The organism is Hassallia byssoidea VB512170, assembly GCF_000817785.2.
Taxonomy (GTDB): domain Bacteria; phylum Cyanobacteriota; class Cyanobacteriia; order Cyanobacteriales; family Nostocaceae; genus Hassallia; species Hassallia carrinoi.
The window spans coordinates 1-57,671 of sequence record NZ_JTCM02000024.1 but is presented as its reverse complement, the minus strand read 5'-3'; the positions used below and the strand labels follow the sequence as shown (position 1 = coordinate 57,671).

Annotated in this window: 40 protein-coding genes (1 of these 40 running past the window's edge); 16 read left to right on the top strand and 24 right to left on the bottom strand. The window is 41.3% G+C overall.

Annotated features, from left to right (window positions below; translation table 11 throughout):
• From PI95_RS13260 to ahcY, 4 genes are all read right to left on the bottom strand, one after another.
• Positions 1 to 136, bottom strand: partial view of a caspase family protein gene (locus PI95_RS13260; protein ID WP_039737121.1) — the beginning only. Its footprint begins 332 nt before the window's first position; only the first 136 of its 468 coding nucleotides appear in the window; its start codon is at positions 134 to 136; its stop codon lies beyond the left edge, outside the window.
• 154 nt (positions 137 to 290) lie between these two features.
• Positions 291 to 2,375: a caspase family protein gene (locus tag PI95_RS13255; protein ID WP_039737120.1), complete on the bottom strand. Its 2,085-nt coding sequence runs from the start codon at positions 2,373 to 2,375 to the stop codon at positions 291 to 293.
• Between the two features lie 242 nt (positions 2,376 to 2,617).
• Positions 2,618 to 3,067: a hypothetical protein gene (locus PI95_RS13250; RefSeq protein WP_039737119.1), complete on the bottom strand. Its 450-nt coding sequence runs from the start codon at positions 3,065 to 3,067 to the stop codon at positions 2,618 to 2,620.
• A gap of 316 nt (positions 3,068 to 3,383) precedes the next feature.
• Entirely contained in the window at positions 3,384 to 4,661 is a 1,278-nt protein-coding gene (gene ahcY / locus PI95_RS13245; RefSeq protein WP_039738176.1) for an adenosylhomocysteinase, read from the bottom strand.
• A gap of 996 nt (positions 4,662 to 5,657) precedes the next feature.
• Here ahcY and PI95_RS13240 point away from each other — a divergent pair.
• Positions 5,658 to 7,241, top strand: a complete 1,584-nt coding sequence (locus tag PI95_RS13240; protein ID WP_052324690.1) for a mechanosensitive ion channel family protein — start codon at positions 5,658 to 5,660, stop codon at positions 7,239 to 7,241.
• On the opposite strand, the gene PI95_RS35205 is transcribed toward PI95_RS13240, so the two are convergent.
• Positions 7,242 to 7,571, bottom strand: coding sequence for a hypothetical protein (locus tag PI95_RS35205; RefSeq protein WP_201280433.1), 330 nt, complete (start codon positions 7,569 to 7,571; stop codon positions 7,242 to 7,244).
• A gap of 286 nt (positions 7,572 to 7,857) precedes the next feature.
• Here PI95_RS35205 and PI95_RS13230 point away from each other — a divergent pair, with 286 nt between their 5' ends.
• Positions 7,858 to 8,121: a hypothetical protein gene (locus tag PI95_RS13230; protein ID WP_039737117.1), complete on the top strand. Its 264-nt coding sequence runs from the start codon at positions 7,858 to 7,860 to the stop codon at positions 8,119 to 8,121.
• 57 nt (positions 8,122 to 8,178) lie between these two features.
• A complete protein-coding gene (locus PI95_RS13225; RefSeq protein WP_039737115.1) occupies positions 8,179 to 8,550 on the top strand; it encodes a hypothetical protein in 372 nt (123 codons plus the stop codon).
• 72 nt (positions 8,551 to 8,622) lie between these two features.
• Here PI95_RS13225 and PI95_RS13220 read toward each other — a convergent pair whose 3' ends face one another.
• From PI95_RS13220 to topA, 7 genes are all read right to left on the bottom strand, one after another.
• Complete coding sequence (locus tag PI95_RS13220; RefSeq protein WP_039737114.1) at positions 8,623 to 9,768, bottom strand: glycosyltransferase family 4 protein; 1,146 nt, start codon at positions 9,766 to 9,768, stop codon at positions 8,623 to 8,625.
• Between the two features lie 10 nt (positions 9,769 to 9,778).
• Complete coding sequence (locus PI95_RS13215; protein ID WP_052324617.1) at positions 9,779 to 10,945, bottom strand: glycosyltransferase family 4 protein; 1,167 nt, start codon at positions 10,943 to 10,945, stop codon at positions 9,779 to 9,781.
• A 601-nt stretch (positions 10,946 to 11,546) separates the two neighbouring features.
• Positions 11,547 to 14,147, bottom strand: a complete 2,601-nt coding sequence (locus PI95_RS13210) for an HD family phosphohydrolase (protein ID WP_039737111.1) — start codon at positions 14,145 to 14,147, stop codon at positions 11,547 to 11,549.
• A gap of 762 nt (positions 14,148 to 14,909) precedes the next feature.
• The gene (locus PI95_RS13205; RefSeq protein WP_039737109.1) at positions 14,910 to 15,824 is read right to left on the bottom strand and encodes an ADP-ribosylglycohydrolase family protein; all 915 of its coding nucleotides are present in this window, start codon (positions 15,822 to 15,824) and stop codon (positions 14,910 to 14,912) included.
• A 47-nt stretch (positions 15,825 to 15,871) separates the two neighbouring features.
• The gene (gene aroQ / locus PI95_RS13200) at positions 15,872 to 16,369 is read right to left on the bottom strand and encodes a type II 3-dehydroquinate dehydratase (protein WP_163518860.1); all 498 of its coding nucleotides are present in this window, start codon (positions 16,367 to 16,369) and stop codon (positions 15,872 to 15,874) included.
• Positions 16,347 to 16,484: a hypothetical protein gene (locus PI95_RS35200; protein WP_039737108.1), complete on the bottom strand. Its 138-nt coding sequence runs from the start codon at positions 16,482 to 16,484 to the stop codon at positions 16,347 to 16,349. Before PI95_RS35200 ends, aroQ begins: the two co-directional genes overlap by 23 nt.
• A gap of 353 nt (positions 16,485 to 16,837) precedes the next feature.
• Positions 16,838 to 19,519: a type I DNA topoisomerase gene (gene topA / locus PI95_RS13195; RefSeq protein ID WP_039737107.1), complete on the bottom strand. Its 2,682-nt coding sequence runs from the start codon at positions 19,517 to 19,519 to the stop codon at positions 16,838 to 16,840.
• A 383-nt stretch (positions 19,520 to 19,902) separates the two neighbouring features.
• Between topA and PI95_RS13190 the strand changes: the two genes are divergently transcribed.
• From PI95_RS13190 to PI95_RS13175, 4 genes are all read left to right on the top strand, one after another.
• Positions 19,903 to 20,328: a DUF8820 family protein gene (locus tag PI95_RS13190; RefSeq protein ID WP_236117052.1), complete on the top strand. Its 426-nt coding sequence runs from the start codon at positions 19,903 to 19,905 to the stop codon at positions 20,326 to 20,328.
• Between the two features lie 126 nt (positions 20,329 to 20,454).
• Positions 20,455 to 21,489: a DUF6745 domain-containing protein gene (locus PI95_RS13185; protein ID WP_052324616.1), complete on the top strand. Its 1,035-nt coding sequence runs from the start codon at positions 20,455 to 20,457 to the stop codon at positions 21,487 to 21,489.
• 224 nt (positions 21,490 to 21,713) lie between these two features.
• Positions 21,714 to 22,019 (top strand): RNA-binding regulator, encoded by a 306-nt coding sequence (rbp, locus tag PI95_RS13180; protein WP_039737105.1) that lies wholly within the window; start codon positions 21,714 to 21,716, stop codon positions 22,017 to 22,019.
• 310 nt (positions 22,020 to 22,329) lie between these two features.
• Positions 22,330 to 23,886: an NAD(P)H-quinone oxidoreductase subunit N gene (locus PI95_RS13175; RefSeq protein WP_039737104.1), complete on the top strand. Its 1,557-nt coding sequence runs from the start codon at positions 22,330 to 22,332 to the stop codon at positions 23,884 to 23,886.
• Here PI95_RS13175 and PI95_RS35915 read toward each other — a convergent pair.
• Positions 23,864 to 24,028, bottom strand: a complete 165-nt coding sequence (locus tag PI95_RS35915) for an alpha/beta hydrolase (RefSeq protein WP_236117051.1) — start codon at positions 24,026 to 24,028, stop codon at positions 23,864 to 23,866. The two genes, PI95_RS13175 and PI95_RS35915, sit on opposite strands and share 23 nt — an antisense overlap.
• Here PI95_RS35915 and PI95_RS13170 point away from each other — a divergent pair.
• Positions 24,012 to 24,176, top strand: a complete 165-nt coding sequence (locus PI95_RS13170) for an alpha/beta hydrolase (protein WP_236117050.1) — start codon at positions 24,012 to 24,014, stop codon at positions 24,174 to 24,176. The two genes, PI95_RS35915 and PI95_RS13170, sit on opposite strands and share 17 nt — an antisense overlap.
• Here the strand turns inward: PI95_RS13170 and PI95_RS13165 are convergent.
• The 5 genes from PI95_RS13165 to PI95_RS13145 all read right to left on the bottom strand — a co-directional run bounded on the left by PI95_RS13165 (position 24,157) and on the right by PI95_RS13145 (position 34,549).
• Positions 24,157 to 24,522, bottom strand: a complete 366-nt coding sequence (locus PI95_RS13165; RefSeq protein WP_039737103.1) for a four helix bundle protein — start codon at positions 24,520 to 24,522, stop codon at positions 24,157 to 24,159. The genes PI95_RS13170 and PI95_RS13165 overlap by 20 nt on opposite strands.
• Positions 24,523 to 24,635: 113 nt before the next feature.
• On the bottom strand, positions 24,636 to 25,931 hold the full coding sequence (locus tag PI95_RS13160; protein ID WP_039737102.1) for a hybrid sensor histidine kinase/response regulator: 1,296 nt from the start codon (positions 25,929 to 25,931) through the stop codon (positions 24,636 to 24,638).
• An 11-nt stretch (positions 25,932 to 25,942) separates the two neighbouring features.
• Positions 25,943 to 28,765 carry a hybrid sensor histidine kinase/response regulator gene (locus tag PI95_RS13155; protein WP_039737101.1) on the bottom strand — a complete coding sequence of 941 codons (2,823 nt, stop codon included), beginning with the start codon at positions 28,763 to 28,765 and terminating at the stop codon, positions 25,943 to 25,945.
• A 152-nt stretch (positions 28,766 to 28,917) separates the two neighbouring features.
• Entirely contained in the window at positions 28,918 to 34,332 is a 5,415-nt protein-coding gene (locus tag PI95_RS13150) for a trifunctional serine/threonine-protein kinase/ATP-binding protein/sensor histidine kinase (RefSeq protein WP_039737099.1), read from the bottom strand.
• A gap of 58 nt (positions 34,333 to 34,390) precedes the next feature.
• Positions 34,391 to 34,549 carry a hypothetical protein gene (locus tag PI95_RS13145; protein WP_163518859.1) on the bottom strand — a complete coding sequence of 53 codons (159 nt, stop codon included), beginning with the start codon at positions 34,547 to 34,549 and terminating at the stop codon, positions 34,391 to 34,393.
• 1,141 nt (positions 34,550 to 35,690) lie between these two features.
• On the opposite strand from PI95_RS13145, the gene PI95_RS13140 reads away from it, so the two are divergent.
• Both PI95_RS13140 and PI95_RS13135 read left to right on the top strand, forming a co-directional pair.
• Positions 35,691 to 36,659: a terpene synthase family protein gene (locus PI95_RS13140; protein ID WP_039738167.1), complete on the top strand. Its 969-nt coding sequence runs from the start codon at positions 35,691 to 35,693 to the stop codon at positions 36,657 to 36,659.
• Between the two features lie 205 nt (positions 36,660 to 36,864).
• Positions 36,865 to 38,253: a cytochrome P450 gene (locus tag PI95_RS13135; RefSeq protein WP_039737097.1), complete on the top strand. Its 1,389-nt coding sequence runs from the start codon at positions 36,865 to 36,867 to the stop codon at positions 38,251 to 38,253.
• Position 38,254: 1 nt separating this feature from the next.
• Here the strand turns inward: PI95_RS13135 and PI95_RS13130 are convergent, their stop codons facing one another.
• The 3 genes from PI95_RS13130 to PI95_RS13120 form a co-directional block, all read right to left on the bottom strand.
• Complete coding sequence (locus PI95_RS13130; protein ID WP_039737096.1) at positions 38,255 to 43,873, bottom strand: trifunctional serine/threonine-protein kinase/ATP-binding protein/sensor histidine kinase; 5,619 nt, start codon at positions 43,871 to 43,873, stop codon at positions 38,255 to 38,257.
• A 624-nt stretch (positions 43,874 to 44,497) separates the two neighbouring features.
• Complete coding sequence (locus PI95_RS13125; RefSeq protein ID WP_063842285.1) at positions 44,498 to 45,088, bottom strand: response regulator; 591 nt, start codon at positions 45,086 to 45,088, stop codon at positions 44,498 to 44,500.
• 188 nt (positions 45,089 to 45,276) lie between these two features.
• Positions 45,277 to 45,591, bottom strand: a complete 315-nt coding sequence (locus PI95_RS13120; protein WP_163518858.1) for a hypothetical protein — start codon at positions 45,589 to 45,591, stop codon at positions 45,277 to 45,279.
• A gap of 37 nt (positions 45,592 to 45,628) precedes the next feature.
• Between PI95_RS13120 and lipA the strand changes: the two genes are divergently transcribed.
• Positions 45,629 to 46,537, top strand: coding sequence for a lipoyl synthase (gene lipA, locus PI95_RS13115; protein ID WP_039737092.1), 909 nt, complete (start codon positions 45,629 to 45,631; stop codon positions 46,535 to 46,537).
• 376 nt (positions 46,538 to 46,913) lie between these two features.
• Positions 46,914 to 47,075, top strand: a complete 162-nt coding sequence (locus tag PI95_RS13110) for a photosystem I protein PsaX (RefSeq protein ID WP_039737091.1) — start codon at positions 46,914 to 46,916, stop codon at positions 47,073 to 47,075.
• 160 nt (positions 47,076 to 47,235) lie between these two features.
• Here PI95_RS13110 and PI95_RS13105 read toward each other — a convergent pair whose 3' ends face one another.
• A complete protein-coding gene (locus PI95_RS13105) occupies positions 47,236 to 48,108 on the bottom strand; it encodes a branched-chain amino acid ABC transporter permease (RefSeq protein WP_039737088.1) in 873 nt (290 codons plus the stop codon).
• A 25-nt stretch (positions 48,109 to 48,133) separates the two neighbouring features.
• Here PI95_RS13105 and PI95_RS13100 point away from each other — a divergent pair, with 25 nt between their 5' ends.
• The 3 genes from PI95_RS13100 (at position 48,134) to larE (ending at position 51,475) form a co-directional block, all read left to right on the top strand.
• The gene (locus PI95_RS13100; protein ID WP_236117049.1) at positions 48,134 to 48,397 is read left to right on the top strand and encodes a hypothetical protein; all 264 of its coding nucleotides are present in this window, start codon (positions 48,134 to 48,136) and stop codon (positions 48,395 to 48,397) included.
• 255 nt (positions 48,398 to 48,652) lie between these two features.
• Positions 48,653 to 50,413: a hybrid histidine kinase/response regulator HrmK gene (gene hrmK / locus PI95_RS13095; RefSeq protein ID WP_039737087.1), complete on the top strand. Its 1,761-nt coding sequence runs from the start codon at positions 48,653 to 48,655 to the stop codon at positions 50,411 to 50,413.
• Between the two features lie 234 nt (positions 50,414 to 50,647).
• The gene (gene larE, locus PI95_RS13090; protein ID WP_039738163.1) at positions 50,648 to 51,475 is read left to right on the top strand and encodes an ATP-dependent sacrificial sulfur transferase LarE; all 828 of its coding nucleotides are present in this window, start codon (positions 50,648 to 50,650) and stop codon (positions 51,473 to 51,475) included.
• Between the two features lie 58 nt (positions 51,476 to 51,533).
• Here larE and PI95_RS13085 read toward each other — a convergent pair whose 3' ends face one another.
• Together PI95_RS13085 and PI95_RS13080 are read right to left on the bottom strand one after the other, a co-directional pair.
• Entirely contained in the window at positions 51,534 to 52,097 is a 564-nt protein-coding gene (locus tag PI95_RS13085; RefSeq protein WP_039737086.1) for a Uma2 family endonuclease, read from the bottom strand.
• Positions 52,098 to 52,117: 20 nt separating this feature from the next.
• Positions 52,118 to 53,197 (bottom strand): SGNH/GDSL hydrolase family protein, encoded by a 1,080-nt coding sequence (locus tag PI95_RS13080; protein ID WP_039737085.1) that lies wholly within the window; start codon positions 53,195 to 53,197, stop codon positions 52,118 to 52,120.
• Positions 53,198 to 54,295: 1,098 nt separating this feature from the next.
• On the opposite strand from PI95_RS13080, the gene PI95_RS13075 reads away from it, so the two are divergent.
• Positions 54,296 to 57,671, top strand: a 3,376-nt coding sequence (locus PI95_RS13075) for a two-partner secretion domain-containing protein (RefSeq protein ID WP_163518857.1), incomplete at its 3' end; no start/stop codon positions are given.

The window sequence follows — 57,671 nt, the reverse complement described above, 5'->3', positions numbered from 1 at the left end:
GAGACCATTGCTCATATTTATCGATACCAATTGTCACAATAATAGAGTGTCCCTGATTCACAGGTTCATACTCTGAACTTACAACATAAGCTTGACGAAATTCTAAGTCTGAAATTGGGTTTGTTTGTTCGGTCATAGTTTTGTTTTCTCAATCAATTGTTGTTCAATCGTTTAGATCCGACGACTAAAGTCGCGGCTAAACGAACAAAGTCCGCCTACGCGGACTTAATATGTTGTAGCCTGCGGAGGCAGGCTTTGTTCTTGTAGCCCCAGGCTTCCAGCCTGCGGGATTAATTCGCTTTCACAGTGATTGTCACAGTTTTTGTCGTCCAGCCGCGATTTGAACTCATAACTTGTTGTGCTTCACGGGTAGGAGGTACTTCATCAGGATCGGCACTAATAGCTGACAAAAGTTTATCAAGCGGATCGCCACCACCTCTGGGTGTATTCTCGTCATATTCATCAAATGATGCTGCTTTTTTGGCTTGAATCGGTTTGTCGAGAGATGGTAATTCTAGCCAGCGAAATTTAGCAGGTTTAACTGTGGCAAATACCTTTAAGATGTCTTTACCTTCTTGATACCCCTCTGGCAGTTTGAAACTTAAGGGAATCAATTCTTCTTGCTTGGGGTTAAAAGTGACAAAAGGTGCCCCATCTTCTAATATGTCAAGTTGAGAAATAGCCCAATCTGACTGAAGATCCATGACGACAACATTCAAGTCTTGGTTAGACTCATTCTTGATATATAAAAATGTATTTTCTCCAGTTTGCAATGTTTGTTTAGTAGGGTCAGCTAATGGCTTTTTGTTTCTGTCAGTTAACTGAACTACCAATTTGTTAGTTAAAACTGAAAGATTTTCCAGTTCTTGGGCAGCCTGATATTTAGTCAGATGAACTAAGCGCTTGACTACGTTTTGGGCTGCATCCGCATCGCTTGCTAACAACGCTGGTCGTAAATTAGGAAATGGCGTACCGTTGCGATCGCATATTTCATACTCGCCCGAAGCATTAATCGCAACTTGATAGTGTTCACCTTCATTTGCTAACTCTACCCAACCTTTGCCAGTTCTCGGAATTGCAGCTTTGACTGCTGTGAGTGCATCCGTTTGACTTTTCATCAATTTCGTGCTATCGTCTTTTTTCTCAAACAGACGAACTCGCCGCACAAGTGCGATCGCAGCTGATAACATAATTGCTGGAGATGCTTGCTGAATATCTCCACGCAGCGAATCTGGCTCGATCGCAGCCCAAGCGTCTGCGGGAGTAATATCTGCCGTAACTTGGGCGATCGCTAATGGCTTATTTTTCTCGCTAAAATCTGTTGTACCTGGTGCATAAATGGCAAATCTTGCCCCTTCACCGAGTCCCTGTGCGCTACCAGCATCTAATAGCACCCGATTTCTAGCAGTATCTACGTTGAGAACATTTACTGTATAATGTACATTTGCGTAACTTCTGCCAAAAACTTGACGTTCACCCTCGCCAAATAGCATCGGTGTTTGGGTTTGAAATTGACTTTGGACTTTGGCGTAAACGCGATCGTAAAGTGATTTATATGTCAAGTCTGGACTTGGGTTATTTAAAGTATCTAGCATCCAGTAAGTAAGCGCTCCGTTACTCTCCTTACCATTGAATACAGACTCATAAGCATACTCCGAAGGGCGACAAGCTGCTAACAAAACATAATCTCGCGATTCCGGAAGCCAATCACCTGCATTAGCTTTGCGAGCTGTTCCCCCTGTAATCTCAAGCCAGTTATTAATTAATTCCTCACGCGATGCCACTAAGCTGTCTGTAGGTCGTGATGTCGTGTCCGGTTCTCCTTCCAGTCCTCGAATTGCCGTATCCCCTCGTGTAGTACCTCCAGAGTGACAGCTATCAAACACCACTGTCACAACTAACCCCTTATTCACCATCTTTTTCAAGAGTGTTGCAATTTCAACGTCTCGGAGATAGCGTTCGTTTGTTTTGACAATATCCATCGGTACAAGCGCTTCATCCGGTTGTCCGGCGCCCTTTAATTCTGGATAGATTGTCTTTGCACGCCCCCCATGACCAGAATAATGAATATAAACTTGGTCGTCTTTTTGGGCTATCTCAGTAATTGCGTGAAACTTCGCAACGATATTTTCGTAAGTAGGCAATTGCTCTTTAGGTTCGGGTGGTTCCGTAGCACCGGTATTAGAAGATGTCAGCTTAAAGATTTGCTTCGGCTTCTGCGTCTTTTTGAGGTAATCCTCTACCCGTTTAATATCGCGTACACATCCTCCAAGGCTCGCATAATAACCTCCATCCGGTAATTGACCTGGTAGATAGTAGTCAATACCAATCAATAAAGCGTATAAGTTGGGTATTTGAGTTGTTTGTTCGGTCATATTTGCTTTCTCATATGTTCTACCTTTAAATTCATACAAGCTTGTTTTCCGAATTACGGAATTACAGTGTTTTTCACAAAAATAGACCTCTCTGGTTGTAGGCTACCGTATATACACATCTCGTCTCGTTCCCATTTGGAGTGTATTCTAAGCAATAGGGGCACGCTTGAAAGCCTGCCCCTAGATGTTGAATATTTATAAATTATGAGTGATGCTAAATCCTGATTTATCACTTTTAAGTTTTAATTCAAAACTGCCTTAAGAGCCTCATCTACTTGATTGAGAGAATCTATTGCGATTTCAATCAGTTTATCTTGTTGTTTTTCTGAATCAGTTTCAACAGCATCATTTAAAGCTTGTATGGCATTTTCTATTTTTTTTGCGTTATCAAGCATTCCTCCTTTTTTCAAAGCAGTGGCGGCATTTTTCAAATGTTCCATAGCTGTATCGAAATACTGCACTGCATCTGCATCGCTTTCAGCCTCAGCCGCATTGTTCATTGCTTCTAAAGCTGAATCGAGATTTTCGTCAGCATCTTTGACGTATTTGGTTTTAATGTCAGCTAGCAAGATTGAAGAGGTGGAGTGATGATTTGCGCTAACAGTTGCTGCCATTGCTGGATTGGCAGATAAAAAAAGTGCGATCGCTATATTGGATAGCAAAAATGTTCCTAGTAATTTTTTGATTTTCATAATTCCAAACCCCGGTTTTTATTGATATAAACTCATGCCAATTAATCGAAATTTCTGTAATAAAGCTTATTTGCTTTACTGAACTGAAACTTCTACAACTTGGCATAATTATTCTTTTATCGTCAATATAAAAACACTGGTTTATCGACTTTTTATATTTGTTCTGCAAATATACGGATATAACATTCGTAGTGAGCGCTTCAGCGCTCAATCCCTCATTATGAATATTAAAAAAGGATAGGTAAATTACCTATCCCAAAAATAATCTATTTAGTAGAGACGTTTCACTGGAACGTCTTTACGCGGAACGTCTCTATCAAGTTCCAGAAGTCCAAGAGTTGATGTACTCATGTTGATCTGGGGTTAGAGTATCAATTTCAATTCCCATCGCTTGCAACTTCAACAAAGCAATGTTTTGATCTACTTCGGTAGGAATTGAGTGTAAACCAGCTTGCAGCTTACCTTTATTTTTTACTAAATATTCGGCAGCTAAAGCTTGGTTAGCAAAACTCATATCCATTACTGCACTGGGGTGTCCTTCAGCAGCAGCGAGGTTGATTAAGCGTCCTTCACCGAGAACGACGATTGATTTACCGCTGTTGAGGCGATATTCTTGAGTGAAAGGACGGACATTTTTAACTTCCGTTGCTTTTTCAGCCAAGGTTTTCAGGTCAATTTCCAAATCGAAGTGACCGGAGTTACAAACAATTGCGCCATCTTTCATGACGTCGAAATGTTCGCCGCGAATGACGTGTTTGTTACCGGTGACTGTGATAAACAAATCGCCAACGGGTGCAGCTTCCGCCATTGGTAGGACGCGGAAACCATCCATAACGGCTTCAATTGCTCTGATGGGGTCAATTTCGGTGACAATTACGTTTGCACCGAGTCCGCGTGCGCGGAGTGCGGTTCCTTTGCCACACCAGCCATAACCAACTACGACAATGTTTTTACCAGCAAGCAGAACGTTGGTAGCGCGGATAATACCGTCTAAAGTTGATTGACCTGTACCGTAGCGGTTGTCAAAGAAGTGCTTGGTGTCAGCATCGTTGACGTTCATCGCCGGGAATGTTAGCACACCGTCACGGAACATGGCACGCAAGCGCACGATTCCGGTTGTGGTTTCTTCGGTGGTGCCAATCAAATCGGCGATTTGATGCGGACGTTGTTGAATTAAGGTTGCAACTACATCAGAACCGTCATCAATAATGATGTTGGGACGGTGATCTAAGGCTATTTGGACGTGGCGGTGATAAGTGTCGTTATCTTCACCTTTGATTGCAAACACGGGAATGTCGTAATCGGCGACGAGACACGCGGCTACGTCATCTTGTGTTGAGAGGGGATTGCTAGCAATTAGCAGGGCATCTGCACCACCCGCTTTGAGAGCGATCGCTAAATGCGCTGTTTCTGTTGTTACGTGGCAGCAAGCTGAAAGGCGAATCCCTGCAAACGGTTTTTCTTGGGCAAAGCGATCGCGAATTTGCCGCAATACTGGCATTTCGCGTCCAGCCCATTCTATGCGCTGTCTTCCCAAGGGAGCTAGGGCGAGGTCTTTAACCTCGTGCTTTAATCGGGGAGAAGTTGCGGTCATCAAAAGTTCCTCAAAAATGTAAAAAAGGGCGGCAGTCGCTACAACGGGGGGAACCCCAACGCCAGATGCCTCAACGGAGGGAACCTCCGCACGGCACTGGCTCCGCAACGCGCTGCCTTACGTAATACTCTACGTACTTTAATAGAGTATTCCATGATTAGCGATGCTTAGTTAATTTTAAGCAACTAATCAAGGCTTCTTTGCACTAGCTTGACGTTTGAGAGCAATAATGTCAACTTTATTTCCTTTTTCTTTGCCTTAACTTTATGTTTCATCAAGAAATTGGGCATGGGGCATTGGGCATTGGGTATCGGGCATGGGGCATGGGGCATTTTCAAGAGGGGGAAAGGTTAAAGGGGAAAGGGAAAAGGGGAAGAAGTAATTTGAGATATTCGAGTGGATTTTTAAATCAAGGACATCCCTTTACCCTTTTTTCCTTTCCCCTTTGACCCAAATTAAAAAAGCCCATTAAACAATTGCCCAATGACGGCAGGTGCTACAACGTTCGTGACCTCACGCCAGGTGCAGATAGCGCGCTTAACCCGCGCAACGCACTGGCGCAGCAACGCACAGCCAAACCTATGCCCAATGCCCCATGCCCACATTTTCTGTGTCATCTGTCTACGGATAGATGAAAAATGCAAAAAATAAGTCTTTAGATTATAAAGATTTGTCAAAATTAAACTTTAGACAGGTACATTTACCCAGACTGATTTTGCACGATGGCTGTAGGTTTTGCTTAAGGAGGTGTTGAGCGTGCGCTTGAAATTTTTGGCTATGCCAGGTTACGCCATGCGAATTCTACTATCTAAGCGCCCAACGGGAGAGCCAGTCGCACGCCAGGTGCTACAACGGGGCGGCAGCTTTTCGCAGGGTACTTCCCCCGAAAACGTGCCTTGGGAAAATACGCAACGCGCTGCCTTGGGAACCCGCGCACGGCGCTGGACTCACCTTCAAAAGTTAATTTGGGTTGCAGTTGGGGCGATCGCCACCTTTATGGTTGTCACTAATTTTGATGTCTCAAAAGCTACGGCGCAGATACCGATTTTACCCGATCTGCAATCACCCAAATTAGGAATTCATGACTCAGACAAAACAATTGTCAATGACTCAATTTATTTGGATGGTCGGCGTTTATTTCAGATAGCGGATACAAGAGCAAATCTTCCACAGCGTTTAGAAAATATCCAACAAGCTGTAGATACAATTAGCCAAAACTACTTTCAAACGCCTGATGCGAAGCTGAAAGTGCAGATAGACCACGCTGCAAACGGTTCACCAATTATTCGCGTCAATGGCAATTACCTGATGACGGTGACAAAAGAGGATGCCAACATCACACAAGAAGACCCGGAAAGTTTGGCTGAAAAACTTAAGCAGCTGTTGCTGCAAAAATTACCACAGGCGAAACAAGAGCGAAAAACTGAGTTTTTAATTTACCAAGGTAAAATTGCTGGTGCAGCTGTACTGGGGATGATTGTCATCAGTTGGGGGATGTATAGGTGGCAATGTCGATCTAGAAACTCAGTACAGCCAACTCCCCCAACTTCACCTGCGACCAAACCGATTACGGTACAGCTGAATCGACAGCAAAATCGACATATTCAAGAAGCAAAGCGGCGACTGTTTCAGCTAGGGCAAGCAATTATTTGGGGAGGGGGCAGTTTTTTCATCCTTGGTCTATTTCCCTACACGCGATCGCTGCAAACCGCAATTCTCAGAGCTGCGAAAATTCCTTTGCAAGTAGGTATTGTGCTGCTGTTAACTTATGTGGCAGTGCGTCTTACCTATGCTTTAACTGACCGCTTCGCCTCTGCTTTAATCAACAGCAGTACTTTACTAACTCCGGAAACTACCGAACGGCTACAGTTACGAGTTTCTACGATTTCTGGTGTAACTAAAAGTATTGCTACCTTTGCTTTGCTCGTAGTTGGTACTTTATTAACTCTGACAATATTGGGAATAGATGTTATTCCCTTGCTTGCTGGTGCCAGTTTAGTTGGTGTGGCACTGTCTTTGGCTTCTCAAAGTTTAATTAAAGACGCAATTAACGGCTTTCTGATTATCCTGGAAGACCAGTACGCTTTAGGCGATGTGATTAATGTGGGAGAAGTTGGCGGTTTAGTAGAAAATCTGAATCTGCGGATGACTCAGGTACGCGATGCAGAAGGACGCTTAATTACAATTCCCAATAGCGAAATTAAAATTGTTGCCAATCTTTCTAGTCGGTGGTCACGCGCAGATTTAAATATCCCCGTTAGCTATCAAACCAATATTGACAAGGCTTTGGAATTAATTGAAGATATTGCCTTCAAGATGGATCTAGATCCGCTATGGCAAGAGCAAATTGTCGAAACGCCGAAAGTTTTGGGTGTAGATAATTTTGGCGATCGCGGTTTGATAATTCGTGTATGGATTAAAACACAGCCCCTCAAGCAATGGGATGTAGCGCGAGAATTTCGCCGTCGTTTGAAAATCGCTTTCGACCAAGCAGGAGTTTCTATTCCCTTACCTCAACAAGCGATTTGGGTCAATGATGCTCAATTATTGAAATCTCAGTTTGATGATAAGGTGAATTAGTTATTGGGCATGGGGCAATGGGCATTGGGCATTGGGCATGGGGAACGCGGTAATGGGGAACGCGGTAATAGGGAAGATGTAGCTCCCCATCCCCCCCTCTGCCCCTCTCCCCATCCCCCCCTCTTCCCAACTGCAAGGGTCTAAATCAGGTGGGAAAATAAAAAATTCTACCCCGTTGAAAAGTCCTTTATGATGAAGCGCGATCGCCTCTATCAACTGGAAAAACACTATCGGAATCCATAAGCTTAATCTGTCGCTGTAAAAGTAGACAACGACACGGCTCGTTTTGTGTTCTTCCAGAGGAAGCGGACTTTGCCAAGGGGAAATCATGCTAAATAAACCTCATCCGCCAAAAGATAGATATACATATATCTATCTTTTTACTTATTTAGTCAGTGAAAACAACTATCTTTAGCTAGTTGTTTCATGATGTTGTTTTCGCATCCTCCCAACCGTATTAACGAATGAACGCAGCTTCAGAGAGGAAACTCACTGTTTACTTGTGGGCAAAGTAGTACATAAATACTATAATATATATATAGCGTCCAAGCCTGGTGAAGTGCGATCGCTCTTTGTGTGACAGCCTTCACAGAAATATGATTCAAGGGTTTGTTTTATGATTAAACACTATATTCTCAGCCTCAATCCGACTGCCAAGCACGACTGGGATCGTTGTATTCTACGCGATCCGCTGACTGCGAAACGTCCGGACATTGCTAAGTTAATTGCGGAAGCGGTTGGTGCAGATACAGGCAGTTATTTGGTGAGTGTAAATATCGAAGTTCAAGTATTAGAGCAAGCTGTGGTGTCTCATGCTGAACAGCTATCACTGAATATTGGTGAGGTGAGTGTTCCGTCTCAACTGAGGGAAGTAGCCTAGTTAAGGCACAGCTTCGGAGCTTTGTTTATTAAGATTTGTTAGAGGTAAATTATTTTGATGTTGCAACTGAGTCATTATCCATCTGCGATCGCTCAAGCTGCCCAACGAGTGAATGAAGTAGACTCTCAGTTGATGGCAGTTCAGCACCAAATTAACCGATTTGAAGGCAATGCCGATCGCGTTTCTGCTTTTGAATCTGATTTGAAGAATGATGCTCAACGCAAAGCACGTCGCTTTGAAGTACTATTGGTGAATCAGGAATATCAAAAGTCAATGGATACCCTGATTAGATTAACCGCAGAAAAACAAAATGCGATCGCTCATTTAGAATATCTCCGCAACCAGTTTAGTGTAGCTAAATTAGAAGCGAGATTAGCCATAGTTCAACAACTCAACGATTTTGAAGCTCGTGAATTAGTTGGTTTGTAATTACGTAGTGAGCGGTTTACCGCTCAACTTCAAAGTTTTCAAGCGCTAAAGCGCTTACTACAATTAGAGCGTTTATTTACATTCAAAATTACGCTCAAGCAATTCGGCAATTTGCTGATTAATAATTGTTACATCAAATCGCTGACTTGCAGTAATTCGCGCATTATTAGCTATAGCCGCTGTCTTTTCTGGTTCTTGAAGACAAGCGGTAATTATTTGTGCAAGTTCTTGAGGTTTTCCTGGTGTCGCCAAAAAACCATTGATATCGTGTTCTACTAATTCAATTGCACCACCAGATGCAGCTGCAACTACAGGTGTTCCACATAGCATCGCTTCAACAATCACTCTACCAAAAGGTTCTGGAGAAATAGAGGTATGTGCTACCAAGTCACAAGCTGACATTAATTGAGGAATATCTGAACGAAATCCTAAAAATTTGACTCTCTTTTCCAATCCTAAATTTGTTACCTGACGATGTAAACTATCAACATAATCTTGCTCGCCAAACAGTGCATCACCAACTAAAAGCACCGTGACTTCTTGAGGACATTTAGCAAGCGCTTCAATTAAAATATGTTGTCCTTTCCAAGGTGCAAGACGGCTAAAATGTCCGACTGCAAATTGTCCTTCTAAACTTAATTCTTGCCTTAATTGCTTAACATCAGGCTCGGAAATTTGATAATTTTTCGAGTCAAAGCCGTTGTAAACTATTTCCGTGAGGTTTGCTTTTCCACCTGCTTTCACAAAAGCTGTTTTACTAGCTTGAGAATTGGCAATTACTAATGATGCAAGATTGGCGCAAGTTACAGCAATGCGACGGTTAGTTTTACTAAAATGCTCCTTTGAAAGAATATCATGCAAATGATATACCAAAGGACGACGGCTGAGAAAACTAGCGATCGCACCCACAACTAAGGCTTTTTGTGTATTCGCGTAAATTAAATCGTATTCACGCGCAATTTTAACTACTTTAGTAATTATCGGTGCAAGTTGTCCTAAACTACCTAAACCTTGTGCCAAGCTGCTTTCTTTGCGAACTTGTATTGCTTGAGTTGCCAAAACTTGCACGGGAATTTTATTCTGCTGTAGTAAATTATGGAATGAACCATCTGCAAATAAGCCTACCAGACAGCGATCGCTATAAGGTTTAGCAATATCTATCAAGCATAATTCTGCGCCACCCGGTTTACCACTTTGGTCTAAAAAGAGAATTTTCATGTATACTTGTTTAGGCTAAAAGAATTGAGCGCACCTGAGTTGCAATTTTCTGCCAGTCGAACTGTGTAACAGCGTAATTGCGACAGTCTTCTCGTGAAGGTACTGGCAATTTTCTTAGTAATACTTCTTCTAATTTTTCGGCAATAGCTGAAACTTCGATTGAGTCAGTAATTAAATGTGGTGAGAATGGTTCTAAAATTTCTGGCATTCCCCCAACAGGAGTACACACAACCGGAGTACCACAGGCTAAAGATTCGACTATTGCTAATCCAAATCCTTCAAAAGATTGACTGGGCATTACACTCAAATCGGCAGCTTGGTAAGCTATTGGCAATTCTTCATCAGGTAAAAAGCCTAAGAATTGAACGTGGTCGTCGAGTCCCAATTCTGTGGCTTGTTGTTTTAGTGCGGCTTCTAATGGTCCACGACCACCAATAGCCAGCCAAACGTCAGGAATTCTCGGTTTAATTGTAGCGATCGCTATCAACAATTTGTCAAGCCCGACGCGATTCACTAACCGACGGGATGTAAATATTACTGGACGATCTTGAGACCAATTTAACTTGCTGCGAGCCTCTTGAGGTGATAGATTTGGTTGAAACTGATTAATATCAACTCCACCAGGAATTACGTTAATTTTATCAGTTGGTACTTGATATTGTTGATGTAAGATATTGCCAAATGCTTTGCTGAGAACTATGAAGCGATCGCAGCGATCGTAAACTCTTTTTTCTATCAGCCAGTGCTTGAGAAACGCGGTTACTTTATTAACTCCTTCTTCGTGACTTTCAGATGCCCAAGGTCCATGAAAGTTAAAAGTAATTGGCACTTCTTTTGGCAAAAGATTCAAAATCGGATAGCTATACAATGCAAAATGTAAATTAATTGCATCTGGTGTGTCTACTCTCGTTTTTTGAAAGTTAGTGCGAATAGACCACAACCTTTGCCAAATTGGACTATCTGGAGAAGCTAGGTTAGTCAACTTTATCGGCAAATTTTCTTCAGCTTCTGGTAACCCTACACCACATAATTCCACCTTGTCTTCATTTTTGGCTAATTCTTTAGTTAATTCATAAATATACCTCTCTAAACCTCCGGGTGTTTTGGGAAACCAACCTATTCCTAGGCTGAGAATAGATGCTGATTCATTCATATAGTCTTTTTTATTACCTAACATAATATATTTTCCAAGTATTTCCTGTTAATTAATTGGTTTGCACACCGAGATCCAGCTTCAATGGTTTTTTTGAGATTGCCGATTAATAGACATCCTTTATATTTATATCCTGCCATTCTAGCCAGCATCAGTACTTTCAGTCATACTATAGGTATTCAACCGAATTAATAATTATTAATTCATAATTCATAATTAAAAATGGGTTTGTAGCCGATGCCTAATAAAGTAGTTTTAATTGGGTGGGATTTATAGCGGTTCTCACTTGTGTCAAATACCCAAACCGATTGTAGGGACAATTCATGAATTGTCCCGACGCTGCGGTATCATTGTATATTGCATCCAACTGAAAATCGCTATAAATCCCTATCTAAAAATAATTATAAATTATTAATTATGTCCGCAGTAATTTTTCATACAGTTACAGATAAATATTTATAGTTGTGATTTATACATTCAATGTGAAAATACTATTTTGGATAAGCAAGACAATACCCAAATTATGCTAAATTTTGTGTCATTATCTTGTTAACTACTGATATCAAGAAAGCATTCTTCTAACTTTTAATAGACATTTACAACAAAAATGTAAATATCGTCACTTTTAATTGGAAGGCTTTAACTTAGGATAAGCAATGCGTTTATGATGAAATTGCTGCCAAACTTCGACAAAAATTTCGGCAATTTGTGACATTTCCTCTCGTGTTAAACCTGAATCTAGTAGTTGATTATCTTGCCATCTCGCACGGAAGATGTTGTTAACCATTGCTAAAGCTTGTTCTGGGCTGACATCTTTAAGCGATCGCAGCGCCGCTTCGCAAGAGTCTGCTAACATGACAATTGCTGTTTCCCGCGACTGGGGAATCGGTCCATCGTAGCGAAAATCCGCTTCGTTCACTTTTAAATTTGGATTTTCTTTTGCCATTTGCTGGGCTTGATGATAAAAATAAGCGATTAGCATTGTTCCCTGATGTTCGGGAATAAAAGCTTGAATCGCTGTAGGTAAACTGTGTTTTCGCGCCATCGCCAATCCTTCACTGACGTGCTTTTTGATAATTTTCGCACTTTTCCAAGGATCGTTTATTTCTGTGTCGTGTTTATTTGGTCCCCCCATTTGATTTTCAATAAATCCCAAAGGGTCATGCATTTTCCCAATATCATGATATAATGTGCCGGCTCTCACCAATTCGACATTGCATTTAAGGTGTTTGGCAGCAGCTTCGGCAAGAGTAGCCACAAACAAGGTATGCTGAAAAGTCCCAGGAGTTTTCGTCGCCAGTTGTTTTAATAAAGAACGATTTGGATTCGCCAGTTCTGCTAAACGAATCGGGGTGACTAAATCAAAAAGTTTTTCTAAATAAGGACTCAAGCCCAAGGCAACAACACTCCAAACTAAGCCGGATAAAGCAAAGAACCCGGCTTCTCTAAGTACGATGTACCAGCCAGAACCGAATGCTGCACCGACTAACAGCTTGAATATCAGATAAACGCCGCCCTGAGTTAAAGTAACACCAACGCTAAGAAGTGCAAGTTCCTCACGCGATCGCAAACGTTTGGCGATACAACTACCTAAGATTCCCCCAGCAGCACCACTCCAAAGCACAGTCCTACTGATTTCCAAGCTAAATGGTAACTGTAAAGCCAGCAATCCGATAACTGTGATACCTAAATTAGCTCCGTAGAAGCTACCCAACAACAAACCAATGGCGCTCCAAGTAGTATAGTGTGTACCTATTAGCACTCCGGGCACACTTATAGTCAGCAACAATATCAACAGGCGATCGCGTTGCCGCATTTTTGTTTTAATTCGCCGTTCCACTAAAGCAAAAATGCCAATATATACGCTAACAAAGCCTCCCAGCTTCGTCAAACCCAACCAGTTAATCTCCCGCCGTACTAAATGATAATGCTCTAGCACCTCAAAGTCCCAAGCACTAATCGTCTCTCCTTTTTTGACAATTACCTCACCTTGCCGCATCGACACCATCACAGGTTTGACACCAGCAGCAGCTTGTGCGCCACTTTGTTTGCTTAGTTCTTCATCTTTCTTAAGATTCGGTTTGAGTACAATCAACAAAAGTTTTCTTGCTAAAGACTCGGCTTCTTGTGGTACTGATGTCTGCACTTGTAGCCTCACGGCATCTTGTAAGATATTTGGCGGCAGTCCTAGTGGGATACCTTGGGCGAGAATCCGCTCTGCACTTTGTTGAATTCCCGTTTCTGTTTTTCCCCAGTCCTCATCTGACAAGTTCAAAATAAAAGTGTCATTATATACTGTTTTCGGGTTAACAGCCTTAAGCTGTAACAGTTTGGCGTTTGCTTGAGCGTATGCTTGGCGGGCTTGGGAGATTTGAGCGGTGAGTGAGGACAAGTTTTGCTGTGAAGTCGTCAAACGGTAAGTTTCTAATTCCGCCACTGCTTGAGCAAAGTCAGGTTTTTGGGAAATATTATCAAGTTTTCCGCCAGCAGTCTGTAGAAAAATCGTATCTTTTTGCACTTCTATCGCCGTTTTAATGACGGCAATTTTACTGCTTTGTTTTTGAGTCTTTGCGAACTTAGGTTGCGCGTTCGTATTCCCTAGGGCTTTTAGCAGCGTTTGCCATTCAGAATTAGAACAAGACCGCAGATAACGCTGGCTAGAAACAGGTAAAACTAAAGTGTCAAAAAAAGGAAAATACCCGGCAGTTGCACGAATTTCGTTACCCGTATCCAAAAATTGTTGCAAATCTTGACGAATTTTTTCGTTAACTTGTGCATCGACCATTAACACTGATAAGGAACTTTTAGTAGCGGCTTTGCGCTCTTGCTCGGTTTTTTTCTTATCTTCAATGTTAGCTGAGTAGGGAGCTTTCATCGTTTGTGGCGCGATAGTCCCTGCTTTTAGCTTTGTCGTGTTGTATAATTTATGCCCCATCACGCCTGTGAGGGACAAGAGTGCGATCGCAAAAATAACCGGGGTACGTCGGTGAATATAGCCCAATCTGCTTACACAAATGCCTCTGTTAGTTTTATACGCCGCCATCGATCTGGAAGTTCTTAGTTTTTGCCGATCGCCACAATCGCTTGTTTGAGATAAATTCGGCAGAAAATCATTGATGACACCTGTTCTTCCAAGCAAGTGTCGTTTATTTAGTAGCGTCTTGTAACGTCGTTGCCAGTGGGTCAATTTATCGGTCATTGATTGAAGAAATGGCTGCGTTTTCATTACCTATGACCAAAAACGGGGTGTGGGGTGTGGGGTGTGGGGTGTAGTGGGGTGTAGAGGGGAAGAAACAACCACACCCCGTTTGGTGCAAGCCCGTTTCCGTTGATTTGATCGGAGGAAACCTCCGCTCAAACTTCTCTCTACATTTATGTATGGAAAAACAAGAAAATATGTATGTAGAGGCGCTTTGCACAAGAAATACTGCATCCCTTGCTCGAAACCCCTAATTTTAATTATGGGGTTCCCTACACCCTACACCCTACCCCCTACACCCTCTTCATCGCAGTTACTTACTTTGATAGCTTAAAACAAGATACCCTGACATTCATGCGATCGCACTTTTCTATCCATAGAAACTTCACTTGCGATACTCAAATTTAAACCTATTTGCCACAATAGCTATCTAAAGAATAAGCTTTAGCGTTTCCCGTACAGTACCTATATAAAATATCACTAAAATTTTCCGGTTGGGGGAATTTGAAGGGGGAGGGGGAGAGGGGGGCAGGGGGGGCAGGGGAGGCAGGGGAGGCAGGGGGGGCAGGGGGGGCAGGGGAGGCAGGGAGCAGGGGGAGAGGGAAAGTTAAAATTACCAATGCCCAATGCCCAATGACGGCAGGTGCTCCACTTGGGGAGACCCCAAGACCGCACAGCCAAACCTATGCCCAATGCCCAATGACGGCAGGTGCTCCACTTGGGGAGACCCCAAGACCGCACAGCCAAACCTATGCCCAATGCCCAATGCCCAATGCCCAATTCTGATGATTAACGCAACCGAATGACGCGAGGAGCTGCACTGACGCATAGCGTACCCTGTTTGTCAGACATTGCATGTCCCTGTTTTTGTAAATCCTTTGGATATGAGGCAAGGTCATACGCTCCTGACCATACAGCCACCAGTCCATCAGCTAATTCTATCATCTGCTTGCGGTTGCTCGCTGTTGATGTTGCCGAATTTGCTGGAGATAACTTCATCTGCCAACTTACGGGAATGCCCGTTAAACTGTTGTAAGCCCCTGATAAAGCACCAGTAATTGCACCTGTAGCGGGCAGTGCATCGCTATTGACAGTAGCCCGCAAAATTGACAAACGGAAGTCTTCTAAGGTACTAAGAAAGCAGTAAAACGCCATAGCAACAGCTTTACTTAGCTTTTCTTCTCGGATTAACGATCCTTGTACTCTTTCTAATCCAGCACCCTGAAGTAATAAATTATTGACTTTTAATAAAGTTTGTGGTAAGGTACTTGGCGTTTCGCCAATAAAGTCAATTGTTTGGGGTATGAGGGTTTTTATATCTAGTTTTTCTGTCAATGATAGAGCGATCGCATAGCCTACTGCTAGTGTTCCATCGCGCACTAGTAAGTCCCGATCCCAGATTGCGATCGCCTGACTCAAGTTTTGTCTTAGCTTAACTGTATTGTCAAAGTAAAACAGCGCTACTGGCAACGTCGCAATAATCGCTTTTAAGGAAACGCAACTAGTATCTAAATGAGGAAATTCTGCTTTTTGACGGCAAATCCAATCATCTAAATTCAGTTGCGAAGTCGTTATTAAACTTTCCACACCTAAAAGCGCAATTTCATGCCAATTTTTCGGCACATCAAAACTACCAGAGGCTAAATCCCCAAGAAACGCCCCGATTATTGTACCTCTAAACCGACTTTCCAGAGAATAGCGCATAAAGTAGGGGCACTCTTTCCCCTGCCCATATTCAATAGTCTTAAATTTTAAGTTTTATTTCTTAAATGATCTACCAACGCTTGTAAACCTAATAAATAGCTTTGGACACCAAAACCACTTATTTGCCCGATCGCCACTGGTGCAATATATGAATGATGGCGAAATTCTTCCCTACGGTAGATGTTACTTAGATGTACTTCTACTGTTGGTAAATTCACAGCGGCGATCGCGTCTCGTAATGCCACACTTGTATGAGTATACGCCCCAGCGTTAATTAAAATTCCTTCATGTTGCCCTAAAGCGCCATGAATCGCATCTACCAAAACTCCTTCATGATTTGACTGCAAGCAAGAAACTTTCGCCTGTAGTTTTTTTCCTTCTTCTTCTAACAGGCGATTAATTTCCGCCAAACTGACTGAACCATAAATTCCTGGTTCTCGCTGTCCTAGTAGATTTAGGTTTGGTCCGTGTAGTACCAGAACGCTTAAATATTCTAATGTCAATACAACCACTTTTAAGCTTTTAGCGACGGCGCGATCGGTCATTTACAGGAATCGGAATTAGTTCCGGTTCTGCCTCAGCCTCTGGACCTAGCAGGGCTTCTATGAGCTTGCGTGCTAATTCTTTAAGCTTCTCCAGTACCTTCTCTATATAGTCCATTTAACTGAGCGCTCCTGAGATACTACCTTAATAATTTATTCACAGTTAAGCAGAAACTGGCGTCCCAACGCACCTCTGGCTTGAAACTGGCTTGATACACATCACTTTATTGTAGGCATAAGCCATTGGTCAAATTTTGTGTTGCGATCTCCCATACTTACTACAGTATCACATTAGCAACCTATAGACTTGCATCATACCAAAGAAAGGTATTGTTTCACAAGCAAATAGGGAATAGGGAATAGGGAATGGGGAATGGGGAATGGGGACTAGGAAATGGGTAATGGGTAATGGGTAATGGTTTTGTCCAATTACCTTTTTCCCAATTACCAATTAGCAAGTTCCCAAGTTGCCTATTCTCCCTTTCGCCCTTGTTTTTTCGCAGTTGTGGTAGACGACTTAGCTGTTGACTTAGCTTTAGTAGTAGTTGATTTACGTGTGGTTTTGGTTGTAGTTTTACTCGTTGTCTTACGTGTGGATTTTGCCGACGATGCTTTACTTGCTAACAATTCCAATGCTGCGGAAAGCGTTACATTTTCTACCGATTGACCTTCGGGGATACTCACGTTTGTTTTGGCGTGTTTGATGTAAGGTCCATAAGGACCATCGTAGATGTTGACTGGTTCGCCGTCTTCTGGATGTGCGCCCAATTCGCGTAAAGCAGCTTTAGATTTACTATTAGTGCTGCTGCGTCCTTTTTTCGGTTCAGATAACAATTCCAAAGCCCTTTCTAAAGAAATTGTTAAGACATTATCGCTAGCTTTTAAAGAGCGATAATCTTTACCTTCTTTACCTTGGTCATGAACAACATAAGGACCAAAGCGTCCTAAACTTGTTTGAATTTTGCCACCTGTAACCGGATGAACTCCTAATGTCCGGGGTAGCGCCAAAAGACCAACAGCCATCTCCAGAGTGACATTTTCTGGACTTTGACCTTTGGGTAAAGAAGCTTGTTTGGGTTTGGGGTTTTCTTCGGTCTTGTCACCCAACTGAACGTAAGGACCGTAAGCGCCAATTTTCACATAAATCGGTTCGCCAGTTTCTGGATGGCGTCCTACTTGGTCGGGACCTTCAGTTTTTTGTCGCAGTAGAACTTCTACCTTTTTCGGGTCGAGGTCAGCAGGGGTGAGGTCTTTGGGAATTGAAGCAGTAACAACACCGTTACCATTTTCGACTTCGATGTAAGGACCGTATTTACCAATGCGGACTTTAGCATCGAGATTTTCTAGTTCTACCGTTCTAGCTTTGGTAGCATCAATTTGGCTGTCTTGTTCTCTAACCAGCGTTTCTAAACCTTTGTCTCCCAAATAAAATTCCCGCAGATAGGGTAGCCATTTTGCTTCGCCGGTAGCAATATCATCTAAAGTTTGCTCCATTTTGGAAGTAAAGCTGGGATCTACGATGTCGGGAAAGTGTTTTTCCAGCAAGTCGGTGACAGCGAAAGCGGTGAATGTGGGTATGAGAGCATTATTCACCAATTGGGCGTAACCTTTATCAATAATTGTGCCGATAATGCTGGCGTAAGTACTGGGACGACCGATACCTTCACTTTCTAAAGTTTTCACCAAGGTAGCTTCAGTGTATCGAGCTGGTGGTTGAGTTTCGTGATCGATCGCCTCTAAGTTCGTACAATTTGGGCGATCGCCCACTTTCATCGGCGGTAAAATTACTTCTTGGTCTTCCAACGCTGCTTCTGGGTCGTCTGAACCTTCAACGTAAGCGCGTAAAAAACCGGGAAAATCAATTCGCTTGCCAGAAGAACGAAAACCCGCATCTTCAACTTGCAACTGTACGGTAATTTGAGTTTGGCGAGAATCAGCCATTTGACAAGCTACGGTGCGCTTCCAAATCAAGTCATACAGCGCCAGTTCTCGACCGCTTAAGCCAGTTTCTTGCGGCGTGCGGAAGCTGCTACCCGCCGGACGTATGGCTTCGTGTGCTTCTTGTGCGCCTTTGGATTTGGTGGTGTATTGCCTTGGTTGGGGGCTGAGATATGATTTGCCGTAAAGCTTTTCCACACAATCACGCGCAGCTGAAATTGCTTGTTCTGACAAATGCACCGAATCTGTACGCATATAGGTAATATACCCTTGCTCGTACAAATTCTGAGCAATTCGCATCGTATCCCGCGCAGAAAGGCGCAATTTTCGGTTAGATTCTTGTTGCAGCGTCGAGGTGGTAAACGGTGGCGCGGGTTTGCGTGTTACCGGGCGTTCTTCAATGTCTGTCACCGTCCAGGGTTTACCAGTCAGGCGTTCTTTGAGGGCTAATGCTTCCGCTTCTCTTAGCAGTACGACTTTGCGCCCAGCAATAATTTGACCGGTCGCTGCATCAAAATCACTGCCTGTTGCTACTTTGGTTTTTTGCAGCGTCACTAACTGCGAGGTAAAAGCAGCTTTTTGATGCTGCAAGTAAGCCTTCAAATCCCAATATGTACCTTCACGGAAAGCACGGCGTTGGCGTTCCCGCTTCACCAAAACCCGCACAGCTACCGATTGCACCCGCCCCGCAGATAATCCCCAAGCGATTTTTTTCCACAGCAACGGCGATAGGGTATAGCCTACTAGCCGATCCAAGATTCGCCGCGTTTCTTGGGCGCGAACCAACTGATCGTCAATATTGCGGCAGTTTTTCAACGCTTTTTTAATCGCGTCTGAGGTAATTTCGTGAAATACCATCCGCTTGGTTGGAATTTTCGGCTTGAGTAGTTGATATAAATGCCAACTTATGCTTTCACCTTCCCGGTCTTCGTCCGTTGCCAGAATCAGTTCAGTTACGCCTTTCATGGCATCTTTGAGCTGAGTGACAATCTTCTTTTTGTCTTTGGGGACGATATACAGCGGTTCAAAGTCGGCATCTACATTTACCCCCAGTTGCGCCCATTTTTCCCCTTTGACAGTAGCGGGAATATCTGTAGCCGACTGGGGAAGGTCACGTACATGACCCATAGACGCTTCCACTCGATAGTCCTTCGGCAGGTAATTGCGAATGGTACGAGCTTTGGTTGGAGATTCGACGATGACGAGAGTTGACATGGAAATTTCAAAAAAATAATAGCTGCAAAGCTAGACAGTCAAATTAACATTAGTGAGCTTGATGTGGATGTGATTTCATCTTCACACAAACTGTCCGTTCAAAATAAAATCCCTGCAAATTCGCTCTTGAGAGCGTAGCCCTTCCCGTAGGATAGTCCTTTCTTGAGGATAGCTAGGGAAAGCAGAAGTGTAAATTTAGTGTTATCTCAATCATTAACTTATATCTTGCATAATTGGCGACTACAGTTTTGAAAAGGAGAGTTCTTGAGGGGGGGAGTGGGGAAGGGGGGGAGGGGGACAAGGGGGATAAGGGGGATAAGGGGGACAAGGGAGATAAGCAGAATAATTCCTAACTCCTAACTCCTAACTCCTAACTTTTAATTTTGCTCCTCCCCACTCCCCATTCCCCACTCCCCACTCCCCATTCCCCACTCCTCAGAGATTGTGCCAAAATTAAATCAAATTTGAGAGCAAGAGCAAAGTGGGATTTTACCTACATTTATAGAGGGAAATCTATGCAACCGATTCGACAAGGTGATGTTATTTTACTGCCTGTGCCGCAAGTCGAAGGAGAAAAGATACCTCAGTTGATTTTGGCGGAAGGTGAAGTCACCGGACACAAACACCGCATTACTGAAGGTGAGGCGGAATTGTCACAAAAAGATGACATCCTTTATCTGCGTGTGTTTTCAGATAAGGCGTTACTGGTACATGAGGAACATAAGCCAATTTCGATTCCTCAAGGTAGCTGGATGGTGCGAATTCAAAGAGAATATGAGCCTAAAGGTTGGCGTTATGTGGCTGATTGAAAAGTTGTTTTTAGTAGTTTCGGCTCGTCCGCTCGTTTCCAGGTTCAACCTGCGAACGAGAAATGCGCTGTTAAATAGCGGTGGGTTACACTTCGTTAACCCACCCTACAATTTAGTGTTAGTGCAATGACTGAGATTATTAGCGAACTGACTCCTGAACAAGAAGCTTTGATTTTGGTTTATCGGGATAAGTGGCGAAAAATAGCACTTTCAACTGAGCGAATTGATAGAGAAAAAGCTGCGGAAGCGGTCAAATTAGTCTATGCAGCCATGCAGGAACAAGAGCCGGAAATTATTTTTGTGGATAGCCTTTATGGAGCTATGAAGTGTGTTAATCAACTAGATATACCTTCTGGCTATACACTAATTGACGAACTGTGTGACTTGCGGCAAGAATTCGAGAACCAACATAACTTTTTTTTACAATTTAGCCGCGAACTGAGTAGTAAATTAGGAAGTGAGTGGGATGAATTGCAAAAAGAAATTTTCAGTTTGTACATGATGATACCAGATGGTTATCCTGATGAGTGGGAGCCATTACCTGACTTGATTGAACCCATAGAATGGATTCGTTGCTTTTTTATTTCTTATGATTTCGATATTTCTGTATTAAATTTCCCTCACAATCAACAAATATGGCAGGCACTTGAATGTTTATTCAAGTATTGTGGTAGGGTTTTACCTTACAAAAAAATTTGTATTGTATGCGATCGCCCTCTTCATCTTCTCTTCGACAACCAAAATCGGCTGCACGCAGAGGGAAAACCCGCAATACAATTTGCCGATGGATACAGCCTCTACTCTTATCACGGCGTAACCTTACCGGAAAAATATGGTAAAATCCATCCCCACTCTTGGGAATCTCAATGGCTTTTATCAGAAAATAATGCCGAACTGCGCCGAGTGCTAATTCAAGGTATTGGTTATGACCGAATAGCCAGGGAGTTACAAGCGATAGAATTAGATGCTTGGGCTGAATACACTTTATTAAAAATTAATGCAGATGTTGACAACGAGCCAATTTATTTATTAAAAATGACCTGCCCTAGTACGGGATTTATTCATGCTTTGCGTGTTCCACCTGATACACAATCAGCCCGTGAAGCGATTTGTTGGGTAAATTGGGGAATCGATCCAGAAGAATTTCAACAGCAAACTTGATTTTGAGCGAGTGAATAATATAAAAAAATTATAAATTTAGTGACGTGTAATACATTTTACTAAAAATTAACATAAATGGGCAGATATACCCTTTCTTATAAAGAAGTTATGTTAGGATAAAATCGAAATGAAGTGAGTTCGGCGATACGGATCTTGTTTTTAGTAATAATTGCAGGCGCCTCTCCGAATGAACATATCTGCATCAATGGATTTTGGAGAATTTCATGTCAATTTACGTAGGGAACCTGTCCTACAGCGTCACAGAAGACGACCTCAGTAAAGTATTTTCAGAATACGGCACCGTTAGCCGGGTTCAATTACCCACAGATAGAGAAACAGGTCGCGCACGCGGCTTTGGTTTCGTAGAAATGGAATCATCAGCGGCAGAAGACGCTGCGATCGCAGCTCTGGATGGTGCAGAATGGATGGGGCGCGCAATGAAAGTTAACAAAGCAAGACCACGCGAGGAGAAAAGTTCTCGTGGCGGCGGTGGCGGTGGCAATTGGGACAGAGGCAACAGACGCTATTAAGTCTTCAAGTCAATAAGAGCAAACGTAGCAAATATTGCTAAAAGCATTTTGATGCTTTTGTCAAGCCTAATTTAGTCTAAAACAAGCAGTTCAGCGGATAACTGAACTGCTTATTGTTATTTTTATTTTTGAATTACCAAAGGCAAATTTCAACATAATTTAATTAGACAGCCGTAGAGACGTTCCATTGGAACGTCTCTTCATGTCGCCAATATGCAATGCCGCCATTTTTTATGCAACTGAGGGCGCGAAAATTGCTAGAGTGAACAGAGTTAACCTGAATGTCTAATCGCCAAAACCTATACATATCATGGATTTTGCTAATCTTGCATCAGCGTTAAATGCTGGAACAATACTGCCAGAGGGGATTGTGATTATCACCCTGATGACGGTTTTGATTGTTGACTTGATTTTGGGGCGTACATCCGCACGCTGGATTGGATATCTGGCGATCGCAGGTTTATTTAGCTCCATCGTCGCCCTATATTTTCAATGGGATAATGTCAATCCCATCTCGTTTAGCGGTGGCTTTAACGGCGACGATCTGGGCATCGTCTTTCGCGGGATTATTGCTTTGTCTGCGATCGTTACCATTCTGATGTCTATTCGCTACGTTGAGCAGAGTGGCACCGCTTTAGCAGAATTCATCGCTATTTTGCTCACAGCTACCCTAGGAGGGATGTTTCTCTCTGGGGCAAATGAGTTGGTGATGACTTTCATCTCCTTAGAAACCCTGAGTATCTCCTCTTATTTGCTCACAGGTTATACCAAGCGTGACACTCGCTCTAATGAAGCGGCGCTAAAATACCTGTTGATTGGTGCCTCAAGTACAGCAGTATTTTTGTATGGTGTTTCGCTACTGTATGGGTTATCGGGTGGACAAACAGAATTTAATGCGATCGCGTCGGGTATTGCCACAGCGAATTTTGGTCAATCTTTAGGTTTGGTGATTTCGCTGGTTTTCGCGATCGCAGGTATTGGCTTCAAAATCTCCGCCGCGCCCTTCCACCAGTGGACACCAGACGTTTACGAAGGCGCTCCCACACCTGTGATTGCCTTTTTATCCGTCGGTTCCAAAGCCGCCGGATTTGCCTTAGCCATCCGCTTGCTAACAACAGTCTTCCCCCTAGCTGTGAATGAGTGGAGATTCGTCTTCATTGCCCTCGCAGTTCTGAGTATGATTTTGGGTAACGTAGTTGCCCTCGCCCAAACCAGCATGAAACGGATGCTAGCTTATTCATCTATTGCCCAAGCTGGGTTTGTGATGATTGGCTTGATTTCTGGCACGCAAGCGGGATATTCCAGTATGATTTTTTACATGCTGGTTTACCTGTTTATGAACCTGTGCGGCTTTACCTGCGTAATTCTCTTCTCCCTGCGGACGGGAACCGACCAGATCGCCGAATACTCAGGTTTGTATCAAAAAGATGCACTGCTGACTTTGGGATTAAGTATTTCTCTACTTTCCTTGGGTGGGATTCCACCGCTAGCGGGATTCTTTGGCAAAATTTACATCTTCTGGGCTGGTTGGCAAGCTGGGCTTTACTGGCTAGTCTTGCTAGGCTTAGTTACCAGCGTTGTTTCCATCTACTACTACATTCGCGTAGTCAAAATGATGGTAGTCAAAGAACCTCAAGAAATGTCCGACGCGGTGAAGAATTATCCGGAAGTGCGTTGGAATTTACCTGGGTTTAGACCTTTGCAAGTAGGTTTGATAGTAACTTTAATCGCGACCTCTATCGCGGGTATTTTGTCAAATCCCTTGTTTACCTTGGCTAACAATTCTGTTGCTAATACTCCATTTTTGCAACCAGGAATGGTTGTTAAAGCTCAGGTAAGTGCTGTTAATCCTGAGCAGCCAGAATAGTTGTAAATCGGGAATGGGGAATGGGTAATGGGGAATGGGGAATGGGTAATGGGTAATGGGTAATGGGGAATGGGTAATGGGTAATGGGGAATGGGTAATGGGTAATGGGGAATGGGGAATGGGTAATGGAAAAAACGCACATCACTATTACCAATTACCAATTCTCAATTACCTATTACCAATTACCAATTCTCAATTACCTATTACCAATTACCAATTCTCAATTACCAATTACCAATTCCCAATTCCCAATTCCCAATTCCTTATTCCCTATTCCCTATTTCCTATAGAATTTAGGTAAGCGTTTAACTTAGGTGGTAGTTCGTCAAGAATTGGTTTAAACTTGCTTACCTGTTCATCGGTCAATAACTTGCGAGCATAAGCTAGTCTCAACCAATTAATTGTTTCATACAAAGAACCTCTGGCAATTTTTAGAAAACGCCGATTATCTTGATAATTATAACGTCCTCGCCCCTCTGCTATGTTGGCACAGACGCTATCAGCAGCGCGGACAATTTGCTTGCCAATAGTATCTTTAGCAAAGCAGTCCCATTGTTGAACTATATGCCAAATTTGATTAGCGAGTTTCTCAGCTAATCTATAAACTTCCAATTTTTCAAAATCTGGTCTTGTCATCCCAATTCCCCATTACCAATTACCCATTACCCATTCCCAATTACCCATTCCCAATTACCCATTCCCAATTACCCATTACCCATTCCCAATTACCCATTACCCATTCCCAATTCTCAATTCTTATCCCGCACGGGAATTGTAATTGCAAACTCGGCACCTTCTTTGGGTAATGACTTTACCTCTAGAGTTCCACCGTGTTTTTCGACAATGATAGACTTTGCGATCGCTAACCCTAATCCTGTCCCTTGTCCTACAGGTTTGGTGGTAAATAAATTATCAAAGACTTTTTTCTGAACTTCATCTGACATGCCCACGCCGTTATCTTTAATTTTAATTAAGATATAATTTTTATCAATTAAAGTCGTCTGTATTATAATTTGATTGGGATTTGCTTTAATATCACTAAAACTACGCCCAATATTCGACTCTTCTAAAGCATCAATAGCATTTGCAATTAAGTTCATAAATACCTGATTGAGTTGTCCGGGGAAGCATTCTATTAAGGGCAAATTACCATAATTTCTTACTACTTCAATTGCCGGATGTTCATTCGAGGCTTTTAAGCGGTGTTTGAGAATCAGGATTGTGCTGTCGATGCCATCATGAATATTAAAGAGAATTTTGGCATTACTATCAGCACGAGAAAATGTTCTTAAAGAAACGCTGATATCGCAGATGCGCTCAACTCCTTGTTGCATTGAAGCAAGAGTTTTCGGTAAATCTTCGAGCAGATATTCTAAGTCAATTTCTTCTGCATGTTGAGCTATTTCCGCTTCTGAAACTCGCTTTTGATAAAGGTAAATATGATGAATTAAATCTTGTATATATTCCTGAAAATGAATGAGATTGCCTTTAATAAAGCCAGCAGGATTGTTAATTTCGTGAGCAACTCCTGCAACCAATTGCCCCAGGGCAGACATCTTTTCACTTTGTACTAACTGTAGTTGAGACTGTTGTAACTTTTCTAGAGCAAAAGTTAGCTCCGCTGTGCGTTCTGCTACTCGTTGTTCTAGCTGTTTGTTTAGGTGATGCAGTTTCAAATGAAGATTGACGCGGGCAAGCACTTCTTCTTGCTGAAACGGTTTAGTGATATAATCTACTGCACCAAGGCTTAACCCTTTAACTTTATCTACCGCATCAGAAAGAGCCGTCATAAAGATTACCGGAATTTCTTGAGTAGCTGGTGAAGCTTTTAAGCGATCGCAAGTTTCAAAGCCATCGATTCCTGGCATCATTACATCTAATAAAATTAAATCTGGGGATACTGCTTGCAGTTTTTCTAAAGCACTTTCGCCATTTTTAGCAACCAAAACTCGAAAACCCGACGCTTGCAAAAAATCAAACAATACTTTGGTATTCGTGGGGTTATCATCAACGATCATAATGAAACTTTTTGTGTGAGTAAGCATATTTAAACTTGTTAGGTGTACTGTTTTATTAATTTGAAAATTCCTTCTTCATCCATTTCTTGAGCGAGTTGAAGCAATTTAGCAGTAAAAGGCAAATATTGACTATCTAACTGTTGTAGTCGTAAAGCTTCCTGCTCAACGCCGGCAATATCACCTATTTGGGCTGCAATGTATAACGCTTGCAATTCTTCAGCGCTGGGGGCTATAAAAGCGGCAGCAGTGTCAACCAGCGCATTTTCTGTAAGCGGAACAATGCCTGCTTCGTAAATCCATGAAAGTTTCATATGCTGAGAAATTTTTTCTAGCAATTCTTTTGATTGTACGGGTTTGGGAAGAAAATCATTACAGCCCGATTTTAGGCTTTGCTGACGGTCAAAGTTAAATACACTAGCAGAAGAAGCGATGATAATTACATCTTTAAATTCTGATAAATTTCTCAGGCTTTCCGTCATTTCTAAACCAGAGAGTACAGGCATCACCAAATCAGTGATAATTAAATTGGGATGCCATGTTTTAGCTTTTTCTAAACCCTCTTCTCCGTTTACCGCTTCCATCAATTCAAAGCCAAGCGGTTCTAAAAGGTTAACAATTACAGAACGATTTTCCCAACGGTCATCGACAAGGAGAATTTTTTGTTTCTCTTGTTCATAGCCGATGATATTGTGGGTATTGGCGTTATTTAATTCAATCCATTGATTTGATTCTGGCAAATCTACATCAAACCAAAACTTACTGCCAACATTGGAAAGACTTTCTACTTGCAGTTCGCTTTGCATCATCTGCACGATTTGTTGACTGATAGCAAGTCCGAGTCCTGTACCTTCTGCCATCCGCTGTTTATCGCCTACTTGTACAAAAGGTAAAAATATCTTTTGTAATTGTTCGGAATTCATGCCCACACCAGTATCTTCTATTTGAAATCTGATTCGGGGAATGGGGAATTGGGAATGGGGAATGGTGAGCCAGCGCGGTCTTGGGGGTCTCCCCCATGAGCGACTGGCGAACCCCGAAGGGGGGAATGGGTCATTTTTACTATTAACTATTACCGATGACTGATTATCAATTACCCCAATTTTAAAAGTTACGCCTCCTTTGTCGGTGAATTTAATTGCATTGCCTAGAAGGTTAATTAAGACTTGGCGCAAACGTTTTTCATCGGCATGAATAGCTGTGGGAAGTTTATTTAATACTTCGTAATTGAAGGCAATTTCTTTTTGCTCGGCTTTAATTCTACAGATTTCCACAATGCCGTTGAGGAAAGAGGCAAAGTGAAAATCATGGGGAGACAATTCTAATTTGCGAGCCTCAATTTTTGAGAGGTCAAGTATGTCGTTAATTAAGGTGAGCAAATGAGAAGCACATTGATGAATAATGTTAATGCCGTCTTTTTGTTTGGGGTTGGCAGTTTGGTCGCGCTGGAGAATTTGGGCATAGCCTAAAATGCCGTTGAGCGGTGTACGAAGTTCGTGGCTCATGTTAGCAAGAAACTCGCTTTTGGCATTGTTAGCGCTGTCAGCTGATTCTTTGGCTTCTTTTAATTGTGCGGTTCTTTCTTCAACTTTGGTTTCTAGTTCTAAGAAAGATTCTTTTAATTGTGTCGCCATCTGATTAAAAGCAGCAGCCAAAGTTTCTAATTCATCTATGCCTTTTACTTCTACTGTTTGGTCTAATTCTCCAGAAGCTATTGCTACAGAAGCTGTTCTCAATTGCACAATCGGTTTTGTAATCCAACGGGATGTGAAAATTCCCAGCGCGATCGCTCCTCCCAATGCCCCCAAACATAATAAGATAGTTGTGCGAGTATTAGCGTTGATTTGCGCCATAAAATCGGATTCTGGCACAACCACAATCACTAACCAATCTAGACCGTACTCATCACGCCAAGGTGTTACTTGAACAAATTGGCGCGAGTTTTGAAATTCAAAATCAAGTTGTTTGCCGTTTTTAATCGCTTGAAAATTACCAAACTTTTGCTGTAGATATTTTGCTGTATTTTGAATTAAGGAATCGCTACTGTTTAAAACATTCAATCTTTGGGCTTTGCCATTCACCATAGTAAATGGTTTTTGAGAAATTGAATTAGCTATTAATAGCCCATTGCGTTCAATGATAAAGATTTTTGCTGAGGGGCTAATTTTTATGCTGCCTAGAAAATCACCGATATTTGATAGAAGGAAATCAACACCCATAACACCGATAAATTTATTGGTGTTGTCGTAGATTGGACGGGTTGCACCAATCGATAAAAATTCTGGAAGGTCGCTCCAGTTGTAAACTGAACTCCAAATGGGCTTGTTTGCTTTAAGCGTCTTTGTATACCAAGGGTCTGTTAGAGGTGTGTAGTCTTGAACGTCTATTACGCTAGTGCGATCGCCCTGGCGATCGGTTTGATAAGTATAAGTTTTACCTTTGGTATTGAGAGAAAGTTCGTCAATCGTGACACCGCGATTTTCTCGAAAACGTCCCGCTCCTGCGTATTCACCTGTTACCAACGCATAATAAATATAGCTAACATCAAATACCTGCATTTGCTGCCAAAAGTAATGCCCTGTATTTTTAAAGTCGTGTAATTTTAGCAGTCCTACTTGTACCGCATTGCTATTAATCTGATTAATTTTATGAGGCATTGCCAGATAGTTATCAAGCTGCCGATCAACTTGCTTGCTAGCTTGGCTCATTAACTGTTCGGCAAGGTCATTGACTGCTTTCTGTCCATTTCTAAATGAGAGATACCCTACGAGTCCGACTGCGGCAAAGATTTGCAAAACAAAGGGGACTATAAGTATCAATCGCAGGGGTAACTTTTTGGTGCGGGTAAAACTAGGATGAATCATTTTTGTCTGTTTTGGGCTAATGAAGGTCGAGTAACTCTTCTTGAGTTAGTTTGCCCATTATCAGAAGTATTTCTATCGTCATACCCAAAGGCAGAGCTTTTTGTAATGCGTTACCAGGTTCCACCTGGTAACGAGAGAAATCGCTTTATAGCCTAGTTTTGTTGGTGAATGGGAATAATAATAATAAACTCCGCACCCTCTCCTGGTGTTGAATTTACCTCTAGAGTTCCCTTGTGTTTATCAACAATAATAGACTTTGCGATCGCTAATCCTAATCCTGTCCCTTGTCCTACAGGTTTCGTAGTAAATAAATGGTCAAAAACTTTTTGCTTGACTTCATCTGACATTCCCAAACCATTATCTTTAATGCAAATCAAGACATGATTTTTATCTTTATCTAAACTTGTCCCAATTGTAATTTGATTGGGATTAGCTTGAATTTCACTAATACTACGCTTGATATTCGACTCTTCTAAAGCATCAATAGCATTAGCTAACAAATTCATAAATACCTGATTGAGTTGTCCGGGGTAGCATTCTATTGAAGGCAAATTACCATAATTTGTGACTACTTCAATCGCGGGACGAGTTTCGTTAGCTTTTATGCGATGTTTGAGAATCAAAATAGTGCTGTCGATGCCATCATGGATATTACAAGAAATTGGGCGATCGCTATCAGCACGAGAAAAGGTTCGCAAGCTAGCGCTAATATGACGAATACGCTTAACTCCCTCTTTCATTGTAGTTAGGAGTTTGGGTAAATCTGAGCGCAGATATTCTAAGTCAATCGCTTCGATTTCTGACTCAATTGCAGCCACAGGGGTGGGATAATGCTCTTGATAAAGGTCAATCAAGTTAAATAAATCCTGCATGTAATCAACAGCAGGTTGCAAGTTACCCGATATGAAGCCAATCGGGTTATTGATTTCGTGTGCTACACCTGCAACTAAGTTACCCAAAGCAGACATTTTCTCACTTTGCACGAGTTGAAGTTGCATTTGCTTCAGATTTTCTAGAGATTCTTGAGACTGCTGATAAAGACGAGCATTTTCTAAACAGATAGCAGCTTGGGAGCAAAGTAAGTTGATAATTTGAATGCGATCGCTTGTAAATGCTTTCTTCGTCAAATTATTCTCTAAATAGAGAATGCCGATCAGTTTGCCTTGATTCAGGATGGGAGTACACAAAACACTCTTTGGTTGATGCTCGATTATGTAAGGGTCATTAGCAAATTTTGTTTCAACTGCAATATCGTTGATAACGATAGTTTGCTGAGTGCGTTGTACATAGTTGATAACGGTGTGAGGAATCTGATGATTATCAGTAATAACAATTTTTTTCCGGTCGATATTTACAGTGGCTTCCACAACTAAATTATCCGATTGCAATCTGAGCAAAGCACCTCTTTCGGCTCCAGAATTTTCAATTACTACTTGCATCAAAGTGAAGATTAACTTATCAAGTTCAATTTCGCTAGAAAGAGCTTGATATGCTTTCATCACTGTTGCCATATCTAAAAGAGACGACCCACTTGTGCTGCTAGCAGTGACGGTTCCAGTTGTTAGTTTGCAAATACTTGCATCGTCCTTACGGCTGATTTTTTCTCGATTGAGAATGGGGGAGAGAATTTGTGGATAGCGTTTTTCTAAGTCGTTAATTTTGGCTTTTGCTCCCCAACGAGCATAAGCGTAGTAGGCATCGATAAGATAGACTTGGGCGATTTTCTCTTTGCCCCATTCTAGGTAGAATTTAGCAGTGAGTTCGTTGGCTAAAGCTTCTTCGTTGACGTATTCATTCATGCGAGCGAGGGAAATTGCGCGATCGTACATTTCCATCGCTTGAACATATTCACCTAAAACCCGATGTCGTTCTGCCTCAACTAAATAATATTTATGTAAATAATTCATCGGGGCACGATCTGCCCATTTTTTCAATTTATCTTGATTGAATTGTACTTTGCTAAGGACGCTATTTTGCTCAGAATGGGAAACATTCTTGAAAACTGCCAATCTAGTTAAAGAATCATACAAATGAAATATAGGGATACAGATAAATCCCTTCACAGCAGTAAAATATTTATTTGCAAATTCTAGATTTTTCTCGGCTTCTTGATATTCGCAAAACAGATAAGCTAGTGTTAGCTTACAAATATAAAGAAAGCCAAGCGCAACAAAATCGTTAGCACTTTGATGTACGGTAATCATCAATTTTTCATTGTAGGCAGTACCAATTAAACAAAACTGATTCTCCGCCTTTAAGAGCAAGTTAAGAACTGTTTGCCAATGAATTTTGTGGTAAGTTTGGGCTGCCTGTAGTTTAATGGAACTGAGTACATCATTATAGGTAGCCATTTCTTTTTCTACCATCTCAAGTTCCTTACCAGCCCATAATAAATGGAAACCATATTGACAGATAGAATAGCCAGCAAATTCTAAATCTCCGGCTTCATGTGCGCTCTTATAGACTTCAACACAACGGGATAAATTCAAGCTTAGATGCTCTTGCAAATGATGCATAAAGCTAGCAAACATAGCAATTACCTTAGCTTTCAATGCTTTGATATTTAATCTATCTGATAGCAAAAGAGCAAGTTTGCCAAACCTATAGCCGGAATTTATGTCTCCGAAAATTTCGCAAAGAAGCATCCCGTAGCTGATATAAGCAAAACTAGACTCAGGAGCATTTCCATATTTAACTGATAAATAGACCATCTTAAATGTAATCAGTAGCATCAGTTCAGGAACAGCTTGTTGGGCAGCAGGGTACATACTTGATAAAAGCCGTAGCGCTACTTTGCAATTAAGTTCAATCATTGGAGGTAATTCAATTAACTCCTCAATTTCTTTACCTTGCAAACTGGTTGTAACTTCCTCTAATGCCTGTGTAACATCTGATTCTAATGGTTTATCTGGTAGTTCGATTCCTAACAACTTCAGAATAGATAGCCCTATTTTGATTGCTTCTAGTTGTTGACTTTGGACTATACAAGCAACGATTTGGATTTCATAAACTTTCGCTTTATCTAACAGATTCTTCGCTTGTTGCAGCACAACTTGTGATAATTGCTTCATCTGCTCGAAGTCGCCGCTGAGGAATGCCGCCTCTGCTGCTGTTTCATGTAGTGCTAGACTTAAGTCGTAGTTCGTTTCCCAACTATTAACAGAAAGCAGTTTTATTCCCAGAATCAAATACTCAACAGCAGCAGCATTGGCAGTAGAAGCTTTAGCTTTAAGTCCTGCTATCAAATTCAACTTTGCCAGTTCATCTTTTTCTGATTGAACGGTGATTAATTCCACTGCGTAATTCAACTGATTAACAATCTCAAAAATTCTCTCTTCTCGTTCGGCTTCTAGAGTATTTTTCAACAATAATTGCCCAATTTTTAGGTGAGTTTCTTGTTTGCAATCTGGCGGAATTAGTGAATAAGCAGCTTGTTGCACTCGGTCATGAAGGAATTTATAATTTGCTAATTGGTCATTGGTAATTATTAATTTGGTATCTTGATTATCATCTTGAAAAAATTTGTAAACTTTGCTAGTAGGGAAAACTAACCCTTCTTGCAATGCTTTCCATAAATCAGCCGCCGTTTCTACCTGAGACTTTTCAGACACACTTGCTAAAGTGGCTAAGTCAAATTGGTTGCCAATACAAGCGGCAAGTTTCAAAATTTCTTGAGTGCTGTTTGGCAACTTCTGTAACTGAAGCGCCATAAACTCAACTACATCATCGTTGAAAGCTAAGGTTTTTATTTGAGCTATATCACACTGCCAATAACCTTCATCAAAGTTAAAGTTAAGAATTCTGTCTTCATGCAATAATTTCAGAAATTGATTGCTGAAAAAAGGATTACCTTTAGTTTTTTGATAAACTAGTTCTGTGAGGGGTTGTGTAAGTTCTGATGAACATTTGAAGGTGTCAGCAATCAGATGATTTAAATCGGTAGGTTCAAGAGGCGTTAAAGTAATGGTGTTGATTGTTGCTTGACTTTTACTTATTTCATCTAATGTCAACATTAAAGGATGTGTTGCAGTAACCTCATTATCTCGGTAAGCACCAATTAACAGCAAATAACCTTTTTCGGCTTCACTCATTAATAGTTGAATTAATTTTAAAGAAGCCAAATCTGCCCATTGCAAATCATCTAGAAAAATGACTAAGGGATGTTCTGGTGTGGTGAAGACTTGGATAAACTTTTGGAACAGCAAATTAAACCGATTTTGTGCTGCACTTCCCGATAATTCAGAAACAGTCGATTGCTTGCCAATGATACGTTCGAGTTCGGGGATAACATCAATGATTACTTGACTATTTTCGCCTAATGCTGTCAGAATTTTAGTTTTCCAGGCGGCGATTTGGGTATTATTTTCACCTAGCAATTGTTCGATTAAATCTTGAAATGCTTGGACAAATCCAAAAAAGGGAATGTTACGTTGGAATTGGTCAAATTTACCTTTGATGAAGTAACCCCGCTGTTTGACGATGGGTTTGTGGACTTCGTTAACAACAACAGTTTTGCCAATACCAGAAGATCCTGCTATTAGCATCAGTTCAATTTTGGATTTGGGAGCCACTACATTTTCTACGGGTGAAGTAATTTCGCCCCTACATACTCGATCAAATGCTGTTAATAACGTGGCGACTTCTTTATCACGACCATAGAGTTTTTCGGGAATGACGAAGCGATCGCATACATCCCGCATTCCTAACTCGAAGTTGGCAATATTTCCAGTCTCTTGCCACTGCTTTAAGCATACTTGCAAATCATACTTTAACCCGAAAGCACTTTGATAGCGGTCTTCGGCATTTTTCGCCATCAGCTTGTTAACGATATTTGAAATAACTTTGGGAATCTCCTGCCTTTCACTTTCTAAAGAAGGTGCAAGCTTGGCAATATGAAAGTGAACTAACTCCATCGGATCGTTAGAAGTAAATGGTAACTGTCCGGTGAGGAGTTCAAAAAAAGTGACACCAAGCGAATAAAAATCGCTGCGGTAATCAATACCTCGGTTCATCCGTCCGGTTTGTTCGGGAGACAGATAAGCGAGAGTACCTTCGAGAATGTTGGGATTTTGAATTTCTGGAAATTCTCTAGGCAAAAGGGAGGCTATGCTAAAGTCGATCAGTTTAACTTCACCTGTAGAGGTGTTAATCAAAATATTCGCAGGTTTGATGTCTTTATGAATAATGCGATCGCGATGCAGTCCTTCTAAGGCAGAGACAATTTGAATCGCTATGTGCAAAAATTCACTTAAAGAATCAGATTTCCCTATTTTCCACTCCTTGAGGGAAATACCGCCAAAATCCTCCATCACCAGTGCATAGCTGTTGCGGTAGGTTTCTAAGTTGTAGGCTTTGACGATACCAGGAATATTAAGATTTTTGGCAATAGTATATTGGTTGCGGAATTGCACCAGTTCGCTGAAACTGGGATATTCGCTATTCAGCAGTTTGATGATGACAGGTTGGCGATCGCACTCCCGCAGTCCGCGATAAACTAAAGTTCTATTGCCGGAGTAGATAAACTCAAGGATGCGATAGCCAGGAAGAGAAATATCGATGTTTGTCATGTTTATACCTGGGTGTTGAGTGCAACTAAGAACCAAAGCAACTTAAAGGTTGTCCTGTTCACTCAGTTTTCCCAAACCCACACCAATTTTCACTATCTAACGATTTGAAAGAGCGATCGCGCATTCTGGTTAACCGACGGAAACCGCGCTTGTCTGCGACTGCCTCACCGATGCAGCGTCTACGCTCTTTCTTTAGCTTGTAGTTAATGCGATACATCAAGTTGCGTTAATTTGTCATCATCAATTAGGATTATCTTTGCTTGTTTTTATTTTCATATTTGCTTGATGTTCAATTTATTACTTAAGACTGTTACATACCTTCGCATCTACAAATAGGTAGATAATTTGTAAATCTTAGGTTAGAGATTTTATGATTTTGCTAAATGACAAAACATTTTTTTAGGCATATATGTCAGGAAATTTTGACATTCAAGGAAATATACTAATTTAGATTGTGATTTGTTTAACATAAAATTGTAAACTTTAGTAAACTTGAAAATTGGCGTTTTCAATTGTTGTAAACAGCCGTAACCATTTGAAATCAGGCTTTTTCAGTCAAAAAAATTTTGGCGATCGCACTTTTGTTCTGAAACAAACAGTAGTGATTCTGAGAAAAACTGTAATACTTTATATCGAGTAATATGTTTCAGTATATGTCTTTAATATAACAATGTATATTTATATGTGAAATTAACTTTACAATTAAGCTTAATTACGGATACGATTTTTAATAAAAACATTAGAATTAAACCAAGGAACTTTTGACATTCAAACACCACATTTAGCAGCATAAACGCTCAGTTTTACGCGCTCACAAAATGCGGTGTAGTTGATTTAGGTCAAAATTGAATCATTGAAATATTGGGCAATAAACATAAAACAAATTCTCGCATTCAGTGAGAACAAGAGGTAATAGTTAGCCCTATTCTACTACCTAAAATTTGACAATACAAAAGCATAAACCTAAAAAGATTAGTTTGTCTTCTCTGCGTTTCTTTATTGTAATGAGTTTTGCAGATATGAACAAAGATTTCTTCAGATTAGGTTCAGTTTTTGTGACCGAGCGATGCAAGAAAAAATGGGGAGGGTTTCTATAGATAGTCTAGTAGACCCCACGATTAATCATGGGGCTTCAAACCCTCCCCATTTTTTTAAGAGCAAAATTGGTGAACTTCTGTTGTGGCTAAGGAAGATGGTGCGTTGCCATTCTTTTCAATTTTGGAGATCCACAATTGATAATACCAGTTTTTGGGATTTTCAATTGTAAAGAGCGAACTGTTATCTGCCAAGCATTAACAAGAAGTCAATTTATTGTGTTTCCTTTCCTAGTGTGTTTCCCTTTGATTTCTGGAGTTTTTATGAACGAATTCATTCTGCCTGAATTATACTGCCCATTTCCATCTCGAATCAACAAGTATGCTGATGTTTTGGAAGATTATAGCCTCGAATGGGTGTTGCGCTTCAACCTTTTGGCAAATGAGTCATCATATCGGCGTTTCTGCAAGTCAAAATTTTTCTGGCTAGTGGCAGTTGCCTACCCTTATTGCAAACTTGAAGAACTGAAGATTGTAAATGACTGGATAAGCTGGCTGTTTATTTGGGACGACCAATGCGATATGTCAGATTTAGGGAAACAACCGGAAGTGCTGGAGGATTTTCACAAGAGATTTCTAGAAATATTAAACGGGTCAGAAATTAAAAGCAAGGATATACCGCTTGGTCGTGCCTTAAAAGATTTACGACAGCGAACACTCCGAACCGGGAAGGTAGAATGGTTCCATCATTTCCTTCATGCTTTTGAAGACTACTTCCACGGATGTCTTCAAGAAGCAAGCAATCGCGCACAGGAAATTGTTCCTGATGTAGACACTTATATCAAAATACGTAGGTCAAGCGTAGGAGTAAATCCTTCGTTAGCATTAACTGAATTTTGCAATCAGTTGATAATTCCGGATTTTTTGCGAAACCACGACTTGGTGAAAAAAATCAAAATCATGACAATTAATATTCTTGCCTGGTGTAACGATATTTTTTCTGTATCTAGAGAAATGGCAAGTGGTGATGTCCACAATCTAGTATTAGTACTGCATTATCAACAGCAACTTACTTTTGAACAAGCAATTAAGTATGCTGCTGAAATGCACAACCAAGAGGTAAGAAGCATGATGAATTTAGAAGCATCTATTCCCTCTTTTGGAGAACAGGCAGATGCTGAACTGACAAAATATATATCAGGAATGCACGCTTGGATCAGTGGTACTATCGATTGGTATGCTCGTTCTGGTCGCTATCAGACTAGAGAAAGACTGGAGCTAGTTAAGTCTTAACTTTCAAATCAGAAAATCGCATCGGATGCGTCTGACGATCAAGAGTTATACTATTTAAGCGAATGTTTGCCCATATATGAATCCCCTAATTCCCCCTTATAAGAAGGAGTTGGGGGAAATCTTAAACTTTGTTACTTCGCTGCCAATTAGTATTACTCCAGAATGAGAGTCGAACATCAGCACAATTTCGTCAGGAAAAATATAGATGAAACTACCTAATACTTTGAAAACCCCACCTTTTCTCCAAAAAGTTCAATGGGTTGCAGACCCCGTCGGATATATGGAAAAAGCAAATCAGGAATTTCCTGACATTTTCACAGCCTCGGTAGTTGGTTTTGGGGACACTGTGGTATTTGTGAACCACCCCCAGACAATTCAAGAAATTTTAACTGATCGCAAAAAGTTTGCCGCTCTTGGTGAGGCAAACAGAATTGTGCAACCGATAATCGGGGACTATTCAGTCTTCATGCTGGACGGCGATCGCCACAAACATCGGCGACAACTTGTGATGCCAGCTTTTCATGGAGAGCGGATGCGAGCTTACGGTCAGCTAATCTCTAATCTCACCGAAAAAGTCTTTAGTCAGTTACCACTAAACCAGCCCTTTTTGGCTCGTACTGCCATGCAGGAGATTTCCTTGCAAGTCGTATTAGAGGCTGTCTTTGGCTTGTATGAGGGAGAACGCTGCCAAGAAATTAAGCATCTACTACCGTTGTTTTTGGATGCCTTTTGGTCACCACTTACTTCTAGCTTATTCTTTTTCTCCTTCTTACAAAAGGATTTAGGAGCTTGGAGTCCTTGGGGTAAGTTTCTGCGCCAACGTGCCTCAATTGATGATTTGCTCTACGCTGAAATTGCTGAACGCCGGGAGCAACCAGATCCAGAGCGCATCGACATTCTCTCCATGCTGATGTCAGCTCGAGATGAAGCGGGTAAATCAATGACGGATCAAGAGTTGCGTGATGACTTAATGTCCTTGATAATTGCTGGACATGAGACTACGGCAACGGCAATGGCTTGGGCATTGTATTGGATTCACCATCAGCCAGAAGTTCGTCAAAAATTGCTCCAAGAACTCGATACTCTTGGTGATTCCCTAGATCCGATGAGCATTTTCAGACTGCCTTATCTCACGGCTGTCTGTAATGAAGCTTTGCGAATTGCCCCTGTTGTCATGTTAACGTTGCCTAGAGTAGTGCAAGAAAGAGTAGAACTATTGGGATATCTCTTAGAGCCAAGTACGGTAGTCGTTAGCTCCATCTATCTCATTCATCGCCGTAAGGATTTATATCCAGAACCTGAGCAATTTAAGCCAGAGCGCTTTCTAGAAAGCCAATTTTCTCCCTATGAATTTATGCCTTTTGGTGGTGGTACACGTCGGTGTATCGGCGAGGCTTTAGCAGTGTTTGAAATGAAGCTAGTGTTGGCAACAATCCTGTCACACTATCAACTTGCTTTGGCTGATAATCAACCAGAGAGACTTCAAAGACGAGGTTTTACACTTGCGCCTGCCAATCGAGTCAAGATGGTAGTTACAGGACGGCGTGCGCCTCAAGAGTCAAGAGGGACTATGATAACTGCACCCGCTTCTTAGTCTAAGTATTTTGCTGTCGCAGGGGAATCTCAATTACGAACTCAGTCCCCTTTCCAGGGGTGGAATCACAGGTTAACTGACCTTTGTGTTTGTCAACAACAACCTGATAGCTAATTGACAACCCCAACCCTGTACCACTTCCTATCGGTTTAGTGGTAAAAAATGGGTCAAAGATTTTTTGACGCACCTTGTCACTCATGCCAGAACCATTATCAGCAATCTGAATCCTCAAAGTATTAGAATCTACTAGAGATGTGCGAATGCGAATTTGTCCTACCTTGCGGTCAGTGGCGATCGCATTGTCATTTGACTGTTGTAAAGCATCGATCGCATTACTGAGGATATTCATAAAAGCTTGATTGAGTTGACCGGCGTAACAACTAACCAACGGTAGTTGTCCGTATTCTTTAATAACTTCAATTTCCGGACGGTCGCTCTTTTCCTTGAGTCGGTGCTGCAAAATCATCAAGGTATTATCGATTCCCTCATGAATATCTACAGGCTTCATTTCCGATTCATCTAAGCGAGAAAAGTTGCGTAAGCTCAACACAATATTCCGAATACGCGAACTACCAACTTTCATTGAATCTAGAAGCTTTGGCAAGTCTTTTATGAGAAAATCAAGGTCTAATTCTTCTGCTTTTTCTTCAATAATAGGGGAGGGATTGGGATATTCCTGCTGATAGATAGCAATCAAATCTAGTAAGTCTTGAACATAACCACTAGCGTGAGAAATATTGCCATGAATAAAGTTAATTGGGTTATTGATTTCATGAGCAATTCCTGCTACCATTTGTCCCAAACTCGACATTTTTTCAGTTTGAATCAAGTGGGTTTGGGCATTTTTAATTTGTGAAAGTGCTTGTTGCAAACTTTGATTTATTTGGCTAAGTTCTTGCGTTCTTTCCTCTACTTTTTCCTCTAAAGTATGGCTGTATTCTGACAAGCTTTCATTAGCTTGTGCCAAATTTTTATAGAGAATGGCATTCTCTAGAGAAATTGCGGCTTGGGTGGTGAGGAGTTTGAGAATTTCTACGCGATCGCGTGTAAATGCTTGCGTCGTTAAATTATTTTCTAGATAAAGAATGCCGAGTAACTTGCCTTGATTGATAATTGGGATGCATAAAAGGCTCTTGGGTTGCTGACGAACAATGTAGCGATCGCTTATTAAAAAGTTAACAGTCTTAGCATCATCAATGACAAAGATTTCTAGAGTGCGTTTGACGTAGTTAATTAAAGTAACAGGAATATCATAACTAGACTCTAAATGAACTGATGGAAACTTTGTAGAAATAGCTGCTTCATTTGAACTAAAACCGACTGCGGTGACAGTTAAATCTAAATTATCTCCTTCGCTCAAAATTAAAGCACACTTAGAAGCTCCTGCATTCTCCATTACAACTGCCATTAAGGTAGAAAGCAGTTGCTCTAGCTCAATTTCCCCAGAGAGTGCTTGAGAAGCTTTAATCACAGACCCTAAGTCTAGCATTTGTGAGATGCTGGTATTAGAGCTAATAACAGTTTCTTTAGTATTAGGGGCAGATAATGATATGCCAATAGAAGCAGTGCTTTTCTCGTTGGGATGAAAGCTAAGTTTTTCTTGCTGGATAATCGGAGCAAGTAATTGAGGATAGCGTTTTTGCAAATCTTCAACTTTCGCTAATGCTCCCCAGCGGACGTAGCAATAGTAGGCATCAGTGAGGTAGGTTGCAGCAATCTTGTGTTTGCCCCATTCTAAATAGAATTTAGCAGCAAGTTCGTTAGCGAGAGCTTCTTCATTGATGTACTCGTTTTCTTTGGCATTGGTAATAGCGCGTTCGTAATCATCCATTGCTTCTAAATATTCACCCCCGACCCGATGCCGTTCTGCCTCTACCAAATAAAATTTATGCAGATAATTCATAGGGGCATGATTTGCCCAATGCTGCATCTTTTCTTGATTGGTAGCTACTTTTTTCAGAATTTCTTTTTGTTCAGATTCCCCGACATTAGAATATAAAGCTAGTCTAGTTAGAGAATCGTAAAAATGGAAAAGAGGAACAACCATCTGTCCTGTACCACCATCTAAATACTTTTCTGCTAAAGTGGCATTTTCAACCGCTTGAGAAAACTCCTGAAATAGATAACACAGATGTAGTTTGCTGAAATATAAATATAATAGTCCGAACCCATCTTTTGCTTCAAGATGAATCGGCAGCATTTTATCTTCGTTGTAAGATTTACTGATTAAACGACAAGGATTTTCTACGATGCCTAGTAAGTTTAAGACGCTTTGTCGATAGATAGCACTCCAGTGAAATACTGTTTCTTGCTTAATTTGACCAATGGCATGGCTGTAGTTCGCCATATCTTCTTCCAACCCTGTTAGTTCTTTACCAATGAAATATGAACAGTAGGAATAAGCGTTAAGAGAATAAGCTGCATACTCTAAATCTCCCGTTTCCAGTCCGACAGAGTAACCCTCTAGCAAAGGTTTTAATATTTCTCTGGCGTGCTCCTTCCAATGCCTGATAGATGTATTAAATACCAGCAGGGTTTTAGCTATAATTTCTTTAATATTGAACTTAGCTAACAAAGTTTCAGCCAGTTTGCCAAATTGATAACCAGACTCTATGTCTCCCATGACCCCGCAGAGCATTAACCCGTAAGTAACATAGGCAAAGGCAGACAGGGGAGCATTGCCATGTTGGAGCGATAAATTAATTTGTTTAAAAAGAATTAGTGGGAATAGTTCAGGAACAGCTTGATAGGTAAGAGCAATTGTACTTGATAGAATACGCATAGCTTCAAGAGGATAGCGTTCTATCATCTCGGGCAGATTAATTAAGTCCTCAATGCTTTTATCTGTCAAAGCTGATGTTATTTCTGCCATTGCTAGCTGAACATCAGATTGGCTTGGATTCTCAGGAAACTCTACCCCCAATTGCTTGAGAACAGTTAGCGCAGTATTGACTGCTTTTAATGCTTGGTTCTGCGCTCCATAAGCTTGAATTTTCACTTCATAAACTTTTACTTTCTCTAGTAATGTTTTCGCTCGTGTTAACACTACCTCTGCTAATTGCTCTGTTTGTTCAAAGTCTCCACCCAAGTACGCTGCCTCTGCTGCTGTCTCATACAAACCTAGAGCTAGCTCATATTTTCTCTCCCAACTATCATCTGTTAATAGTTCAACTCCAGTAGTTAAATATTTAACAGCAGCGGAATAAGCCGTTGATGCCAAAGCTTTACGTCCAGCAATCAAATTCATTCTTGCCAATCCATCACGTTCATCCTGTAAAGTGATTAATGGCAGTGCCATATTAAACTGATTGACTAAATCAAAAATCTTTTCTTCCTGTTCGGCTACTGGAATATTTCTTAACAGAAGTTCGCCAATTTTTAAGTGAATTGATTGCTTATTATCTTCCGGAATCAAAGAATAAGCCGCTTGTTGCACCCGGTCGTGTACAAATTTATATTTAGGTAAGCTTAATTCTTTCTCATGATTTATTGCCTTATGACTATTAGCATTTTTGTCAAAAAACTTGTAAAATTCAGCTTGAGGAAAAACTAGTCCTTCAATTAATGCTTGCCACAAGTCTGACGCTGTATCTACGGCAGATTCTTCATGAATAATAGTAAGAGTTTTTAAATCAAATTCATTACCAATACAAGCAGCAAGTTTCAATACTTTTTGAGTATGTGCTGGCAACTTCATTAGTTGTAGTGCCATAAATTCTACTACATCATCTGTGAGAGCTAATGCCTTTACCTGAGGAATATCGCACTGCCAATAACCGAGTTCAAAGTTAAATTCAATTAGTCCATCACTATGCAGACATTTGAGAAATTGATGGGTAAAAAATGGATTGCCTTTGGTTTTGGCAAATACCATTTGCGTGAGAGGAATAGCAACTTTTTCTTCACAACGCATGGTATCAGCAATCAATAGATTTAAATCACCCTGATTTAATGGCTCTAGAGTAATAGTATTAATGGTTGCTTGGGAAAGTTCAATTTGTTTGATTGTCAACTCAAGCGGATGTGCTTTGTCAACTTCATTATCCCGATAAGCACCAATCAGCAGTAGACCACAATCGGTTTCTCTATCTTTATTTGTTTCGCCTAAAAGGAGAGAAGATAAAGAAGGATTTTGATTTACTGTTGCGGTTTCGCTCATTAATAATTCAATAAATTTCAAAGAGGTACTATCTGCCCATTGCAAATCATCCAGAAAAATTACTAAAGGATGGTCTTTTGTGGTAAAGATACGGATAAACTTTTGAAACAATAAATTGAAACGATTTTGAATAGCATTGCCAGAAAGTTCAGTAACTGGCTGTTGCCTACCAATAATGCTTTCGAGTTCGGGAATTACATCAGTAATGACTTGACCTTGTTCACCCAGTACTGAGAGAATTTTCTTTTTCCAATATTCAATTTGGGCATCAGTTTCACTTAGCAGTTGACCGATTAAATCGCGAAAGGCTTGCACTAATGCCGATAAGGGAATGTCTCGTTGAAACTGGTCAAATTTGCCCTTAATAAAGTAACTGCGCTGCCGGACTATAGGTTTATGAACTTCGTTGACAACAGCGGTTTTGCCAATACCAGAGGAACCCGCGACTAATATCATTTCCGTGGTTCCACTTGTTACGCGATCGATTGCAGCGAGTAGAGTTTTAACTTCACGTTGACGACCATAGAGTTTTTCCGGGATGAGGAAGCGATCGCAGATGTCCTCTTGTGCTAACTCGAAGAATGCTATATTTCCTGTCTCTTGCCATTGCTGTCTACACACTTCTAAGTCATGCTTTAACCCCAAAGCACTCTGATAGCGGTCTTCGGCATTTTTTGCCATCAGCTTGCTAATAATTTCCGACAACATAGGGGGAATGTCGGGGTTAATTGAGTTTGCTTTTGGTGGAAGTTTTGCAATGTGACAGTAAACTAACTCCATTGAGTCAGCGGTGATGAAAGGTAATTTGCCTGTGAGGAGTTCAAAAAAGGTGACACCAAGGGAATAAAAGTCACTGCGATAATCTATACCTCGGTTCATTCGTCCGGTTTGTTCAGGAGAAATGTAAGCCAAAGTGCCTTCTAAGACGTTGGGATTGGTGATAAATTGAATTTCTCTTGGCAAAAGTGAGGCTATACTAAAGTCGATGAGTTTTACTTCTAGGGTGCTTGGGTTAATTAGGATGTTGGCGGGTTTGATATCTTTATGAATGACGCGATTGCGATGCATTCCTTCAAGAGTTGAAGTAATTTCTATGGCGATATGAAAAAACTGATCGATAAAATTCGGATTTTTTCCCTCTTCAGATCTAAACAATAACGCATCTTTAAGGGAAATACCGCCAAAATCTTCTAATATTAAGGCATAGCCGTTGCGGTAGGTTTCCAATCCATAAGGTTTGACTATACCAGTCAGGTTGAGATTTTTGCTGATGGTGTATTGATTGCGGAATTGGGCAATTTCATTGAAGGTAGGATATTCATTCCGCATCAGTTTGATAATGACTGGCTTTTGATCTTGTTCTCTGATGCCACGACAAACTATAGTTTTACTGCCTGAGTAGATTTGCTCAGTGAAGCGATAGCCACTTAAGGTAAATAATGTATCTAGTAATGCCACCATCGCAGCTTATTCTCTTTGTTTTGTTTATATGTGTTAGTCTTCCCATTTTCGGGCTGTTATTATCATTATTTACCAGAAAAGTTTTGATATTTTGCATGTTTTCATAGTTAATAACTAATATTTAAAAAAATTGATATTTGAAGCCTCATCAAGCTGATTTTTCCCGTTTACTCAAGCTTAAATCTGGCAAATGTCCAAAAAACCGATTTTTTTCTTGATTTAAATAATTTAATATTTTAAATATCTTAAAAATGAAGTAATTTAGAGGGACATATAACAATACTAAATAATTTTTTATAAGTAATAAGCCTGTTGTGGTATTGTTAAAATTATTACTAGTTAAGCAAAATTGCTATGCATATTTAGTCCAATACGGTGTGCGAGAACCCCGGTTTCTCTAAGAAACCGGGGTTCTGAGTTTGTGCTTAACACCAACTGTATTGATATTTAGTCAATTGGTATAACTTATTTTTGTAGTCTAAACAATAAAAAGCCTACCTTTACCTTTTGCTTTGTGGGTATCGGTAGGCTGAATAAATTTAAAAGCGGATTTGAGATTTTCCTAAATGGCAACAATCTTGTGAAAGCCTGATTCGACGGAGGTTTTGAGAAAAGAAACGATCGCTATTTTATTTTCTGTTTAATAAAAGTCACAACTTGAGTTAACTGTTTCTTTAAACCATCAATTTCCGCTTGCATCTTGACAATTTTCTCATTTAATGCAGCAATTTCGGCAGTAGGAGCGATGGTCAAAGACCCGCCAGGAGCGATCGCACTAGAATTTACAGCTCCATTTTTCGCAGCAACAACTGCTACTGAGGCTGGTTCCGGACGCGGCTGTTTAGCTTTTGTCATCGCCAACTTAATTGAGGCAATTAGTTGCTTTTGGTCAAAAGGCTTTCCGAGAAACTCAAAATATTCAAAGGGTTCGGGGATTTTCTCCGTCACCTCTTCTTTACGACCAGACATAAGAACCAAGGGAATCTTTCTTAATTCTGGTTGAGCTTGAATCTGCTGGAAAACTTCCCAGCCACTCATTTTCGGCAAAAGGAAATCCAACATAATCAGGCTGAGTTTTTCCTGACGAATGAAATTTAATCCTTCTAAGCCGTCTTTTGCTTCCAGTACCTCAAAATTGCCCGGAGGCAACATTTCCCGTACTTTCACCCTGACAACTGTAGTGTCATCGATAACTAGAATCTTGTTACTTGCCACGACTGATTACTCTAACAGAAACTTTAAGTTGAGATGGCGGTGCCAATTAAGGTTGAGAATCTTCCCACTATATCTGACATTTATATTGATTGGGGGATAGTAATTTCCGGGAGAAGTGACAAGAATTTAGGTATTTTACAGAGCGTATACTGATGTTTTGTAAGATTAGTGTAAATGTGATATTTAAATCATAGGGAATTGGGCAATGGGCATGGGGCATAGGGCATAGGGCATGGGGGAGGCAGTGCGTTGGGGTTCCAAAAAATCAGACAAAACGGGACAGCCTTCATCCTTTGGTTGTCGTGGGGTGTCGAGGATCTATTAAACAAGGCTGTCCCGTTTTGTCCAGTTTTAGTGTAGGGGAGGCAGTGCGGTCTTGGGGTTTCCCCAAGTGGAGCATCTGCCGTCGGCTCTGCCGACTTGAAGCATCTGCCGTCATGGGGTATAGTCCAAAAAATCCGGAAACTTCTTTTTATTCCCATTGCCCATTGCCCATTGCCCATTGCCCATTGCCCATTGCCCCTTCCCCTTGAATTATTTATGACCTCTTCGCAACCAGCCGAACTTAAATCAGAGATTATGGCAATGCCAACGTGGTTACGTCGTCCGATTGGCAAAGCTAGTGAACTCTCGACGGTACAACGCATTATTAAGCAGCGCCAAATTCACACGATTTGCGAAGAAGGACGTTGCCCCAATCGCGGGGAATGCTACGCCCAAAAAACGGCAACTTTTTTACTCATGGGTCCAACATGTACGCGGTCTTGCGCTTTTTGTCAAGTAGATAAAGGTCATGCACCGATGCCTGTGGACTCAAGAGAACCGCAAAAAATAGCAGAATCGGTGCAGCTTTTGGGATTGCGTTATGTAGTATTAACTTCTGTCGCTCGTGATGATTTGCCAGATCAAGGAGCGCTTCATTTTGTCAGGACAATGGAAACTATCCGGGCTTTGAACCCAGAAGCTCAAATCGAAGTGCTGACACCTGACTTTTGGGGTGGTGCGGGTGCTGGTGAAGAAGGTCAACGCCAACGGATAGAAATGATTGTCAAAGCGCAGCCTGCTTGTTACAACCACAATATTGAGACGGTGCGACGGTTGCAAGGTCCTGTGCGGCGAGGTGCGAAGTACGATCGCTCACTAAGGGTACTTTCTCTAGTCAAAGAAATTCTACCGACAATTCCCACCAAATCAGGTTTGATGCTGGGACACGGTGAAACGATTGATGAAGTCATCGAAACAATGGCGGATCTGAGGAATGTTCGATGCGATCGCCTGACTATCGGTCAGTATATGCGTCCTTCTTTAGAACATCTGCCAGTACAAAAATATTGGACACCCAAAGAATTTGATGAGCTTGGCATTATAGCACAAAAAATGGGATTTAGCCACGTTCGTTCTGCTCCTTTAGTTCGCAGTTCCTACCACGCCGGAGAAAGCCCTCTTTGAAAGTGGGGGATGGGGAGATGGGGAGATGGGGAGATGGGGAGGAAGGGGGGGCTGTTCTTGGGCAGGGGGAGAGGAATTTTACCAATGACGGCAGGTGCTTCACGCAGGTGATCCCCAAGACCGCACAGCCAAACCTATGACGGCAGGTGCTTCACGCAGGTGATCCCCAAGACCGCACAGCCAAACCTATGCCCATTACCCATTCCCCATTCCCCATTACCTATTACCCATTCCCCATTCCCAATGCCCAATGATACATTTTGTTGACTGGTGCTGTTTTAGGGTACAAAATCCACAAAAATATTTTTGATGAGTGTCGCTAAATATAACGACTCTTTGCTATTTGTTAAGAAGACTGTAATTAGGAGAGGAAATTATGACGGCTCAAGCCAAGAAACCTGCAAATCAAAAAGTCGGCGCAGAAGTTGCTCAAAGCGGGGCTAAAGCTCCTTTTCCCTTTCGCACCGCAATCAGTATATTTCTCCTAGCTGGTAATTTCCTGATAGCAGGGATTTACTTCCATCTGGTTAACCCTTAATCCCCAAAGGTCGAGTTAGGAGGCGCCCCGGCGCGGTAGAGACGTTCCACTGGAACGTCTGTACGAAACCGCCGGAACGTCTGTACTCTAGTTAAGAGTTATAAAGCTGTTAATTCTTCACTCTTGACTCCTCACTCCTAACTTTGACATTTGGTGTTGCTCAAATCGTACCTTTGAATAAACCTTTGGGACGAATTAGCAGCACCAAAATCATAATGAACAGCGCCACACCTTGTTTATACTGAGAACCCAGTCCAGGGATGATGGTGCTGACTTCTTGAACGATACCGATGATAAAAGCCGCTGCGATCGCTCCATAAGGATTGCCAATTCCCCCCAAAATCACTGAGGCGAACATCGGTAAAATCAAAAACCATCCCATGTTCGGGCGCACAGCTGTAATTAACCCGTACATACTGCCTCCCAAAGATGTCAGCGCCCCGGCAATTACCCAAGTCCAGATAACTACAGAGTCAACATTAATACCAGAGACTCTCGCCAAATCCAAATCGTCCGCAACGGCTCGCATAGCTTTACCAATTTTGGTATTTTGCAAGAGATAATGCAGGGCTAAAATTGCCAACATCGCTAAAAACAAAACCAGCAATTGATTTTGCGGCACTTTTAAACCAGCAATGTCTAAAGCAGGGGTAATCGGCAAATTGTAATTTTGGTTACTACCCCCCCAAATCAAGATAATGGCATTGCGAAGAAATAATGCCAGTCCGATGGACATAATAATCAGAGTAGTGGAAGTAGCACGGATAGAGCGCATCCTTGACCACAGCAGCTTTTCTGACAACACCATCATCGCTACCGTTCCCACTCCCGCTAGCAACATCGACAGCCAAATATTTATCCCCAGAGTATTTAAGAGCCATGTAAAATAAGCTCCCAATGTGAGAAAATCACCGTGGGCAAAGTTAGATAACCGTAAAATCCCATAGGTTAAAGTCAGTCCAACAGCTGCCAGAGCAATAATGCTCCCTACTGCAATTCCGTTAACAATTAATTGAGCTAGTTGTGCATTCATAGTAATGGGGAATGGGGAATGGGGAATGGGGAATGGGGAATGGGGAATGGGGCAATGGGCATGGGGCAATAGGCATGGGGCAATAAGCATGGGGCAATGGGCATGGGGACTGGGGACTAAAAAAAGAAATATCACCAATTACCAATTACCAATTACCAATTACCAATTACCAATTACCAATTACCAATTACCAATTACCAATTACCAATGCCCTATGCCCCAGTCTTTAATTACCTTAGTTAAAAAAAATGCCATTTTGTCGATTTATGTGTTAAAACCACATGAGTGACTTGTGTGGATGCCATTTTGAAGCTACCCGTGTGCTTCTCGTATCCGTCCCCAGCATTGTATCGGTTCACCAAAGCCAGTTTGTTTTGTTATCGCTATTTTTTACTGTGTTTTCTACTAATGTCATTTATGCATACCGTTACACTAGACACTACTAGTTATGAGTTATAAGTAAAAATGATTTGTATCCCAATATACATAAAACCTGATTCGCACCTTGATCGAAACTAATATTTGTTCAGCGGTCTAGTTGACCATGCAGCAGTATTCAAGCTTACCAGAACAGAATTCTCAAGTAGATATAACTACAAAACTTTTGACCTCAATCGAGCAACTTCGCGCCGATTTGTGGCTGGAATGCACTTTAAATAAGTTGCAAAGTCGCCTCAATGATTGCCTGCTTTCTAGTTGTACTACAGAAGCAGAAATTTTCCAGACAATTGTAAACGAACTCAATAGTGCTTTACAGTATAGTGAAGTGGCGATCGCCTTGTTTCAATCACAAGAAACTTACAAAATTTGCTATGCTTCTGAGTCCTCATCCTTCCTTATTTCCAACACCGGAAAAAAGCTGCAATTGAGTTTCGATCAAGCAATAGACATTGAAGATTTACAACAATTAGAAAACCAACAACCGCCGAGTGCTTGGCGGTTAGCTGAGGATTTTGGCGGTGTAGCGAGCTGGTTAATTCTCGCCACACAATTACAAGAACCTAGTAGCGAGTCACTAAAACCACCACAAGTTAAACTTACATCAAAGTTGATGGCTCGCGCCGCCAATCAATGTGCTGTAGCTTTGGCACAACTGCGACAAATAAAATCTTTGCAACAATGTTCTCAACATCTAGAAAGCTTTAATCAGCAATTACAGCGCACTAATCAACTAAAAAACCAGTTTCTCGCAAATACCAGCCACGAAATACGCACACCGCTAAGTTCTATTATCGGTTTCACTCACCTACTCTTAGCCCAAGGCTACGATCCCACAAGAGAACGTCACCAAGAGTATTTAAATATTATTCAGTCCAGCGGCAAGCACCTGCTAGCTTTAATTAACGATATTTTGGATCTCTCAAAAATTGAAGCAAATCAGTTAGAGGTGCAGTGGGAAACCGTAAATGTACCAACACTATGTAGCAATGTTTTCGCTTTCCTGAAAGAAAAAGCCGCTAATAAAAATTTGAAACTGCGTCTAGAGGTAGATGCGAATATCACAACTCTCGTAGCCGACTCTTTGCGACTCAAGCAAATGCTGTTAAATTTGCTGTTCAACGCTCTCAAGTTTACAACCACAGGAAGCGTTGGCTTAAAGGTAGCCGTCAAGGGTGAATTTATGTATTTTACAGTTTGGGACACCGGTGCTGGCATCTCCAAAGAAGACCAAACTGAACTTTTTCAACCTTATTTCCAAATTGCCAATGCTGCTACCGGTCGTGATGAAGGTACTGGTTTAGGATTAGCAGTAACTCAGAAACTCGTCGAAATTCACGGCGGCTGGTTGAAAGTAGAATCTAAAGTTAATCAAGGTTCGCGTTTTACCATCGTGCTTCCCCTGACGCAGAAAGAGGGGGTAGAGACGTTCAGGGGGAACGTCTCTACGGAAGTAGGGGGAAATGGGGGGAATCTAAATAATATCTCATCTTCAAAGATTTTGCTAGTGGAAGATGATTTGCCCAATGCCAAACTTATAAAAACTTATCTCGAAAAATTGGGTTATCAACTAACTTGGGTAAAAAATGCTGCCGAAATGTGGCAAGCTCTCACACAGTTGCAGCCAGCGGTGATTTTAATGGATGTGTACTTACCAGATGAAAATGGCTTGAAACTAGTACAGCAACTACGAGAAAAACAGCAGTATAAAACGATTCCGATAATAGCCCAAACCGCAATGGCAATGAAAGGCGATCGCGAAACCTGTCTCACCGCTGGAGTCAATGACTATATTTCTAAACCAATTGATTTACCTCTTTTAGCAACTTTGGTAGGAAAATACAGCAAAATGGGAAATGGGGAGTAGGGAGGAGCAAAGTTAGGAGTTAGGAGTTAGGAGTTAGGAGTTAGGAGTTAGGAGTTAGGAGTTAGGAGTTAGGAGTTAGGAGTTAGGAGTTATTACTCCCCCTTGTCTTCCTTGTCTTCCTTGTCTCCTTGTCTCCTTGTCTCCCCATCCCCCCCTCCCCTCCTCCCAATTCCCCCTACCACATGCCTACAATAGAATTTGTTAGGCTGAATACGGTTTTGGGTGGATCTGCAAATGATGCTGACAGAGAAACTTGAGCAACTAAGAACTTTGTTTAAAGAAATGGAGCAGGCTTTAATTGCCTACTCTGGTGGTATTGATAGCACTTTGGTTGCTAAGATTGCTTATGATGTTTTAGGCGATCGCGCTTTGGCTGTGACGGCTGTTTCTCCGAGTCTTTTGCCTGAGGAGTTGGAAGACGCGATTCTTCAAGCGGCAACTATTGGGATTTCTCATCAAATCGTCCAGACGCACGAGATGGAAAATCCTAATTACACATCTAACCCTGTCAACCGCTGTTATTTTTGTAAAAGTGAACTGCACGACACTCTCAAACCTTTAGCTTTGAAGTTGGGTTATCCCTATGTTGTGGATGGAGTGAATGCTGATGATTTACATGATTATCGCCCAGGAATTCAGGCAGCAAAAGAAAGAGGTGCGCGATCGCCTTTAGCGGAAGTTAATATTTCTAAAGTTGAAGTTCGCCAACTTTCGCAACAACTGAGTTTACCTTGGTGGGATAAACCTGCTCAACCTTGTCTGAGTTCGCGTTTTCCTTATGGTGAAGAAATTACTGTTGCTAAGTTACAACGAGTAGGAAGGGCAGAAATTTATCTGCGTAAGTTGGGTTTAAAGAATTTGCGGGTGCGTTCTGATGGAGATACCGCACGCATCGAATTACCACCAGAACAAATCAAAGAATTTGTGTTAACGACAGATTTACCAACAATTGTTTCTGCATTTCAAAAGTTGGGATTTATTTACGTTACTTTGGATTTAGAAGGTTATCGCAGCGGTAAGTTAAATCAAGTTTTAAATCGCGATTTGAGCGTTAAAGCCTAGATTTTTCGTAGTAAGCACTTTAGTGCTTTAAATAAGCACTGAAGTGCTTACTACGAAATCAATTAACTTTTAACCAGCTAAATATATCTGCTGCTCGTATTTGCCAATTCGCTAAAACATCGAGAACAGGTAATTTATCATTATCATATTTCACTGCTGGCAATTGATTAGGTTGAAATACCATCACTGATTTATCATTGGGATCAATAAACCAACCTAGTTTTGTTCCTTGGTTAATACAGAAAATAATTTTATTAATGACGCGGTTAGGAAATTGATCGGGTGATAAAATTTCAATTGTCCAATCTGGATAGCTTTCAAATCTGTTAGCAATCTCTCCATTTTCATCAGTTGGGATGCGTGACCATTCAAATACAGTAATATCTGGAACTAAAGAACGTCCCCCAAATGTGCAGCGTAACTCGATTAATGCTAACGCTAGCTTTTGTGATTCACTTACCTGATTGATAGCAGATGATAACTCAGTTTGGATTATGCTATGTTTACCCTGAGCCATTGGTTTTTGGTAAATTTTCCCGTCAACATATTCGCTAGCTGGTTTGGTTTCTGGCAATTGCAGAAATTCTTCTAACGGAAGTTTGGATGAGAAAGTTGATACCATTAGTAGTTTTTTGTTGAAAATTACTTAAGCGATCGCTTACTTTTGTTAGCTGTCATTTTAGTTTCTACTTGCTGTAGTGCCCATCGCCAAACATCATATCCACGGGTTGACAAATGTAACCCATCTGTGGTTAAATCTTCTCGTAAATTGCCTTCAGAATCTGTAAACCAATTATGGATATTCAGATAATTTACATGTTGTTCTTTGGCAATTTCGGCAAGTTGCTCGTTAATATGACGAATTCGGGTATTAGAAATTTTCGGCTGGCGAGTAGGCAAAATTGATTGGATAATTATTAAACTTTCTGGATGACTTTGTTTTAATGTACGAATAATTCGGCGGTGATTACGCAAAATTGTTTCATCACTAACACCATTGCGTAAATCGTTGATTCCCGCCATGACGTAAATCACATCCGGTCGCGTTTTAGAAAAGAAAGATAATCTTTTTAATACACCACTGGAAGTATCTCCAGATATTCCTTGATTCAGCCATAATTTGCCGGTGGGCAATTTTCGAGCGGGAAACCACATACTCAAAGAATCACCAACTAAAACATTGAGATGATTTGTTCCTTGACCTCGAGCGATCGCTCTCGCTTCTAAGGCTAATAAAGTTTTCCAGTCCTGATAAGTTAGTTGATGTTTACTGCTTGATCGTCCAAGCGATCTTACGTCATCATCGAAGCGCGTGTAAATCTGACCTATTTTCAGAGCATTTAATCTTTGGTAATAAAGTTGTTTACCCGATACCAGCGTGCGATCTACTGGTTCGGAATCCACGTTAAATGATGACTCTCTTGGCGCCGACAATACCTGGTTGCTGAATTCTGGTGAGGAGATTTCCGCACTAGGGGCGATTTTATCTTCTACAGTTGGTGGCAAACTTTCTTTAGTTGTCGATAACGGCTTGCTGAATTCTGGTAAGGAGATTTCCACACTAGGGATGATTTTCTCACCTACACTTGGCAGCGAAGCTTGTTTTAAATTCCACAGCACTGGATGATTTTCTTGTTGAATCATCGATAACTGTGGAAGACCCGATGCTGGTATTGCCAACCCTGTCAACAAGCTTGCTGCCAACAGATAAGAATCCCTCATCGTTTTTTTCTCTCCTCTAGTCGCTGCTTTTTTTTTAAACGGCAAATAAATGCTGTCTTCAGGATAATTTTAGTTTTATTAAGAAAGAATTGAGAATACAGCTACGCTATAATCCAGGATAATATGTCAGGTTCCGCGTAGGCAAGAAAACCCACCCAAGTTATATTTTGACTTGGTGACTTCTGACTTGGTGACTTCTGACTTATTCATGAAATTATTATTTTTCTTTTTTTACCCTTTTCCCTTTTCCCTTTTCCCCTCTTCAACTATATTGTCGGGTTATGTAAAGCTTGCTCACTCTCATTGCATTTAATTCTTTCTGACAAAAACAGTTTTGCCATTGGTAGACAAGCTTTATTTGTCCCAATCGCGCTTACCCGAAGCAACCCGTTTATTAACTACAACATCTCAGAATCTACAGTTTTTGTGCAAGCCTGTCAATATCGATTTCCACAAATTTTGATTTTGATGATGGTTTTGGGCGATCTGAGGCATTGCCAGCCTGCCCAATGCCTAACCCTCACCAATTATATTTCTTTTCGCGCCCTTTACTTAACTATTCACTCTTCTCGATGCCGATAATATAACAGCAATGAGCGCAAAACATATCTTATGTAGCGATAATTCATGAATTATCGCACTCTTAAATTCAGTCACTGGTAAGGTTTTTTGCCTAAGTCTTATATAATTATTCTGGAGAAAATTTCTTGCCTTTTGTCGATTAATTTTTTCGGTATTCAAAAGTTATAAATTAGAGGTTTAGCTCAAAACAAGTTCGCGCTTTGCAATGCTTTGTATTCTTTAGATCCCCGACTTCGAGCGAGAAGTCAGGGTTCTTGCTCTTTCTTGTTTTTTCACGAATCCTAAACGAACGTAATCAAACGTAACTTAAAAATTTAGCCATTGCGAATTATACTGAACCAACAGATAAACTTAGTTTGTGGGTAGTTCAGTAGACTGTCAACATTGAAAGTCAACAAATGAACTTAACCTGTAGTTTGCGCTGTCTTCGCGCTTCGCGCAAACTAAAAGTATAGTATCAATTTTGACTAAAACACAAACGAGAAAGACTATATTTGATGGGGAAAGCTTTTAGTTATGGTTCAGGACTGGAAAAAATTGGCGCTAGGGTTTATTTTCGCTCTCGGTGGAGCAACTTTTTCTATTAACTCTGCCTTTGCTCAACAAATTACCATAGATGGTACTCTCAGTCCTGAGCGAACTTTAACTGGACCAAACTACATCATTCCTCAAGCCTATGGTCAAACTGTAGGCAATAATTTATTTCAAAGTTTCGGACGCTTTAACCTCAACGCAGGTGAAAGTGCGAATTTTCAAAGTGATGTCAGCATTAGAAATATTCTCTCGCGTGTCACCGGTGGCTTACCCTCGACAATTGATGGTAGAATTTTTACCCAAAGCGCTAATGTAAATCTTTTCTTCATCAATCCCAGTGGAATCATCTTTGGTCCAAATGCACGTATCGATGTGGGAAGTGCAACCAGAGGTTCTTTTATTGCGACAACTGCTGATGCTTTAGTTTGGGCAAATGGTTCGCAGTTCAGCGCAACTAATCCCAGAGGAGCGAGTAGCTTACTTACCATAGTAGGCGATCCGAGCGGATTTTTATCAACCCTGAGACCACCGCAACCAATTACTAGTTCGGGTAATAACCTCAGAATCTTTGACGGTCAAAGTTTGTTGTTGCTAGGAGGAAATCTCACTTTAGATAACAGCAACTTGCAAACACGGGGAGGACGAGTAGAATTAGCAGCTATAGCGGATACTGGAACAGTGGGGCTTGAGGGAAATGGTAACATATTCAGCTTGAATATTCCAGATAATTTAGCCCCTGCTGATGTGTCGCTACAAAATCGCACTTCAATCGATGTAACCGCAGCAAATCAAGGTAATATTGCTCTTGTCGGTCGCAATGTGGACATTATCGGCGGAAGCCAACTAAGAACCGGGATTGGATCTGGTTTGGGTACGGTAAATAGTCAAGCTGGAGATATTACCGTTAATGCCACAGGAACACTAACAATCAATCAAGCTAGCAGACTAAGCAATACAGTTGCGAATAATGCTACAGGTAATGCTGGTAATATCAAGATTAAAGCTGGTGAAATTTCTATAACTAATTTGGTAAACCTTCCGGCATTAGATGCTGAGAGTAATGGGCTAGGGCGTTCTGGAAATGTATCATTACAAGCTAACGGCTCAATTTTTGTCACTGGGCAAAATGTCCGGAACAACGATTCGGTAATTTCCACTTTGAGTAGGGGTCAATCACTAGGTAGCGGAGATATATCACTTAATGCAAGAAGTGGTGGTATCTTTTTAAATAATGCTTTTTTTCGCGCTGCCAGCTTTGGGGGAAATGGGGGAAATATATCACTGCAAGGTAATGAAATCTCATTAGCAAATAATAGCTCCCTGGTTAGTGTAGCTTTTAACCGAGGAAATTCTGGAAGGATTACACTCAACTCAACAGGTCCAATCTCGATTCAAAATACTTTGGTGAATACTGCTGTGGGTATCGCAAATGCTCTTACAAATCGAGAATTAAATAATGCTGGTGATATAAATATTAGTGGGCGATCTGTTTCTATAACTGGTGAGTCGGAAATATCTTCAAGATCCTTTAACGGTGTGAACTCCGGCAATATTTTCGTCAACGGCACAGAATTCGTTTCAATATCAGGTAATTCACGACGAATTCCCCGACCAGATAGCGATCGCGCTCGAAGCTTCCCAAATACTATACTCACAACAACCGTCGAAAGGAATTCCAGAGGCAATGCAGGTAATATCAGCATCAAAGCTGGTGAAATTTTTATCAATAATCAGGCAAACAATGCAGCAGTAAGTACTACTAGTCTTGGACCAGGACGCGGTGGAGATGTATCTTTACAAGCTACTAGCGGTTCAATTTCTTTAATCGGACGGGATAGGCAAGCTAACGACCAGGTGATTTCTACCTTTGGTGAAACAAACTCACGAGGTAGCGGAGATATATCTCTCAACGCTAATAACTCTATCTTGTTAGATAATGCTCTCTTAAGAGCCAGCACTACTGGAGGTGACGCAGGAAATATATTAGTGCGAGGCAATGAAAAAGTATCTTTAGCAAATAATAGTGCCCTGACAACAGAAGCTTTAGGACGAGGCAATGCTGGTCGGATTACAGTAGAATCTTTTGGTCCGATCTCTTTACAGAATAGCTTGATTGCCACAAATGTTGGAAGTCGATCTGACAGAAACTCTAGACCAGAACTAGGCAATGCTGGTAATATTATAATCCACGGGCGAACTGTTGCTGTAACTGCGGGGTCGGAAATATCATCTAGATCCTTTAGCGGTGCTAACTCCGGCAATATTGAGGTGAATGGCACAGAACAAGTAGACATCTCTGGGAGAGTATCGCAATTTCCGCGACGAGCGAGCGATCGCGCTAACAGTTTTCCCTACACTACACTAGCGACAACCAGCGAGCAATTAGCCAGTGGTGTAAGTGGAGACATCACAGTCAACACCGCTAATTTACGTATATCAGATGGGGCAAGCGTCAGAGCAGACACTAAAAGTAGCTCTATTGGTGGCAGTATAAATATTAATGCGAATGTGGTTGATATAACTAACGGTGGACAAATTTTTACCACAGCTTTTGGCAGGGGGAACGCAGGTGATATTACACTCAATGTGAGCGATCGCCTGAATATCTCAGGTAGAAATGCTTCTGCTTCGTCTGATATATTTAACCAAATAGCTCAAAGCAGTGGTAGAACGCAAGCTGAGTTTCAATTAGGTTCAGCTAATTCAACATCCGGAATATTCGCCAATACTTCACTTAACTCGACCGCTCAAGGAGGTAACTTAACAATTAACACTCCTTCGTTGCAAGTTCAAGATGGTGCAACAATCTCAGTCAGCAGTCCTCAAGGACAAGCAGGTAATTTAAATATTACCGCAAACACTATTCGCCTCAACCAAGGAAGTTTGACTGCGGAAACCGCAATTACTCGCACTCAACCGGGAGCAAACATTACCCTACGAGATGTTTCTTTGTTATTAATGCAAAATAATAGCCGCATCAGCGCTCAAGCCAATGGCACAGCCACAGGTGGTAATATTACGATTAATGCTCAGAATGGTTTTGTGATTGCGCCTTTTGGACAAGATAGTGATATAATAGCCAGTGCTTCTCGTGGAAGAGGCGGTAATATTACAATTAATACCCAAGGACTTTTCGGCTTTTTTGAAGGTCGAGCCATTCCCGGCAACGGTACTAACGATATTGATGCCAGTTCTGAATTTAACAATCCAGGTACGGTAGATATTAACACGCTGGATATAGATCCCCGCCGTGGTTTGCTAGAATTGCCTGCAAGTGTAGTTGAAGTTTCCAGGCTAGTTGCCTCTAATTGTGGTGCGATCGCTGGCAAAGATGGTAGTAGCTTCACTTATACCGGAC

Coding starts and splice junctions, on each gene's coding strand:
- ahcY (WP_039738176.1), bottom strand. CDS start 4,661: ATGACCGCAACTTCTCCCCGATTAAAGCACGAGGTTAAAGACCTCGCC.
- PI95_RS13205 (WP_039737109.1), bottom strand. CDS start 15,824: ATGCGCTATTCTCTGGAAAGTCGGTTTAGAGGTACAATAATCGGGGCG.
- PI95_RS13105 (WP_039737088.1), bottom strand. CDS start 48,108: ATGAATGCACAACTAGCTCAATTAATTGTTAACGGAATTGCAGTAGGG.
- PI95_RS13130 (WP_039737096.1), bottom strand. CDS start 43,873: ATGGTGGCATTACTAGATACATTATTTACCTTAAGTGGCTATCGCTTC.
- larE (WP_039738163.1), top strand. CDS start 50,648: ATGATGCTGACAGAGAAACTTGAGCAACTAAGAACTTTGTTTAAAGAA.
- hrmK (WP_039737087.1), top strand. CDS start 48,653: ATGCAGCAGTATTCAAGCTTACCAGAACAGAATTCTCAAGTAGATATA.
- PI95_RS13085 (WP_039737086.1), bottom strand. CDS start 52,097: ATGGTATCAACTTTCTCATCCAAACTTCCGTTAGAAGAATTTCTGCAA.
- PI95_RS13150 (WP_039737099.1), bottom strand. CDS start 34,332: ATGACAAACATCGATATTTCTCTTCCTGGCTATCGCATCCTTGAGTTT.
- PI95_RS13250 (WP_039737119.1), bottom strand. CDS start 3,067: ATGAAAATCAAAAAATTACTAGGAACATTTTTGCTATCCAATATAGCG.
- PI95_RS13120 (WP_163518858.1), bottom strand. CDS start 45,591: ATGGGCAATGGGCAATGGGCAATGGGAATAAAAAGAAGTTTCCGGATT.
- PI95_RS13175 (WP_039737104.1), top strand. CDS start 22,330: ATGGATTTTGCTAATCTTGCATCAGCGTTAAATGCTGGAACAATACTG.
- PI95_RS13100 (WP_236117049.1), top strand. CDS start 48,134: ATGGGGAATGGGGAATGGGGAATGGGGCAATGGGCATGGGGCAATAGG.
- topA (WP_039737107.1), bottom strand. CDS start 19,519: ATGTCAACTCTCGTCATCGTCGAATCTCCAACCAAAGCTCGTACCATT.
- PI95_RS13145 (WP_163518859.1), bottom strand. CDS start 34,549: ATGTATCGCATTAACTACAAGCTAAAGAAAGAGCGTAGACGCTGCATC.
- PI95_RS35205 (WP_201280433.1), bottom strand. CDS start 7,571: ATGATTTCCCCTTGGCAAAGTCCGCTTCCTCTGGAAGAACACAAAACG.
- PI95_RS13140 (WP_039738167.1), top strand. CDS start 35,691: ATGAACGAATTCATTCTGCCTGAATTATACTGCCCATTTCCATCTCGA.
- PI95_RS13215 (WP_052324617.1), bottom strand. CDS start 10,945: ATGTTAGGTAATAAAAAAGACTATATGAATGAATCAGCATCTATTCTC.
- rbp (WP_039737105.1), top strand. CDS start 21,714: ATGTCAATTTACGTAGGGAACCTGTCCTACAGCGTCACAGAAGACGAC.
- PI95_RS35915 (WP_236117051.1), bottom strand. CDS start 24,028: ATGTGCGTTTTTTCCATTACCCATTCCCCATTCCCCATTACCCATTAC.
- PI95_RS13080 (WP_039737085.1), bottom strand. CDS start 53,197: ATGAGGGATTCTTATCTGTTGGCAGCAAGCTTGTTGACAGGGTTGGCA.
- PI95_RS13160 (WP_039737102.1), bottom strand. CDS start 25,931: ATGCTTACTCACACAAAAAGTTTCATTATGATCGTTGATGATAACCCC.
- PI95_RS13170 (WP_236117050.1), top strand. CDS start 24,012: ATGGAAAAAACGCACATCACTATTACCAATTACCAATTCTCAATTACC.
- PI95_RS13255 (WP_039737120.1), bottom strand. CDS start 2,375: ATGACCGAACAAACAACTCAAATACCCAACTTATACGCTTTATTGATT.
- PI95_RS13240 (WP_052324690.1), top strand. CDS start 5,658: ATGGTTGTCACTAATTTTGATGTCTCAAAAGCTACGGCGCAGATACCG.
- PI95_RS13220 (WP_039737114.1), bottom strand. CDS start 9,768: ATGAAAATTCTCTTTTTAGACCAAAGTGGTAAACCGGGTGGCGCAGAA.
- PI95_RS13185 (WP_052324616.1), top strand. CDS start 20,455: ATGACTGAGATTATTAGCGAACTGACTCCTGAACAAGAAGCTTTGATT.
- PI95_RS13155 (WP_039737101.1), bottom strand. CDS start 28,765: ATGATTCATCCTAGTTTTACCCGCACCAAAAAGTTACCCCTGCGATTG.
- PI95_RS13165 (WP_039737103.1), bottom strand. CDS start 24,522: ATGACAAGACCAGATTTTGAAAAATTGGAAGTTTATAGATTAGCTGAG.
- aroQ (WP_163518860.1), bottom strand. CDS start 16,369: ATGACCGATCGCGCCGTCGCTAAAAGCTTAAAAGTGGTTGTATTGACA.
- PI95_RS13225 (WP_039737115.1), top strand. CDS start 8,179: ATGTTGCAACTGAGTCATTATCCATCTGCGATCGCTCAAGCTGCCCAA.
- PI95_RS35200 (WP_039737108.1), bottom strand. CDS start 16,484: ATGGACTATATAGAGAAGGTACTGGAGAAGCTTAAAGAATTAGCACGC.
- lipA (WP_039737092.1), top strand. CDS start 45,629: ATGACCTCTTCGCAACCAGCCGAACTTAAATCAGAGATTATGGCAATG.
- PI95_RS13210 (WP_039737111.1), bottom strand. CDS start 14,147: ATGAAAACGCAGCCATTTCTTCAATCAATGACCGATAAATTGACCCAC.
- PI95_RS13135 (WP_039737097.1), top strand. CDS start 36,865: ATGAAACTACCTAATACTTTGAAAACCCCACCTTTTCTCCAAAAAGTT.
- PI95_RS13110 (WP_039737091.1), top strand. CDS start 46,914: ATGACGGCTCAAGCCAAGAAACCTGCAAATCAAAAAGTCGGCGCAGAA.
- PI95_RS13230 (WP_039737117.1), top strand. CDS start 7,858: ATGATTAAACACTATATTCTCAGCCTCAATCCGACTGCCAAGCACGAC.